We start from the raw sequence: 57671 nt of genomic DNA, 5'->3' as shown, positions 1-57671 counted from the left end.
CCCGCAATTCGTGCAATCGGTCTTCGATCCTGCGATTCAGGAAAGCGGAGTGCTGTTCGGTCAACGTGGTGTCGAAGCTGCGTTGTCAGACTTCGATACGCAGTTTACGACTCAGCTCTTGTACGGTCAGAACAATACCATTCAAAACAATACGATCGCTTTGGGGCGGCTCGCGGGTACAGTTCTGCAAGAGTCGACAGATTCGTTCAATGCCTCTTTCTTCAAACGACTGGCGACCGGTGGTCAATTGACACTGGCTCACAGCGTCGTGCGAACAGGGCGAAATATTCCTGCCGGACCGGGAGAACCGCAACTCTTTCCTTCGGTCTACGAAGGAGCGACGTCGCTCCAATTCCGACAGCCATTGCTGGCCGGGGGAGGCGTTGAATACACGCGAATTGCCGGGCCGATCTCGGAAAACATTCAAGGAGTCACGGGGGTTCAACAGGGTGTCGTGATCGCCCGGATTGAGAACGACATGGAGTTGGCCGAGTTTGAACAGGCCGTCCAACAACTCGTTCACGATGTCGAAGAACTTTACTGGCGGCTGCACCTCGACTACATCACGTTCGATTTGCAAAGTCGAATCGAAGAGATGGCCAACCAGTCCTTCCAGGTTGCCGAAGCCAAGCGACAAGCTGGGACTGGACCCGGGGGGCGTACGGAGCTGAATCTGCGAAGTATCTATCTGGATACGAAGGCAGAAGTCGATCGCGCACGAAACTCGATCTATTCGACGGAAGCACAGCTGCGGCGATTGATGGGGCTCCCGGTCAACGACGGAAGAGTGATTCGTCCTATCGACGAACCCATCACCGCTGAGTTCGTCCCGAGCTGGGAAGTTGCCATGTCCGACGCGCTCGTGAAGCGTCCTGAGGTGCGAAGGCAGAAGTGGTCGATTCGCAGCTTTGAGCTGCAACTGCGGGCTGCCGAAAACCTGCTGATGCCGCGACTCGATTTCGTGAGTGGCTACCGCATCAACGGATTCGGTGACGAACTGTTCGGTCGGGGCGATTCGGGGCCGCAGATTCCGCCAGCTGTCGAGAACTATTACCAGTCCATGTTAAATGCTGGTCAAACCGGCTGGAATGTGGGCGTTGAGTTCTCCGTTCCGATCGGACGTCGATTCGCCAAGACTCAAGTTCAGTCGCTGGAACTACAGCTTGCGAAAGCAAGAGCAGTGCTGGCAGAACAGGAAGTGGAACTCAGTCATGAAGTGGCGGACTCGTTCCGAACAATCGATCTCGCTTACGAAGAGAGTCGAAACTCCTATAACCAGTATCTCGCTGCTGAAGAGGCACGGAAGCTCGCATTCGCCCAGTTCCGCTATGCCATCGACAACGATCCGGAACTCGAGCCACTATTGCGAGCGGAGATGCGTGTTGCTGAGTCAGAAGTGAATCTGGCGAGGTCAATCACTCAGTACAATGTTGCTCTGGCGGATCTCAGTTTTCGGACGGGACAAACTCTCCGAGCCAGCAGTATCGAGTTGATCGAAGGCTGCTGGAACCCGGAAGCATACATCGATGCTGAAGAGAATTTCGAAGCTCGGAAGTATGCCAAGCCAGCTCCAAACCTGATCACCAAACCAATGGTCTATCCCGATTACTCTGTGATTGAGTAGCAATAGGATTCATCACGTCTTCGGCTGGGATTCAGAATTCGGCCGTCAATTTGCACTTGGTCTCGCCAATTGATCGGGGAACGGGTATTCTTTAACGAATAACGCTCACTCGTTTCACGCGAACCCATCGCGAATGGTTGACCGATGAATTGTGATGATTTCCTGGACGTAATTCTCGAAGACCTGCCCAGGTCGAAAGATTTTGAAACGCATCTGCGTCAATGTGATCGATGCTGTTGTTTCGTCGATGTGATTTCGCCGATGTTGTCGGGTGAACAGGAACGAGAGGTTCCTTCACCGAAGTTCAACTTTGATCAAGACTCCTCGGTTGAGAATCAGGAACTCGCTCACTCAGCTGCCGTACAGTTGCAGCAACGCCTCGCGCCTGAAGGTTTCGTGACGATTCCGTCATCGCAGAGAGAGTTTTCTCCAGCGAAGCGAGATGGACGCAATGCGACTTGGAAATACATGGCAGCATTTCTGACCGGAGTGGCGACCTGTCTGGCAGGGCTTTCAGTGGTTCAGTCTGAATCCCGTCCGCATGCTTATGAAACGCAGACAGCGTGTCTCTGGGGAACCGAAGTTGAAACCGGCCATAGCGAAGAAGCACTCGTGAAAGCGTGTGTGGCGTGCCACCTGGTCGCCCAGAACTAGCAATCTGGTTCAACGACCTGTCTTTCTGCATCTGAATTGCGGCTTGATTCGCAACGTGTGCGAAGACCATCTCGACCGATCATCTACTCCAGAGTTTTTGGACCGGTGTCTTTGGGCAAGTCGAACAAACGGTTCATTCTCTCTTCTGGAGTTGAACGAGCAGGTGCGTTCGAGATCGCGACCATCTTTTGGATCTCATCTTGTAGTTGGCTTTTGACCTGACAAAGTTTCGATCGCTCACGTGTCAAAGCAGCGCGTTCCAGGGAAACAGAGAGTTCGGATTGGCGCAGGTGGTCTTTGAGGTGCTTTTCGAGGACCATGACGGACTTCTTGAGGTCCTCAGGCACTGACATCGCGCTTTCCCAGTTGATGGGAGGAAACGGATACGATTCTGCTCGGCGCAGGCGACCGACGAGATAAGAGATGAATTGATCGCGTTCAGTGACTGCTTCTTCCAGTTTTTTGGCGTCCGTGATGGTGGTAACGGGTTTAGGAAGTTCCGGCATTTCCTCGGGTTCAGGAGGAATTGAAACCGGTTGAAGCACAGGAGCTTTGGCTTCGGGAGTGGCTTCTTCATCATCCTCATCAGCGGCGCTGTCAGATGAAGCGTCTTTCTTTTCGCCGGAGAACAACGCTCCCATTTCATCTTCGTCGTGTTGCGAATCTGCTTCTTGCATGAGTCGCGCTTTGGTCGCAGCCCAGAAGTCTTCTTCTTTCTCCTCGGCAGTTTTCTCAGCGACGGCTTCTTCGTCGGACTCCTCATCTTCGGAGAGAGTGTTTTCTAACTCGTCCTTCGGAAGTTTGCGAAGCTCAGCTATAGACGTATTCGAGCCGGCCAGAATTTCGAGGATCTGCTCGATCCCAATTTCAATGCGTTCGAAATGTTCGAGCGGCGATGACTCATCAAACTCGGCGAGAAAGTCACGAATCTGCGCGTTGACACCAGCTCCAAAACCGGATTCTTTCTGTCCGCTGACAGGACCGGTACGCCGCATCCGTTCGAGCTGCTCTGCCGTCGTTTCCAATTGAGAGGTTAACGCCAGAATGACGGCCTCTTTGGATTCGACTTCGCGTTGCAGTTCATCAATGAGGTTCGGGTCGTCCATGGTGATGCCCAATGAATGCTTCGAAATTTTTATCAATGAATTCGGGGATGAGAGCCTGACTCAGACCGGATCGGCGAAAATTGTGCTGCTCTGACCCGTTAGTGGGGGCCAGGATGCCGTGAAACAACGCGGAATGGAGTGCGCGATGCGTGTGAACGCACAGTCATTCACTGAGGTGATTCTTGCGGATTTCGCGTATGTCTCGTCGGAGTAACCAGTTTCTCAATGCAGATTTGAGCACCAACGGCACTCAATGCATTCGAAAGTCTAGTTCACAAAATGCAACGTGCAGGGAATTCTCTGACCGATCTTCACCACCCGGTGTCGAAAAATTGCGTTGCAATTTGGAAGCGTGGCTTTGCTCCGAAGATTTCGAGTAGAGACGTCATTTCCGGGGCTGATAGGACGGAGAGATCCCCATAGAAAACCAGCGAAAGCTCACCGGAGGATGGATTGGCCTACGCCCGCGTATTGAGTTGCTCGTCGAGGAAATGCAGAACCTGACGGGCAGCCGACAATTGACGGAAGTAGCGCTTTTCCAGATGGACGTCGAGTTCACCGTCCAAATTCAATTTCCGAGTGACTGGGTTTTGATCAGAACGAAAACAGATCGTGGAGTACGCGATCCCGTCGAGATCGTCGGGCGCATTGGGACCGAGATGTCCGGTGATTGAGACCGCGACAACTGCTTCCGGAGTGAGTGAAAGAACTCCCTTCGCCATCTGTTCCGAGACGATCTGCGAAACCGGTCCCACTTGAGGGTCGGCGAGCGACTTCTCATCAACTCCCAGCCACTGATGTTTGGTTGCGTTCCGGTAAGTGACGCAACTCCCACAGAGAACTTCTGAGACACCCGGGTATCGAGAGAGCGTGGCAGCGATCAGTCCAGAGGTGCAACTTTCAGCGAAGACGATGCGTGTTTGAAGCTTGATCGATCGCTCTGCCACCGCGTCGGCAATCGCGTGCAATTTCTCATGAGTCTGTCCGATCAGTGACACAACACTCACCTTCCGTCATCAGAAGCCAGGGCATGAACTCGGACTGATCAACGAGGCTTACTTGCCTTTGCCGAGGAACAGTTTGATTGAGTCGTAAATGCCGTCTTTGTTATCAATTTCACTGAGAATCAGATTGTCGTTGGCTTCCAGAATTCGCTTCAAGTCTTTGATGTATTCACCGCTTCCGTACGGGCTGCGAACTTGCCCGTAACAAAAGAGATTGGCGACCGGCAGAAGTTCGTCAGTGAGGAATTTCGTACACGCCTGACTGTCTTCTCCCCAGTTGTCTCCGTCCGAAAACTGGAACATATAGATGTTCCAAAGCTCAGGCGGGAAGTCTCTGTGAATGATCTGATCGACCTTGTGATAGGCCGATGAAATCTTCGTTCCGCCAGATTCTCTGACTCGATAGAAGGTGTCTTCGTTGACTTCGTGAGCCACTGCATCGTGGACAACGTAGCGACGTTCGATTCCGTCGTATTGGCTCTTCAGCCAGGTATCGATCCAGAAGGCTTCAATGCGGACAATTTCCTTCTGATCGTCGGTCATGGAACCGGAAACGTCCATGATGTAGAAGATTGCTGCATTCGCTTGTGGTTGCGGAACTGATGTCCAACTTCGGTATCGTTCATCATCCCGTCCAGGAATGATCATCGGCCGTTCAGGTTGGTAGGTTCCGCTGGCCATCTCTCGTTTGAGGGCCTGCTTATAGGTCCGTTTGAGATGGCGCAGCGAGTTCGGACCGGTGCGGGCGATTGTGTTGTACTTGTTTTTGATGGCCTGAATTGAGTCCTGCCCTTTGGGGATGATGTTGGGCAGCTCGAGGTCTTGAGCAAGCATTTCAGCCAGTTCATCGAATGAGACTTCGACTTCTCGAATGTGTCGGCCAGGCTCGTTTCCGGCTGGACCGATGCCTTCTCCTTCGTCATCTCCGCGGCCGATCGGTTGTCCGGGATCGCCTTCGCCTTGCCCGGTTCCGCCAGACCCTTTCTGACCGTGTTGAAAGTGCGGAATTTCGATGTTGGGAACGGGGATGCTGACCGTTTCGCGCCCTTTGCGGCCAATCATCTCTCCGTGATTCACGTAGCGGCGGAGATCTTTGCGAATTTTGCCCCGGACGATTTCATTGAATCGGCGGAGATCGCGTTCGACTGTGCGTGTCATCGTGATCCCTTCACTTTGAAACTTCGAAGCGGGATCCCTTCAGATTGGTGATCAAGAGAGTCCAAACTGAAGGGACCTTTCCATTGTACGAAGTCCACGCCCTTTCAGTCACTACCAGACTTTGCGAGTTCGTTCTGGTTCTCGGCAATCTTGTTTGTTGCCAAATTCAGTTGTCGTTCAGTCGAGGACGAGATTGAACGGAAACGAGACGGTTGCAAACGTTGGAAATTCCCATGTCCAGCAGTTTGTCCTGAACGGTTTGCATGTCGAAATCTTCGTCTGTCTCAATTCTGCCAGTCAGACAGATTCCATCGCTTCCATCGTGCAGTTGATGGACTTCGAGGCAGCAGAATCTGACCGCGTCCATTTCCAGCAGAAGTCGCTGAATCTGGGATTCAAGCTGGTGGGCAGTGATCGTCGCCTGACTGAAGTAGGGAGTTGTCGCCCCGGCCGATTCAGGTGAAAGTTCCCAAGAATCCATTGCCCCAACGCGAGCGTCGACTGTGTCCGGGATACGATGAATCGAACGGTTGAGCGCCTTTCCATCCATGTTTTTCTCCTCAGGAGAGCTGGAAGAGATTCATCAAAATTTGAGAAATGACTCGTCATTCAGTTGATGAATCAAAATTGACTAATTCGTATTTTCCAATCTCTGTTCACAAACTCAAGATGAGTTCACGAATTCCACATTTTTGGATCCAGAAAGTTTGATTTTTCTTAGCGTTGGGATCGTTGAGAGCGATAGCGGAAGTCATCATTGTTAACGCCTTTAGCCAGCGAGGCAGGCACGTCCTGCACACCGAAATTGCAATTTCGATCGCCAAACTTACAATTGGCGGACCAACTCACCAAGAATTTCCATCAGTGACGGAGACAAACGTGAAGAATCTGGCACTTGTCAACATCCCTGTGCTCGCACAAAAGGGCCCCGATCCGTGGGCGATTGCAGCGATGATTGGTGTGTTCTTCATCGTTTTGCTGGGCTTCATTCTCGTCTTCATGTTCGGGAAGTACTTCAATTTGTGGTTGCGCGCATTCGTGACGCGTGCCCGAATTGGTCCGTTTACACTGATCTTCATGTCTCTGCGGAAAGTGAATCCCAACACCATCGTTGACGCCAAAATCAGCGCGGTTCAGGCTGGGATTTCAAGCATTTCCACATCTGCTCTCGAAGCTCACTATCTGGCCGGCGGAAACGTACAGAGAGTGGTTCGAGCCCTGATTGCTGCCCATCGTGCCCGCATTGATCTCGACTGGGATACTGCTTCTGCAATTGACCTCGCTGGTCGCGATGTCCTGGAAGCTGTGCGAACAAGTGTCGATCCTAAGGTGATTGACTGCCCGGATCCTCGACACGGCCGCACCACTCTTGATGGTGTTGCCAAAGATGGAATTCAATTGAAAGCTCGAGCCCGTGTGACGGTACGAACAAACCTCGGACAGCTTGTCGGCGGAGCGACGGAAGAAACCGTCATCGCTCGAGTCGGTGAGGGAATTGTCTCGGCGATTGGATCTTCAGAAACACATAAGGTCGTGCTGGCAAATCCGGCACTGATTGCACAAACTGTGCTCCGCAAGAGTCTCGACTCTCAGACAGCTTACGAAATTGTTTCGATCGACATCGCAGATATTGATGTCGGTGACAATGTCGGGGCTCGTCTGCAGGCCGATCAGGCCGAAGCGGATATGCGAGTCGCACGTGCGAGAGCGGAAGAGAGACGAGCAGAAGCCGTCGCTCTGGAACAGGAAATGCAAGCACGAACTCAGGAAAACCGCGCCAAGGTGGTTCTCGCCGAGGCCGAAATTCCGAAAGCGATGGCGGATGCCTACCAGAAAGGTTCGTTGCGAGCTGTTCAGCCCTAACTAACATTCGAGAACGGTTTGGACCGATTCGAGTGGTTAGTCAATCTGAAACGTCCGTTGGCGTCATTGAGGCGTTCGGAAAACGGTCAGCTTCGAAACCGAGTGGCAGGTTCTGCCGATTATCGAGGTTGCTCGTCATTCCCAAATGATTGGCAAGGCAGCCTATGAGAAGTTACGATGTAGAAGAGGTCAGATCCACTTGTTGAAGGATGTGACCTGAGAATATCACCCCAGACGTCTTTTCGTGAAATCAGGGACGACGAATCGATTGACTGAGATGTCGTGGGGAATAATTTGTGAGCCCTGAAAATGTCTGAAAGAAATATCCAACTCACCCAGAAACAGCAGGACCTGCTCCTGCGTGGATTGCGATACGTCCGAAGCTCGATTGCCTTGGATGCACGTGACTGGAGTCCAGAAGTCGAAGCTGAACGACAGGGGCAGTACGACGAAATCGCTCGCGTTGAAGCACTGCTCAACGGAGCCAAAATCGTCGAGACAGCCACTGTCTGATTCAAGTCGCCAAGCGCAAACCTGCGTTGGCTGATTTGTTGTGGATGTTGCTTCTAAGTGTTTGAGTCCTGCAACATCCCTCCGCTGTTGTGCAGTCGCTTGATACACCATGTCGAGCGCAGCACGCCGGTCGCTGTTCGACAACCATGATCGATCGCGACCAACTCACCTGAATGGTCCACCCAACCCTGAGGTGCATATGCACCTCAGGGTTGTTTTTTATTGGGCTCCCAGTTGCTCGCTTCTCCTGATTCGGACCGAGCAGTTCCAGTTGCTGTCGGGAAACTGTATTGTCTGTCGCTGAAGGAGATTCTCTCCGCTGCGAGTCGCGATTTTCGGTCGTCGACACCCGGCAACTCGCTTCGACACTGTGACTCTGTTGGAAGGAAACACTCGCGAAGATGCGGTATCAGCACGTTTGTTTAGAAGCCTTTGTCGCTCATCCCCCGTCCGAAGTGGTGACGTCAGAAGAGATTGAAGCCCGCCTCAAGCCGGTTTACGAACGGCTCTCTCTGCCTGAAGGTCGACTTGAGCTCATGACGGGAATTCGGAAACGACGCTTCTATCCGCCCGGAACTCTCCCCGGGAAAGTCAGTGTCGAAACAGTCAAGCTGGCGTTGGAGCAGTCGGGTTTGGACCCCGCTGAATGCCGGGCATTGATTCATGGATCGGTTTGTCGAGACCAGATGGAGCCGGCCACAGCGGCAGGTGTTCATTCCGGCGCAGGTCTTCCTCAAGACAGCTTTGTGTTCGATGTCAGTAATGCCTGTCTGGGACTGTTGAACGGGGCACTGATCATTGCCGACCTCATCGAACTGGGGCGCATTCGTGCAGGAATTGTTGTCGGAACGGAAGTTGGCCGCCCGCTTGTCGAAGCGACCATCGACAAGTTGGTTCAAGACCCTTCGGTGACCAGAAAATCGATCAAGATGGATTTCGCGTCGCTGACAATCGGATCGGGTTCAGCGGCCATTGTTCTTTGTCATGAGTCAATCAGCAAAACCGGAAATCGTTTGTTGGGCGGAGCCTGTCTGGCAGACACGACGTTCGCAAATCTTTGCGAAGGGGGCGTCGATTCCAACGCATCCGGAGACTCGCGTCCACTGATGAATACCGACTCAGAAGCACTCTTGCACGCGGGAGTCAGCCTCGCTGCGAAGACATGGGAGCAGACCAAACAAGAGTTGGAGTGGACGAACGAAGATGTGACGAAGACATTCACACATCAGGTCGGGAAAGCACATCGCACGCTTCTTCTGGAAAAGCTCGGTCTTTCGCCTGCTCTCGACTTTCCGACAGTCGAATACATGGGCAACACGGGAGCAGCTGCATTACCCACGGCAGCAGCACTGGGGATTTCTGAAGGCTTCACCGGCCCTGGTGATCGCATCGCCTTGTTGGGAATTGGAAGCGGCCTGAACTCAGTCATGCTGGGAGTCGATTGGAAGACAACTCTCAAATAGTGAAGCGATGCTTGAAGGGATTCAAAGCCTCGATGAATTTCCAAGATCCATCGCGATCATCACTGCTCGCATTCTTGATGCTCAAAAAGTTTGATCCGACGTGAGTCGTTGGACGTTGTTTCCGTGTGCGATTACGATGGCATCGTGCATCTCAAGATTGATCATTCTCTTGGAATCAGTTGGGAACATTTACGATGGGACTGTTCGACAAACTTCGCGCCGAGCTGATCGATATTATTGAGTGGGTCGACGACTCACGTCATACGATCGCCTGGCGATTTCCCCGTTATCACAATCAGATCAAAAATGGCGCACAGCTGATCGTGCGTCCGGGGCAAATGGCGGTGTTTGTGCATCGCGGCGAACTGGCAGACTCGTTCGGTCCCGGACATTACGAGTTGAAGACCGACAACCTTCCCATCCTCAGCACAATGGCTGGTTGGAAGTATGGGTTCGACAGCCCATTTAAGGCGGAAGTCTACTTCGTCAACACTCGTCAGATCACCGATCTGAAATGGGGCACACCGAATCCCATTATGATGCGAGACGCGGATTTTGGACCGATCCGCCTGCGAGCCTTCGGAACTTACACGATGCAGGCTGTCGATCCGAAAGCACTCCTCCGGGAATTGATCGGGACTGACTCCAGCTTCGAAGTTGATGAGATCAACGAACTGATGCGAGCCATCATCGCGTCTGCGTTTGCCGACCTCGTCGGGAGTTCCAACATCAGCGCTCTCGATCTGGCAGCTAACTATCGAGAGCTCTCCGAACAGCTTCGTTTGGCGACGGTCGAACGCGTCGACGACGAATATGGACTCAACGTTCCACAGCTGTTCATCGTGAACGTTTCTCTGCCTGAAGAGGTGGAGAAAGCTATGGATACCCGGACGAGCATGGGAGTGATTGGCGACCTGGATCGGTTCCAGCAGTTCCAAATGGGCAAAGCCATGACCGCCGCAGCTGAGAACCCATCCGGGGGAGGCGCAGCCGAAGGCATGGGCCTTGGGATGGGCTTTGCGATGGCGAACAAAATGGCAGCCGGGATGGGAGGAACCGCTCCCGGCGCGGCAGTGCCTCCGCCACTCCCGGCAGCTGTCTGGCACATCGCTGTTAACGGCAAGAGCGAAGGGCCGTTCGACATGAATCAGATGAGTCAAGGGGCACAAGCAGGTCAGGTCAACCGCTCAACGCTTGTCTGGTCTCCAGCAATTGGTCAATGGACTCCAGCAGGTGAGGTGGCTCAACTGTCGATGATCTTTGGACCGCCAAGTCCTCCACCACCACCGCCTCCAGCTCCGTAAATCGATCGTCAAGTTTGATGATCAAGGCATATTTCATCGAATGACGAATCGTCACGGCAGCGTAACATCGCGATTGAAGAGTGGGTGGATTCGATGACTTCTGATGATCAGTCGAATCTTGGCGCAATCCTTTTGTGCGGAGGACGCAGTTCCCGGATGGGACGGCCAAAGCACATGTTGCCGTTTGGAGGGCGGACTGTTCTGGAGATCGTCGCAGAGACGATCGGGAAAGTCGCTGAGCGAATTGTCGTCGTTGCAGCCAGTGGCCAGGAACTTCCGACTCTCGACACATCCTGTGAAATCATCCGCGATGAAGAAGAGTTTCAAGGACCGCTGGCCGGTCTGTTACTGGGGATGAGACACTTCGATTCCGCCACCGACCGAGTCTTTCTGAGTGGGTGCGATGTCCCGTTGATTCGACTCGAATTTCTCAACGGCGTGATCGGCGAACTCGAAGATTTTGAAATGGCGATTCCGGAAGCCGGCGGATTTCTGCATCCGCTTTCCGCTGTTTATCGCATGTCGATCAGAGACAAGGTTGAAGAGCTTTACTCTCACGGAGAGCGTCGTCCGCGACGGCTTGTCGAGAGGTGCGATGTGAAGACGATCGCTGAAGAACGACTAAGAGAGTTCGATCCGCAACTCGACTCTCTGAAGAGCATGAACTCGCCCGACGAATATCATCAACTGTTGAGCGAAGCTGGCTTACTCAACGATTCCCAAGACAACGGATGATTCAGATCCCGGGCTTAAGGATTCGCTCACGAAGGCAGTGTTTGACGACCGCCTTCGGGAACTTTCACGAATCACTTGTCTCGAGAATCAGATCGAGTTGCTTAAGCGTGTTTGTGCGTTGAATTGATTGGCTCTGGATCAGGGGAGAATAATCTCTCCACCGAGTGTCAGGGCCGAGATCATCGCATTTCCGAAACCTTGCTTGACGCGGACATCAGCTGTCGGAGGCAGCGTTGGATCGTCGCTTGAGATCTGATTGAGTGTGAAGCTGCTGTCTGCAGTTCCGAGACGGCCGAGCCAGATCAGGTTGTAGCCGACTTTGAACTTGAGCCAGCGATTGACGTCGATCTTCGCATAGAGGTTCAAGTCAGCAGATGGTGCGAACTGGATAATTCGATCGGATGTGTAGACCGGGTCCGGGCTGGCATCGAACAGAGTTCCCGGTTGGACGACGTTGACAGCTTTCACACGTCGGCGAACCTGAGCAATACCAAAGGCGACGCGAGGTTCCACACCAACGGTCAACCAGTTCTGCGTGATCTCGGAACGAATTCCAAACTGAAGAGCATGACGGAAGTTGTGGACTTTGGAATCGATATTGTTGGTTTGTGGATTGGCCAACGGTCCATCGATGTCGACTCCGTCGTCGAGGTATCCGGAGATGTTCGTAAACGTTCCGCCAAAGTTCAGTTGTTCTGAATACTCTTCGTGTCGGTAACCAATGATCGACTGAAGTTTCCAGCCGTCGAACGGAATACGAAGGTCTTCGACGTAGTTGGCTTCCGCAGACCACAGATTGACTCGGTAGTTGCTGGAGAAGTCCTGGTCATAAACGGCAATCGCAGTTCCAACTTCTCCGTCGGTGGTGAAAGTTGTCGCAATGAACTGGATGGGAGGTTTTCCGAAGACGTTATTCAGACTTGTTGGTGGAATGCGAGGCACGCGGAGTGCGTCCGATTGCTCTTCAATTCCCCAGAACGAAGCTTCAAACCATGACCGGTCATCCAACGGGATGCCGAAGCTTCCACGGATACCGTTCATGTGCTTCCATTCGATGGAATCTGTGTCGGGAACGATTGCGTCACCCGTGGTGATTCCGTCGGCAAAAAGCAGTGGAAATTGGTCGGTCACGTTGTTGAGAGTGTTTCCGTTGATGTCGGTCGTTCGCGATCCGAGAACGCGTCCGCCGTTCTTGTAGACGCGACCATACATGTACTCAAGTCGCATCCAGGAGTCTTGAAAGACGCTGTGGAGAGCCTGATCGAATGGCATAACAATGTCATGCATCGGACGCTCTTTGGGAAACAACTCCGCTTCCAGAGCGGCGTACTCTGGCGGACAGTAAGCTCCATCGTCCACGTGCTGATGAAAGCCAACGGGTTGAGCGTACCCGCCCGGCGGCATTGCTGACGCTGGAGGAGGCCAGTCTTGAGCCATGAGATCGGCGGCAGAGCATGTGCATGCTGATGCCAGAACTCCAACGGCGAGACTTTTGATCCCGAAGCGTAGTTGCTGATCACATCGCGAGATCGCGGCACTGATGAGTTCTCGTCCGCGCTCGACACAACGAACAAGCTTGGCTTGTGCGGTCATGGATTCCCTTCCACCTGTCTCTCAGCAACTTGATGCAACCGTTTGCCAACGTGGTGTTTACAACATTTTTGTCAGTATGATGGCAAACGACGTCCGACGCGCACTGGGTGCGGTATTCGATATATCGGTCTGAAAGGGGTGTGAAACTGGAGAAAAATTACCAATTCTTCGGTTTCTATCGATCGTTCGGAATGAAACGGCTGTTCGGGGGAGCGACCGATGAGGGCGTTGAGAGAAGAAAGTCGACGATGGCGGAACCCTCAGCGAGCTGAGAATGCTATCTGCACGAGTGCTGGAACGACGAGACTCGTGAAGTCTGACACGCACTTGAAGACCGAATTGAAGTGTCTGACATGATCAAAATTGCTCACGCTGAGGTACTCAGGGATTTCCCTGATGCTCTCCAGTCGGAAAAGTCACGTGTTGATCGTTCTGGTCAAAGACGTAAACTTTGAAGCAAATGTCTGCACGGAGGTTGATGTGTCTGTTAACATTCTTGTGACATTTCCTGCCCGGCAGGGATGACTGAATCTTTGCATCGATGTCCGTGACGGAAGCGGCAGCGTTCCCGTGATTGGATTCGAAATTTCGTAGACTGTTCAAACTGGTATGCTCCGCTTCGCACGAGAATGCTCGGTGAGGAGTGGTGATCAGGCAACGCGAATCACCAAAGCGAAGCACTTTCTACTACGGAGCTGAATGAACACGAATTCGAGTTCGGGAAAAGAACTGAAAGACGATGAAAGAGCTTGCGGAAGTTGAGCCCTACCTGATCGAGATTTGTAACGAAGAGCAAAGCTTGTTTCGTGGCCAGTTTTCCGCGCCCCTTGAACTTGGACGTCAACGCGTTGATGAAGAACCGCCGTTTGCATTGGTCGAAGAAGACCAGCGGCTCGTGATTGCCGGGATCGAAGATCGGACCGTCAGCCGGCATCAACTGCAAGTCACTCGCGAAGTCGATGGATCGATCACGATCCAGAATATCTCGACCACAGCTTCGGTTCGACATCCTGATGGGACCAAGTTTCGCCCCGGGGAATCACTCATTGCGGAGTCAGTGCAGCAATTCTATTTGAAGAACATGCGAATTATCGTCGCTTCTTCAGAGGCTCTGCTCGATGAGTTTCTCGACGAGGAATCCTCCCTCGGTTCTGTGTCCGTGCTTCTCACGGATCTTACGGCACTCGATCAAGACGCCATCCAACGTCTCTTCGAGAAATACTATCTTCCGATGGTGAAGTTCGCCCGTAGCAAGATGGCGGGGATCTCCCGGCGGGTTGCTGATGAAGAAGATATTGCTCAAAGCGCGTTTCACAGCTTCTGCAGTTCCGCGATGGCAGGGAACTTTCCTGAGTTGAATGATCGTGACAACCTGTGGCGGATCCTAACGACACTCATCAACCGCAAAGTGATTGACCACTATCATCATGATCGACGCCAGAAACGCGGAGGCGGCGTCGTTCGCGGGGATTCGGTGTTCCTCGGAGGAACTGAGTCCGGACCGGTTGGGATTGTCGAATGGGCCGACAACGAACCAACTCCCGAAGCGGCCGCTGAAATGGCGGAGACGTGTTGCCTGCTTCTCGATCAACTCGGCGATGACAATCTAAAGAATGTCGCGCTGATGAAGCTTGAAGGACACACGAACGACGAAATCGCTGAGCATCTCAAATCCAGCCGCAGAACCGTCCATCGGTGGCTCAAGCAGATCCGCGATAAGTGGTCTTGATTCTGCAACTGAGCTTTTACTCGTCTGAGAGAATCCATTCACGGTTAAAGACGGCGTGCTTGATGCCTTTGCCGACTTTCTCTCCGTATTGATCCGTATGGATGAAGTAGCTGTAGGTGACGTGGAAGTGGCCATCCTCATCTTCAATGATCGATGGATAGTGGAATGAGCCCTCGTCAGATTGTCGGAGCTCAAGGTGCCGCGTCGCGGGCCATGTCTCGCCTTCGTCATGCGAAATCGAGACTGCCAGCGAATGCCGCCCGTCTGTCATGTCGTTGTAAACGCACAGCCAATCTCCATTGCGAGCCCGCATCAGTTCAAGTCCTGACCCGGGGTTATTGAGAACGGGGTGATCGGTCACTTTGCTCCAGGTTTCTCCTCGGTCACTCGACTCGGAGACCAGCACCCGCTTCGGAGGAGGCCCATTGTCTCGCATGTATGCGACGATCGTTCCGTCGTTCTTCTGAGCGAAGCTGGGCTGAATGTTTCCGCCTCCGACAATCGGCTCACTGAAGGTCCACGTTTTTCCGAGGTCGTCGGTGATCGCAACGAGGGAGAAGGAAAACCCGTCTGAATAAAGTCCGACAAGCATGCGGCCGTCGTCGAGAATCAGTGGATGGGCACGCGTGAACCATCCAATTCGCCGCGTCAACTTGTCCTCTGCCTGACGTGTGATGATGTTTACCCAGGCTTTGACCAGTTCTGTTTCACGAGCCTTGCCTGCGTACTCAAGAGCTTTGGTGCGGACTTGTTCTGGAAAGTCACCCGGATGCTTGACGTGCAGGACGCTCATGAGGTCCCATGCTGGAGGACCATCGGGTTGAGTGTAATTCGTGGACGTCTTGTACTTCATCAGTGCCGACTCCCAAAGGTTCGCCTGAATCGTCGGCCACAACAGCCACAAGCGTTCTTCAGGATCGATGATCATGCAGCAGTTGGTGTCGGGGAAGCCGGGAGTGTCCGCCATTGAAAACGGCTTTGACCATGTGCTGGACCCCGAGGTTTTTCTCGCTCCAAGAATCTCGACATCGTCGGCCTGACGTTCTCCGGAACCATGGAACCAGCACGCCAGCAGGTCTCCGTTCGGGCACTGAACGATGCAAGATCCGTGGTTGTGCCATGACTCCAGCGGGAACAGCAATTCGGCCTCGTAAAACTCTTCGGCTTGGACCGAGCAGTTCAGTAAGACCAGCGTGCAAAGCACCAGGTTCAAAAGTTGTCGCACCGAAAACGGATGAGGCTTGTTTGAATCCATGAGGTGATGTTCCGTTCGTGAAGACTCTTCGGCCGCAAAGAAGTCAATCTCCGATTTCCTCGACGCATGGAATGAGCTGAGTTGTCAGCTTTGACAATCTCTGTTCACAAAAATCGCCGAGAATACGGAGTCGATCATGTTGTCAAGAAAAAAATGCGTTTGTGAATCACGAAAAAAATTCTCGAGAGATTCTTCTGTCAATCTCGCATCGGACTTTTATCATGGATGAAGGACGAACGCGAGGCTGTCAGCAGCTCGTGTTCAATCAGAGGAGGTCTGCCGATGTCAGTGTTTCTGATGTTTGGAGTTCCATCGACCAGAGAAGTGTCCAGCGTGATTCGTCGCCACTCACTTCGCCGGTGCCTCTCCGACAGCACGCAAGTGGAGGCTTGCCAACTCAGTCGAGTTCGCTTTTCGAAAAGAAGGGATGACTCATTTTCTAATGCGAAGCTCGTGCTTCAAGTTTGCTTTCACTTGATCCAGTCAACCATTCAATCATTTCTTGATTTCCCATTCAGTTCTTCATTCTTCATCTCGATTCAAGACCGTTTTCTTTTCTCCAACTCTTTTGTTGCGAAGTTCTTTACGGCAGTTGATCAGAGTTACCGAGTGTTGGCTCGCCGTTTGCAGTTATTGATCGTTAGCAGTTGTTGGTTTTGGGACAACTCGAGATCGCTGAAGCAGATGGCTCGTAGCTTTCTGCTCACTTGATCTCTATGCATGGTTTTCGAACTGTTTGCTCGCGTAAATCATTACAAGATCGATCGAAAATATAATCTCAAGGAGATGATCTATGTCGACCGGGTTCACTTCTACATCGCTTCCACTTGCTCAAGAGTTTATGGCAAAACGACTGATCACAGTTCGGCCAGAGACGGATGCTGCGGAGGCGATCAATTTGCTACTGAAGCATCGCATCTCAGGAATGCCGGTCGTCGATGATGCAGGAAACTACCTAGGTGTGTTTTCTGAAAAGAGTTGCATGCGTGTGCTCGATCAGACCGCCAAGATTATCGGCCCGGACAGTTTGAAGGCTCCGCTGGCTCGCGAGTTCATGACATCACGCTTGGTATGTCTCTCTCCCGATCAGGATGTTTTTGATGCGATCAGCCTTCTGCTGAGTCATCGATTCTCCGGGGCACCGATCGCGACAGGTTCGCGAGAGTTTCTCGGTGTTTTCTCTGAGAAGACGAGTATGAGTGTGCTGATCAATAGCGCTTATGATGGAGTTCCAGGAGGAAAGGTTGGAGCGTTCATGAACCCTGACCCAGGTCGACTGGTCAGCGAAGAGACATCTCTGTTCGACGTGACTCAGATCTTCATTCGGACTCCTTATCGCCGCTTACCAGTGATTTCGGGGAATCAGATTGTTGGCCAGATTAGTCGACGTGATGTTCTGCAGAATTCGCGGATATTGAGCGCGATCGTTCGGTATCAAGTCGAAGCAAATCGAGAGAAGAAGAGTTCTGCTGGGGATTCAATTGTCTTCTGGAAAGCTCACCGGCAGTTGCCATCAACGAGCGTCAGGGCATTCATGGATACTACAGCGAAGACGATTACGAAAGATTATGATTTGTTATCGATCGCGGGAGTTTTCTTAAATACTCCTTATCGACGTTTGCCAATTGTTGAAAACGGAAAGGTGCTTGGGCAGGTAAGTCGGCGAGATGTACTGCGAACATCGTTGCAGTTGATTAAGCCGATTGAGTCCACAGAAAGCGGAACTCTGTATTTGAGTGCCGTGGGAGGAGCTGAGCAGAAAATGACTGCGCTCTCCTGAACGAGCGATCTTTCACAGGATTCTTAAGGCTGTCCCCGGTGTTGAAGTTTTTCTTCAACCCGAATTCTTTTCCTTCGACGGGAGGTCTTTGTGATGAATGTTGAATCGCTATTGAGATCTTGTGGAGTCGATTTCGATGTCCTGGAGCATGATACGGCTTACACGGCGGAACAAACCGCTGAGTCTCTCCATGTTCCGCAAGGACATTTCGCGAAGACTGTGGTCCTGAACGTGGATGGCAGTCGCATCTTGGCTGTCATTCCCGCCAGTCGTTTGATCGACCTTGAATTAGTTCGTCGGGAAATGGGAGCAATGAACGTCCAATTGGTGGGTGAGGAAGAGTTCCGCCTGCTGTTCCCAGACTGCGAGTTGGGAGCGATCCCTCCGTTCGGCTCTGAGTATGAACTCGAAACGATCGTCGACGATGAACTTGGTTTGGGAGAGCACATTGTGTTCGATGGAAATAATCACCGTCGAGCGATTTATATGAGGTATCGAGACTTCTTAAGAATCGAACATCCCCGAATGGCACACATTGCGAATTGAAACCGTTTTTTGTGTGACGCCTCAACTTCGGAGTGTTGTATTAGTGGAAGTCGCGGGAGGAGATTTCAATCTGTTGGAGTAAGTGGGAAAAGTCTTTCAGGTGGCGAGCCAGCACGTGAATGACCTCTTTCTGTTTTTGAAGAGGACCAGACGCGTGCAGGACGGTGGCGTTTCGCGCGATGCGTCGATGCCGCTCCCAGATTGATTGCGGAACGATCAGATTGACCAATCCGGTTTCATCTTCCAGCGTTACGAAAGTGACTCCATTCGAGGTCGACGGACGCTGGCGGAGAATGACCAGCCCTGCGACTTTAACCCAGGCATCTTGTGAAGCTTCACGAAGCTGTTCTGCCGAGAGGATTCGGTCGCGATCGAGAGTCGGCCTCAAGAATTTCATTGGATGTGTTTTCAGCGACAACCCGGTCGTTCGATAGTCATGAGTGACTTCTTCGTAGGGAGTCATTTGCGGCAAAGCAACTTCCGGCTCGTGGTCGAGAATCTGATCCAGCAATGGTTGCTCGGGACGTTCGATGATGGATTGCCATTGAGAATCTCTCCGATTCAGTCCGAGAGATCGGAAAGCGTCTGCTTTGCTCAGTCGTTCCAGAACCGGTTTTGAAAGCCGCGTTCTCAGCGCAAATTCGTTGAAGGTGGAGAATGGGCACTCGCTGCGTTGGGAGAGAATCTTTTGTGCGTGGGCTTCGGCAAATCCTTTGATCAGTCGAAATCCCAATCGCAGCGCGTAGGGGCGTTTCTTGACGCTCGGGCAGAACTCAAGCGTGCAATTCCATTCGCTCTCATTCACATCAACGCCACGCACTTCAACACCGTGTTGACGAGCATCGCGAACCAGTTGAGAGGGTCCGTAAAATCCCATCGGTTGACTGTTGAGTAGAGAAGCTGTGAAGACCTCCGGGTAATAATATTTCAACCAGGCGGAGGCATACGCCAGGCGTGCGAATGATGCGGCGTGACTTTCGGGAAATCCATATTGCCCAAACCCACGAATCATATGGAACAGTCGCTCTCCGAATTCCTGATCGTAGCCGTTGGCGATCAGGCCATTGATGAGTTTGATTCGAAACTGATCGATGTTTCCGGTGCGTCGCCAGGCAGCCATGGCCCGTCGCAATTGGTCCGCTTCTCCCGGCGTGAATCCGGCTGCAACGATCGCGAGCCGCATCGCTTGTTCCTGAAACAGGGGAACTCCGAGAGTCTTGTGCAACACGCCTTTGATCCGTTCGTCGGGGTAGCTGACCTCTTCTTCTCCGTTTTTGCGACGCCGGTAAGGATGAACCATGTCGCCTTGAATCGGTCCCGGACGAATGATGGCGACTTGAATGACCAGGTCGTACCACTTCTCTGGACGAAGCAAGGGGAGGGACGACATCTGTGCTCGAGATTCAATTTGAAAGACACCAATTGTGTCGGCCTTTCGAATCATCGCATAGACGGCCGGATCATCCGGAGGGATGGCAGCGAGTGTGAGAGGTTGATCGTAATGCTTTTTGAGCAGGTCGAAGCTGCGGTGTAGGGCAGAAAGCATTCCCAGTGCCAGACAGTCGATCTTCAGGATGCCCAGCATGTCGAGATCGTCTTTGTCCCAGCAGATAACCGTCCTGCCGGGCATGGAGGCATTTTCGATCGGAGCCATCTCACAGAGAGGGCGCTGAGTGATGATCATTCCCCCAACATGTTGCGAGAGGTGTCGCGGGAATCCGAGGATCTCCTGAACGAGAAACAAAAACTGCCGCGAAAGTCGCGTCTGGGAATTGAGTCCTGCTTCCTCCAGACGCTGTGAAAGAAGTTCCGGATCGTGAATGTGGTCCGCCGATTTGGCGAAGGTGTTTAACCGATCGAGTGAGAAGCCGAGGGCCTTGCCCACGTCGCGGACTGCTGACTTGGGGCGATAGGTGATGACCGTCGCGGTTAACCCTGCGCGGTCTCGACCATACTTCTTATACAGATATTGCAGGACGATCTCGCGACGATCGTGTTCGAAATCAACATCGATATCCGGTGCTTCGTTGCGTTCTTCGGAGATGAACCGTTCGAAGAGGACATCAATCTGATCGGGATTCACCGACGTGACTCCCAGGCAATAGCAGACTGCTGAATTCGCAGCGGACCCGCGTCCCTGGCAGAGAATGTTCTGGCTGCGGGCGAAGTTGACGAGATCCCAGACCGTTAGAAAGTAGGACTCGTACTGAAGCTTTTCGATCAATTCGAATTCGTGCTCAAGGATCTTTCGAACCTTCTCGGGAACTCCCTGAGGATAACGTTCTCGAGCTCCAACTTCGGTGACGTTGCGTAAGTATTGAATCCGAGTGATTCCCGATGGACACAATTCCTCGGGGTATTCGTAGCGCAATTCATCGAGTGAAAACTGGCAGCGGTCGGCGATTTCTTTTGTTCGGAAGACAGCATCGGGGAGATCCGAAAACAGGTCCCGCATTTGAGAGGGAGATTTCAGATAGCGCTCTCCGTTGGAGAATCGACGTGTGCCGAGTTCCGAGATCCGACAGCGATGACGGATTGCTGTGAGGGTATCGTGGAGGAGACGTCGACGGGGAATGTGATAATGAACATTGTTCGCGGCAGCGACGGGGATGTCACAAGTGTCCGCTCGCTGCAGCATTTGTTCGAGAGTGTGTGAATCGTCTGCGTCGAAATGTCTTTCGAGCAATCCGTAACAGCGATCGCCAAAAACCTTTCGATACTTCAGAAGCAAGGCGGGAGAAAAGTCGAGTCCTGGCCTCAGCAAGACACACGCAAGTAATCCCTGTGAGTGTTTCGTCAGGTCTTCGAATGTCAGTTGGCACTCGCCTTTGGGAGCTCGACGTTTTCCAATTGTGAGCAGACGGCACAAGCGTCCATAAGAGTCCCGGTCTGTCGCCAGAAGGACCGCAGGCGGGGCGTCTGTCAGCGTGATTTCCGCACCGATGAGTAGCTTCAATTCGGCACTTCGGGCAGCGACATGAGCGCGGACCACTCCCGCGAGGCTGTTCTTGTCGGTAATGGCTAATGCGTGATAACCCAGTACGGCAGCCTGCTGAACAAGTTCGTCGGGATGTGATGCTCCTTCGAGGAAAGAGAAATTGGTTTTGCAATGTAATTCGACATACGGTGGTTCCTCTCTGTTTCTGGGCTGAGGAGAGAGAGTAGGACGCTGTGGTTTTGGGTCGGGCTGATCAGGCATGGTTCGATTTCTTTCTCGTGCGGGAAAAACTCTTCTTCTCGGGCAACGATCAATCGAAGGCTGCGTGCAGATACCAGGTCTGTGTGTTGAGATCGCGGAAGATCCAGAAGTGCAGACCGACTCGGGTCTCGATGTGGAAATAATCTCGCTTGATGTAGTCGTGTCTCCACCAACCTGTGGTAATGCGTTCCGGTCCCCAGGCATGCGCGACCTGATGCCGTTGTCGGTCACACCGAAAATCGTGCGGGAATCCATCGGAAGTCAGTTTCCCGACGGTGATCTCAACGGGAGTCTGCTTGAGCCAGAGCGGACGTTTAAGAAATCCGAGGACTGGAGGGGGAGAAAGGGGTTGGCTTCGGAAAGAAGCCATCGCCGGGATAAACCGCACAGCGAGTTCGGGTTGTTCTTCGGCGGCGAACTGAACTCTGACGACTGCTTCCGGACCGAGTCGGCTGTGAAGTCGTTCAATTAGATGCTCTAACGCAGACGAATCGGTCTGGTGAGTTGCGTCGTCAAAAAGTTTCGCCTGACGTTTACTCAGAGGGCTGGTTTGCTTGGCGCGGAGTGTGATCCGAAAAATCTGTTCGGGCAGTTGCTGGTGTTCCCAGCGAAGTGTGATCAGTTCCAGCAAGTGCGATGCTGACTGAGTTGGGCGGAGCAGTTCAATTTGCGTGGAGAGACTTTGCTGGCCGATCGCGGTCAGTTCACATGAGAGAAGGCGGACTCCCAACTCGGCAGGGAGGAGTTTCTGCACGAGGCGGTCGAGTTGGGGCTTCAGGACGAACTCAAGAGTTGCCCTGTCGTTGATGGTCTCTTCGCTTTCCCAGATTTGTTCGTCGCATTCCGGTCGACGTTCGGCAGCGATTTCTTCGGGCATGCTGCCTTGCAACTGATCGAGTCTCGTCAGCAGTTCAGCGGGGAATCGCGACGGTAAAGTTCGACGCGGCAGCTGGAGTAATTGGCGGACGGTTCGCAGGCCGAGTTCTTCGAGAGAATGAACCGTTCGCGAAGAGAGTCGCAGCAAGCGAATTGAAAGCGGACGTAATAATGAGGGCAACTGTGCTTCGGAAATGATGGTTGTGGGCGATTCTGCAGTTCGCTGATGAGCGAATGCCCAGGCAGCGCCGACGGTGGGGGCGATGGCCAGACGTGCATCGAGTTCACGATCACGCATTTCCGATAAGACAGCTTCGATGAGATGTTCTTCTCCTCCGAAGAGAGGAGCGCAGCCAGAGACATCCATCAATAAGCAGTCGGGTTCGTCGGATGCTTCTAATCCGACACACGGAGAAAAACGCTCACACTCCCAAGCGAGTTTGAGTAACGCCTGACGGTCTGCCTCTGGCTGGTATGTTTCAAAATGAACGAGGCGATTTTGAGCAGTCCGCAGATTCTGCTCGTTGGAAGGAGTTGGTTTCGGTTTTGGAAACGGGTTGGTTTCCGAGAAACTCTCTTCAAGCAAGACTTCAGCATCCGCCACTGGCAGGCGTGGCAAAACGCCGCAGGCTCTGGCTTGCGGACAGCAGGCTGCCACGACTTTCTGGTCCTTGGGGCCGACGGCCTGAAGAACGAGAATGTTCTTTTTGCGTTCAGGCTGATCGATCCATGCTCGCTGGATGGGCCAGTTGGGAATCCACACGCACAACGCTCGCATCGTCATGGATAATGACCTGAGAAGGTTGATGTGAAGTGCGCCCTCCACGGACGTGGAGGAGTTCCATCTGGAGCACTCGTGTTAGTGAAGCCTGTCTCGGTCCAGGCTGGGGTGTGATATGGATGCGGTAATCCGCCCAGGAAGGTTCATGGCGGTATTTGGAAGGCCGCAGAAACATGGCTATTCCCCGGCCGTGCTCAGCTGCCAGCTTGAAGCGTCGGTATGTTGAGGGGAGAACTCTTTCCAATGGTCCAATTGCAAGAACTCCCGCGGTCGATCGTAAAACTTGCTCATACGTCCAGAAAACATCCTTCCGATGCGGGCGAAGAATGAGCATCCGATCGAATGTTCCACCATTTCCGAACAAACCGGTCGGGTTAAATTCCTGTCGAGGGTCAACGATGACCAATTCCATGTTGCGTTGATGCAACAAGGGACGGATGAGTTGAAATACAAGGCTTCCAGTTCCTGATCCGTTTTCGGAAATCCATTCCACGACCGTTCCGGGAGGAAGTTCCTTGCAAAACTGATGGTCTGCCAATAAGGAGTGTGCAGCAGAACGTGGCAAGACAGATGGATTTCTCTGCAGAGAAACGAGCTTTTGGCGCAGTTGCTGCAGTGTATTGTTCACTGAACTTCTCACCTGTCATGGCGTGAGTTTGAGACAGGTTGAGTGTACTTTTGTTCAGTTTGTTGTCAAGGACGAAGTTGCAGCATGTCAGGGATCAAAATGCATCGATGGTATGGAAAAAGCATGCTGTTGAGCAGATGCCACAATCCGGCATGATCACTACGCACGCTAAAACTCTCAGAAACCAGACACTCAACGTTTCTGAAAACATTCACGAGATTCTTAATCCACGATTGATTCACTTTTCCCAAAGAAAACTACTCTGTGATTTCTGCAGTGAGTTCTTGACACAACTTCAACGCCAATTGCATAGTGAAGAAGAGCGAGATGAATTCAACACTCAAAGAGGATGGTCGATCGATCTATCAGAGCGGGCAACTTTGTAGACGTTTCAACAGATATCCACACACAGAATCCACACAAGCGATACCTTTGGTATTTCTACGCTTTCCCGCCTGATCTGTGTTTCTTAATTAGCAAGACGCTTCTGCAACGTCCCAGGTTTGGATCCTCCCAACCGCAATAACCTGACTACTACGAATCAACTGACTGACGAACACCAGCGCAACGTGACAAATTTCAGGAACGTTCCATCCCCGCCCAACTCGGAACCGACAATTGGGCAGTACCGATAACAATTCGAGTCAGATGAATACACCTAATTCTTCCAGCCCAACGATCGGTAGACCTGTGTCAGCTCAAAAGCGATTTGCTCGGTTAGAAGCTCTCGAACAGCAAAGCGCCCATACCCTTGCTCGTTATTGCCAGGTTCACTCCGGGGCACACAAATTTGGAAACCACGCGAAGCTCTCGCTGGCGAGCCTCGTGCAATCACTGGTCACATCGCTCCCACTGGTTGTGACAGATACAGTGGTCATGTGGTTCGTACTGCTGACCGCTACGGGGATCGCCGAACGACTCCTGGGATTGCCGACGACCACGATTCAAAGTCAGACGGCATTCATCTCTGCGGTTCTGATGTTTCCGCTCGCTCGACTCGCGGGCATGTATCCCGGGTTCGGCATGAACCCAGTCGTTGAGTTCCGAAACATTCTGCGATGCTCAGGCATGGCGTTGCTCATCTTCGTTGCTGTCGGCATGACGATGCTTTTGAAGAGTTGGACCTTCTTCCTGACAGCATCAGCCATCGCTTATCTGCTGTCTATTGTGGTGTTCCCTTCCGCACGATTTGTCGTTCGGACATTCATGGCTGCTGTTCCTTTCTGGGGAGCACCGGTTTTGATCTATGGAACTCCTCAAATCGCCACGGACTTATACCGCCGTTTGAAGCAAATGCCTGACCGCGGGTTCCGACCTGTCGGTGTGCTGCTTTCACCAGAAGACTACTGGAGCCACGAGCAGAACAACTGTGCTCCAGACATTCCTTACTCAGACGTTCGCTCCTGTTTTGATGTCGCGAATAAACAGAAGGCGACCTGGGTTCTCATCTCGCACGAGGTCCCGATTGAACAGGAAGAACTCGAGCCAGGACTTCTTGCGATTCCCAACCGTGTTCACCTGGCATCATCCAGCTTCGACATGGGACCTTGGGATCAGATTTATACTGTTGGTCCAACATGCGGACTTTGGGTCGGTGGAGTTGTGCCAAAATCTCTGAAGGTGGCAGCAAAGCGATTCATCGACATCGCTATGACCATTTGCGGCGGACTTGTTCTGTCCCCGTTGCTCGCATTCATTTCGATCGCAATTAAGTTGTCATCGAAAGGCCCAATTCTTTACGGTCAGAAACGTGTCGGGCTGGGCGGAGAGACTTTCACAGCCTGGAAGTTCCGGTCGATGGTTCCCAATGCGGACAAGGTCCTCGATGAGTATCTGCAAAACAATGACGCTGCACGCGAAGAGTGGGAACAGACACACAAGTTGAAGAATGACCCTCGAGTGACCTGGATCGGGAAGTTCATTCGAACCACCAGCTTTGACGAATTCCCACAACTCTGGAATGTGTTCGTTGGGGAAATGTCGATTGTTGGCCCACGGCCGATCGTCAATTCGCCAACTTACGATCAAAGCTACATCGTCGACTATCCTCATGAGTTCAGTGCGTACAAGACTGTGAGACCGGGGATCACGGGAATGTGGCAGGTCAGTTGTCGTAACGCTGGTGTCTATGAGAAGCGAATCTACTGGGACATGTACTACATCCGACACTGGTCTTTGTGGCTCGACATGTACATCATCCTCCGCACAATCCGCACAGTTCTGCTCCGTGAAGGCTCCGCTTAGAGATGGGATCAAATCCAAAAATGTCACAAAGAATTTCAGAGATTCTGAATTCGGGCCAATTTTATTGTCTCATGGGAGCTCCACTCGATACCGGAAATCTCGGTGTCTCTGCTTTGGCTCTTTCAGTGATTGAAAGCATTGCGAAACGGCATCCAAACTGGGTGCCTGTACTGCTTGATTATTCGAGAGGAGAGTTTCTTTCGAGCACTCGCTTGAGCAATGGGGAAGAGCTGGAACTGGTTCACATCGGGACGTCTGTCTCACGTCGTTTCTGGAGAACGGACAACCTCAACTTTATCCGATTCGCTCAACAGATCGGGTTTCCGCACAACGCACTGAAGGCGTTTCGCAACAGCCAAAGCGTTCTCGATATCAGTGGCGGAGACAGTTTTACGGATCTCTATGGGCCGAGACGATTTGAGGATATGACGGTCCGAAAGCAACTTGCTCTTCGGGCTGGTGGCAAGTTGATTCTGCTTCCGCAGACGTATGGTCCTTATTCAACCGATCAGACGTTTCGTGTCGCTTCCGAACTCGTTCAGAACTCGATAGCTTCCTGGGCCAGAGACGGTCGAAGCTTCGAAACGCTCAATAAGATGATGAATGGCAAGGGAGACGAAGGACAGGCTCGCCTCGGAGTTGACGTCGCCTTCGGACTTCCGCTTCTGCCTCCGGATGAAGCTGTTCAATCACAAGTGAAAGCGTGGAGCGAAGATTCGCTCACAACTGTTGGGATCAATGTCAGTGGACTCATTTACAACGGCGGCGAAGATGCTCAAGCCCAGTACGGCTTGAAAGGAAATTACCGCGAACTGGTCGACAAGCTGGTTCGAAAGTTCCTTGCCGACGAGTCAGTTCGCGTCGTTCTTGTGCCGCACGTGATCCCTCCGAACAACCCTGTCGAATCGGATCTCACTGCGTGCGAAGCGGTTCGCAATGCGGTGCCTCAGGAATTGCAATCCCGTTTGGAAGTCATTCCAGCACTCTCTGACCCGAGATGTGCGAAGTGGGTCATCAGTCACTGTGACTGGTTCTGTGGAACGCGGATGCATTCGACAATCGCTTCGTTGTCGACCCAAGTTCCAACCGGAGCATTGGCTTACAGCTTGAAAACCAAAGGCGTCTTCGAGACATGCGATTGCGGCGACTGTGTGATCGAACTCAGAGATGATTCTGTGGAGACATGTGTGCAAGGCATGTGGGACTGTTTCCAACGCCGTGAAGAGATTCGCGAGACACTCGCATCTTCGATTCCACGAATTGCCGAACAGGTCGAAGAACAGGCGGACTCCATCGTCAGAGCCATGGAAGGGATCGCTCATTCAGAGTTGGTTGAACAAGCATGAGTGACCGAATTCTCAGAGGAGGAGCCATTGTTTCTGCTGGTCAGGCAGTGACTCTTGGACTCTCTTTCGCCCGAAATCTTGTTCTCGCCAAATTGATCGGTGCTGAGAACATGGGGATCTCGGCCGGGTTTCTCGCGACGATGTCGGCCGTCGAGTTGGCCAGCGACATCGGCATGCAGAAACAGGTGGTCCAGTCTTCAGACGCCGACAGTCCGGAGTTTCTCGGAACAGCTCATTCGATGATGCTGATTCGAGGATTGATCCTGGGCGCTGTCTTGTTTCTCGTCGCAAAACCATGTGCGGAGTGGTTTCAAGCTCCTCAAGCGGTCTGGGCGTTCCAGCTTTTGGCGTTCGTTCCAATCTTCAAGTCGCTCATGAATCTGGATGTGATTCGGATTCAGCGGAGCATGAAGTTTGGGCCATTTGTGATCGTCGAAGTGGTGTCGCAAGTGGGAGCACTGGTCGCTGGTGTGATTGCCGCGATGGTGACCCACTCTTACTCCGCGGTCTTGATTGCTATCCTGACTCAGTCATTCTTGAGCGGTGCCGTTTCCCATTTTGTGGCGAAAGAACTTTATCAACTCAAGTGGTCGCCGAATCATACGACGGGCATGGCCGACTATGGATGGCCACTCATGATCAGCGGAATTCTGATGTTTGTGGGGCTTTTCGCTGACCGCTTTATCGTTGGTCGCGCTTACGGTCTGGTCGTTCTAGGGAACTACGCACTTGCCTACTCTCTCACAAACGTTCCGATCCAGGCGGCGACGAAGATTCTGACATCGCTCTTCTTCCCAATCCTCTCAAAGCCGAGTGCTTCATCGAGCTTTAATGAGCATTACTCACAGGTGTCACAGATTACTGCTTCCGCTGCAGCTGCGTTTGGAGCGGTCGCGATTCTTGTTCTGCCGACTCTGATCGAATTGGCTTACGACAAGGAGTTCGCCGAGGCGGGAACGATTGTCGGTTTGATTTCCGTAATGATGGTGGTGCGACTGCTGAGAACAGCTCAGGCTCAGGCACTTCTGGCGCTAGCGGAAACAAAAGGCTTGCTGGTGAGTAACGTCATGAGGGCTCTCGGAGTGCCTGTTGCGTTTGGCGTTGCCACGATCGGCGGTTCGGTCGAAGCTGTCATTCTGATTATGCTGCTGGCGGAAGTGCTGGCTCTGTTGACTTCCGTCTTCTGGCTGAAATACGCACGTCACGTTCCTGTCTTTCCGAGTACAACCCAGCCAATCATTGCATTCGGACTGGTGGTTACGATCTTTCTCGTCGATCGGTACGTGTTGGAATCGAGTCTTCCAGTGCTTCGTTTTGGATTGGCCACGGCACTGTCGGCCGGGCTGGCATATCATGCAATGACGGCCCTGAATGGTTTGCGAACCAGTCAGCGCGTCGGGGCGACTGGAAAGATTGCTCAACCAACAGGTTGACACACCGAATTCTGGACACGATCAACGGTAATATGACGTCGAGCTTCGAAACAATCGAACGAATCAAAAAGCAGCAGTTGTGCTGTGGCTGTGGGGCGTGCGCGTATGTCAGCCCCGAGTTGTTTCAGCTGGAAAACGTCGAAAACGAAGGGATTCGACCTCAGCGACTGACAACGGAGTCAAACGCCGACACACAACGACAAGAGGCGGAAGCTGTTGCTGTCTGTCCGGGCAAAGAACTGAAACACGAAAATCTGGGCATCCCTGAAAACATCAAAGATCTGATTGCCGGGTGGGGACCTGTTCGGGGAGTCTGGGAAGGCCACGCTGCGGACGAAGAGATTCGCTTTCATGGTTCGAGTGGAGGAGGGATCAGTGCTCTTGCTCTGTTTGGGTTAGAGAAGAAGGCTGCCTCCGGAGTCTTGCACACCGTCATGGATACCGAGAACCCGGTTCTGAACAAGACCGTTCTCAGCACGACTCGTGACGAGTTGCTAGGGGGAGCAGGGTCTCGGTATTCACCGGCAAGCCCGTGCGAACGATTGGATCTGATCGAACAGGCAGACGGGCAAGCGGTTTTCATTGGAAAACCCTGCGATGTTGCAGCTTTAAAGAAGGTGCGTAGGATACGGCCTGAACTCGATAAGAAAATTCAGGTGACCATCGCACTTTTCTGTGCTGGCACTCCATCAACGGCAGGGACGAGAGCTGTTCTGAAAAAGATGGGCTTCGAGTCGGACAACGAAATTCGCTCGTTCCGCTATCGAGGGAAGGGGTGGCCCGGACACGCGACTGCGGTCAGCCACGAGGGACGCGAAGAGAAGATGACCTACGATCAATCGTGGGGAGACATTCTAACCCGTCACGTTCAGTGGAGATGCCGAGTCTGTATCGATCACACCGGAGAATTTGCGGACATCGCCATCGGAGATCCTTGGTACCGGACTCCGAAAGAAGGTGAGCAGGGTGATTCTCTGATCGTTGCGAGAACAGAAGCTGGCGAAAAATTCATTCGAGAGGCGATCGAAGCTGGCTACCTTCGGGCTGAACAAATCGATCCGCAACTCCTGCCTGCTTCACAGCCAAACCTATTGAAGACGCGAGGAAAAGTCTGGGGGCGACTCGTGGCCTGCCGGATGTTGTTTGCCGGAGCTCCGCGCTACCGTGGAATGCCAATGTTTCAGTTCTGGATGAGTCAGCTCACGCTGAATGAGAAGTTCAAATCCATCGTCGGAACACTGCGCCGAATTGTGATGCGGCGCTATCTCGGCAAGCGCTAGTCGTTCAATCGGCGGGGAAACAGGGGGAGTTCAAATGCAAGGCAGCGTCATCATTCCAGCCCACAACGAATCCGCCGTGATTGAGCGGACGTTGACTTCGTTGTTGAAGAGCATTGGAGATCAACCCGTCGATGTCTTTGTGGTGTGCAATGGGTGTACAGACGACACCGCCGCGAAAGCCAAACAGTTTGCCCCCAAAGTGCAGGTCATCGAAACCGAAATCGGATCGAAGGTCCACGCACTGAACCTTGGGGACGAAGCAGCGACCAAGTTTCCCCGAATCTATCTCGACGCAGATATCGATGTCACACCGAATTTTGTTCCGGATATGATCACGGCAATGGAAGGTGATGATGTCAGTGCCGCCTGGCCAACTGTTCGCTATGAGACCTCAGACTCATCCTGGATCGTCAAAGCTTATTACTACGTTTGGCCGAGACTTCCCTACAACCAGCCAGGGCGAATTGGTGTTGGGGCGTACGGAATGAACGAAGCAGCTCGAGGACGATTCGAGGAGTTCCCGAAAATCATCTCCGATGATGGTTTTGTCCGCGGACAGTTTACGAAGCCTGAGCGAACGATCGTGCCGACCTGTCAGACTCTGGTCTACGCTCCGTCCACAGCTTCCATGCTCATCAAGATTCGAACCCGCAGTCGGCTTGGAGTTTACGAGCTGAAGTCGACTCATGCGGCCGTTTTGGAACGGCACCACTCTGAAGACAATCGCTGGGAAACAATTCGGACGATCCTGCGCCCCGATGTTCTCATCCGTTTTCCCGTTTATCTGATCATCAGTTTGATCGTTCGATACCGGGCGAAGAAGCAGATGGCAAACTTGAGCTCATACAACTGGGAACGAGACGACTCATCTCGAAAAGGGGACGGAGAGAACGCCGACACAGCACAAAAACAAAATGGCGATTCCAAGCACGAAACCGTTTCGTCGTTGAAGTAGTTCCCCAACGTTTTTCTATTGGTAGAGATAGAGTCGTTGGGAGCATTCGAGTAATCGCTTGAGCGGGCGTTTCACGTCGACGAATTTTAGGCCGAACTGTCTCATTCAAAACATTGCGTAGCTGACTTAAGGGATAACCATTGGCGGACGTTAAGCGAAAAAAAGTGCTCGCTGTTGCATCTCGAGGAGGGCATTGGACACAACTGCTCCGCCTCCGAGACGCATTCTCTGATTGTGATGTCGTCTTCATCAGTACTGTCCCTGAATACGCTTCGATGGTTGAGGGAGAGCGGTTTCGAGTCGTCCCCGAAGGCAATCGCGACAGCAAATGGAAAATGCTGCGATCCCTGGTCGCGCTGATTCAAGTTGTCGTCAGCGAACGTCCGGACGTGATCATCACGACCGGGGCAGCTCCAGGTTTCTTCGCTCTCCGAATCGGAAAATTCATCGGCGCCAAAACGATGTGGATCGACAGCATCGCCAACGCGGAAGAGCTTTCGTATTCCGGCAAGTTGGCGTTGAAGCAGGCCGACGTCGTCCTGACGCAGTGGGAACATCTCTCGAGTCGTGAGGGAGCACAATACTGGGGATCGGTGATATGATTTTCGTAACCGTCGGGAGCCTGCAATCCTTCGATCGACTCGTTCAAGCAGTCGATGAGTGGGTTCAGACCAGCAACAGTTCCGAAGAGGTGATCGCTCAGATCGGCAAGTCGACATATGAGCCGAAGTCATTCCAACCTGTCGAAACGTTGACCCCGGACGAATATCGGAGTACGTTTGACCGAGCGCGGCTTGTCGTTGCACATGCGGGGATGGGGACCATCATTACCGCGCTTGAAACGGGAAAACTCACGGTGGTGATGCCGCGACGAGGGCATTTGAACGAAACTCGAAACGACCACCAAATGGCAACTGTCAGCCGTTTCAAGCGGTCGGAACGAATTCGCGTCGCGGAAGACGAAGCCGCACTTCCAGGCGTTCTCGATGAATTGGCTGACGCTGATGAGTCGACAATTGCAAAAGAAGTCTGGAATCCCGACCCAAATCTGATTATCAAATTAAAAGAGTTCATCGGTTAACGTTTGAGATCGTGGTTCAAGCGAATTCATGACAACAGGCGTGATTCGTAGAAGCACAAAAAAGACTCTGTCCGGTCACGGCAAGAGAGCGATTTAAACGGTTCAATCATTGAGCCTTAAAGAAGATTCTCGCACTAGCAGAAGGAACTCAATCTGTCGTTGGTTTTGACAGCATGAGTGAAACGATCCCGAAATGTTGTGGAACATTCTGGCCTACGAGCCCGCCGGATACTGGAAGATTGCAGAGAACCAATGGTACTCCAACCAGACGGTCGTGCATCCTGTCGGGCTTGGTCTGCTTATCACAGCATGCCTCGGAATTCTCATCCTTCCTCGTCGCGGAGCTCTCGCCTGCGCTTTGCTGCTACCGTGTTTCGTCTCCGATGCGCAAAGGATTGCAATCTTTGGCTTAGATTTTAGTTTCACAAGAATTCTTATAATCACTATGTTGGTACGAGTCCTACTGCGAGGGGAATATCGTTCGTTTAGACTTCAACGGCTCGATAAACTTGTACTCATCTGGATCGTCTGTAAAACGATGGCCTACACATTGCAAAATGGCAATAGTAGTGCATTTGTCACTATGCTCGGCCAATCAATTGATCATGTTGGAGCTTACTTCGCACTCCGCTTTGTGTTGAAAGACTGGGGCGATATATGCGCCATTGCCGTGTTTTTTGCCGTTGTCGCGTCGGTCGTTTCATTCTTCTTCGTCTACGAGTGCAGTACCCGGAGAAACCTGTTTTCAATTTTCGGAGGGGTTCCTGAAATTACCAAAATGCGACAAGGGCGGCTTCGGTGTCAGGGAGCGTTCGCTCATCCAATCGTTGCAGGTTGTTTCTGGGCAGCTCTTTTGCCGTGGTTTTACGGACTGATGGTCTTCAATCGACGCTATCGTGGAGTGGCCGTCGTAGGAGCTGGAGCATCCTGCGTTATTATCGTGACGTGCTCGTCTTCGACTCCAGTGTTCGGGGCGTTGACCGCCTGCATTGGGATCGGTTTCTGGTATATTCGAGCACTCACTTACCCTGCCGTTTGTGCTTTGTTCTCACTCTTATTCATATTGCATCTGTCGATGAAACAACCGGTTTGGCACTTACTGGCACGCGTAAGCGCTGTTGGAGGATCGACAGGGTATCATCGCTTCAATTTGATCAATCAGGCCGTAAATCGATTTAACGAGTGGGCAGTGGTCGGTACTCGTTCAACAGCACATTGGGGGCTTCAGCTATTCGATGTCACGAATCAGTTTATTTTAGAAGGAGTTCGCGGCGGATTTATCACGATGATCCTGTTCACGTGGATGCTTGCCGAAGGCTTTCGTCTCGTAGGCCGGATTACTCCCCTATATCGAGGAGATCCTCGCAAGCAGAAGATGGCATGGTGCCTCGGGGTTTGTTTGCTCGTGCATACGGCGAACTTCTTTGGGATTTCCTACTTCGGTCAAATTACCACCCTTTACTTCATGTCACTAGCAGCGATTCCGTCGATGTACACGTGTGCCAAGAGAGAGTCGATGATGCAGATGGCTCAGCAGCATGTCTACGTGCCGGATTCCCGTTATCAACAGGAAACGACGGAGGTTGGTTCAGTCGGCTATTAGATAACCGTTTTGATTCTCGTGTTTCAGTCACTGAATTAGAAAATCTGGCCCGTTTGATCGATGAAACAGCGGACATTTTTCTCCAATTCAGTTCTTGCTCGTTTCGCACTGAAATTCTCACATTCCTTTTCTGCCAATGCTCTGTTTGTTTCAAGTGCCTTGACTTCAGTTAGTTCACGCTACCAAACCGGTAGAAAAGCCCTCAAAACTCGTCCGACTATTATGGGAGTTCAGGCTGCGCAAAAATAGATCCAGTGGTGGACTGCTGGATTGAGGACTTAGCCTTTCAAGAGCAACGGAATGATTTTGACGGTCTGGTGTCTTTCAAATTCTAAGAAATCCGACAGTCGGACCGCGGTTGTGCTCAAGTGGCTGGCTGGCGTTTCGTTCTTTGTGTTCGCCATGCACCAGCCGTTGCTGATGATTGTGAAGAAGGTTGTGTTTGCGGCGGTGAACCCGCAATCAGGTTCTTCAATTCTCTTGCTTTACTTTCTTATTCCGCTGTTCGTGATTGCAGTTTCGGTCGGCGTTTACGAAGTTTTGAGTCAGATGTTTCCTCGCATGACGGCCATGATGTCTGGTGGACGACTTCCGGAGAAACCGAAACACCTCCCAGAGGTTTCTGCTCCAGAACGTTCGACCGTTTGAGAAACGAGAGTGTTCGACGCCGTAGCCAACGCATCGATCCTTCTTGAAGGAACTGGCGGAGGCGGTAGGGATTCGGTAACCTGAACAGCGACTTCGGTGCGCGCATTTTGTCGCATCCGATGATTGGAAATCATGCGTCGTTGACGGACTTGGCAATGCGACTTTCATCGCAACCGAATCTGGCGTGCATGAGTCGTTTTCAAGTCCCGATGAGTAGGAGTGAACGCGGTGAAGAATCGCATGACTGAGCGAAACTTATTCTGGTTTGTGGTGGGCGCCATCTTCGGTAGCGTCGTGATTTATTACCTGCCGACGGAACCCGCTTTCGCAGCGACTGCCAATTCCGGCGACAAGTTCTCGATGTGTACTGTCAGAACTTCAGTGGGTGCGAGCGAAGCGATTTTCGTTCTCGACCAGGTGACAGGACGACTGCTCGGAGCTCAACACAGCCTCCAGCGGCAAGCGTTTCACCAGTTGTATCAACGGAATCTCGCAGCAGACTTTGGGGTGACTGACAATGCGAGATACGTGATGGTTTCTGGCGACATTCAGACCGGGGGCGGCGGCGGATCAGCACCGCCAGCACAGGGGGCGATTTACGTCGCTGAATTGAATGCTGGGGTTGTCTTCATGTACGGGTTCACAATGTCACCAGCAGGTCAGGGTGGTCCACCTCGCGACTTGATTCCACTCGCAAGTTTCCCATTCCGCGGAAACTAGAGCAAGTTGTTCGTTCCTGTGCACTCGCTTTCACTGTTTCATAAATTAAAAGGCTGTGCTTGCTCGTGCGAGATCGTGCACACGAAATCAGAAAATGCTCTAAGCGATTCAGACAAACGCTTGTTACTCGCCTGACATCAGTTCATCGGGCGAGTCCAGTCTAAATCGAATTTCGAGATTACGTCACAATCGAAAAGATCCGTCCTGAGTGATCAGGGCGGATCTTATTCTTTTTGAGCTCGTTCTTCTGGCATCGCAGAAACACTAGGCGATGATCTCTCGAATGACTCGTCCTCCGACGTCGGTCAGTGTTTCGTCACGTCCCTGATGGAAGTAGCTGAGAAGCTCGTGATCGAGTCCCATCTGGTGAAGAATTGTCGCATGCAGATCGTGCAGGTGAACTTTATCTTCGACCGCGGCAAATCCGAGTTCGTCGGTGGAGCCGAATGTTTGACCTCCGCGGATTCCTCCACCCGCCATCCACATGCTGAAGCCGTAAGGATTGTGGTTTCGGCCGGGAGCGCCCGGGCCTTCGCTGAAAGGCATGCGGCCGAATTCTCCACCCCATACGACGAGCGTTTCGTCGAGAAGACCACGTTGTTCGAGGTCGGTGAGAAGGGCAGAGATTGGCTGATCGACTTCGGCGCCGTGCTGGCCGTGATTCTTTTCGATGCTTTCGTGAGCGTCCCAAGTTTCTTCGAGGTGTCCACCACCCGAGTAGAGCTGAATGAACCTCACGCCGCGCTCAACAAGGCGACGAGCGACGAGGCAATTGCGTCCATATTCATTCGTCGGCTCCTGACCGACTCCGTACATCTCGAGTGTTGATTGGGATTCTTCGCTGAGGTCGACTGCTTCCGGTGCAGCAGATTGCATGCGGTAAGCGAGTTCGTAATTCGTAATGCGGGCAGCGAGGTCTGCACCATTCTTTCGAGCGTTCAGATGGTTTTCGTTTAGTGCACTTAAAAGATCCAATTGTTCACGTTGAATCTCTGAAGTGACCATCGGTGGTCGCTCGAGATTCAGGATGGGATTGCCAACGGGTCTGAATAAAGTTCCCGAATAGCTGGCGGGCATGAATCCACTCGACCAGTTGGGCTGACCGCTGATGGGGCCGCCGCGTTTGTCGAGCATCACGACATAGCCAGGCAGATTTTCGTTCTCAGTTCCGAGTCCGTAGACAGTCCAGCTGCCGAGTGAGGGACGTCCAATTTGCGTCATCCCGGTGTTCATCGCGACGAGTGCTGAGCCGTGAGCGTGGCTGTCGGTATGACAGGAATTCAGAACGCATAGCTTGTCAGCATGCTTGCGGATGTTGGGAAAATAGTCGGAAATCAGCATGCCGCTCTCTCCTCCGGGACGAAAAGGACGCCAAGCAGGTGTCAGAAAGCCAACTTTTCTCCCGCCGGAGTTGATGAAGTTTTTGTCTTCGGGAAGTTGCTTTCCGGCGTACTTTTCGAGTTCGGGTTTGTAGTCGAACGTGTCCACTTGAGACGGTGCGCCGTTCATCATGAGGAAGATGCATGACTTTGCTTTGGCTGTGATTTGACCAGGGCGACTTGCCAGAGGGTTCGAGGAATCGGTGCCGGATTCTGCGTAGGAGCTACGTTGCCCGAAACCAGATCCACCGAGGAGGCTGGCCAGCGCGACTCCTGCGAACCCGTTCCCCATTTCCCAGACGAATTCTCGTCGAGTTTGTCCGCAAGGAAATTTTCTGAGTCCCATGTGGTCACCTTCGCGATTGTTGCCGTTTTGTTTTGAGGATCTGTGACTTCTGCGTGGAGTTTTTCTTGTGCGCGATCGCATCATCAGGAGGATTTGGTCTCCACTTGATGATGAGTTTGAACAGGTGTTAATCGACCATGATGAACTCGTTGGAATTCAATAGGACATGGCACAATGAGGCGAGTGCCAGAACATCGGGAGTCGCGTACTTTGGCTCTGAAGTTTTGGGCTGCAGTGGAATCGAATACTGTTCGGCGAGTTCGGCTTCGACACTCATTCGACCGGAGTCGGTGAGCGAATGGCTGAAGACCTGCACTTCTGCGATGGCACCGGTCCAAAATTCGTGGTTGAGATTCCCCTGCTGACCGATGACCCAGGGGGTGTCGAACTTTCGCGACGCAAGTGGTGAATTGCGACGTCCCAGCGACCGGCCATTTTGAAATACTTCGACATGATGTTCACCGCTGACTGCGGTGAGGATGAAGAGTTCGTCCTGGTTTTTGAGTGTTCCGGCGGGAAGGAAGTGATCCGAGAAGCGGACGCGACTCTCGTCTGCGAGGCCGAAGAACACCGAAGTCCCGACGTTCTCGGACAAACGCCAGTTCGAGATAATTTCCCGCAAGCCCGATTCGCCCTGATCTTGAACGACGCAAACGATTGAAAACGTCGAATCGTCAATTGGAACTTCGTTGATCTTGAGATACTGCTGGCGACCATCAAATTCGAGGACTGGTCTGCCTGAGCGGGCTTCGATTTGTTGGCGAATCGGAGCTTCAGAAGCTGGGATGGCGTCGTGCCCATGTCCACTCAGGTCGGGCAGTTTTAGGACGTGTTGAGATTTTGAATCGAGTTCAGCAGCGTCGGCGCGGAGGTGAAGAACTGGCGGTTCAACATGCAATTCGGGGGCCAGCTTGTCTATCTCTGGATCGTGAATTCGTTGCAGCTCCTCTTTGAAGCGTGCCTGTTGCATCATCAGATGCTGCCGTCCCAATTCAAGTTCTTCCGCAGTCGGCGGCCTTCCGAGAATCGCTTTCCAAGTACGCTTAATCTGTTCGGTGATCGCTTGAGTCTCGCTGGTCAGCGTCTGAGCGAGATGCATGCTTCTGTCGTGAACGAATGGATTGTTCATCAGCGCGAGAGCCTGAGTTGGGACTGTTGTCACATCTCGTTGAGCACAGGATTGTGTGGCGTCGCACATGTCGAATGCCGTCATTGTCGGCGGGAGAAGTCCTCGCTTTACGAACATGTAAAGGCTTCTGCGATTTTGCTCGTTGGCTGGCGAAGGAGTCCAGGCAGCGTCTTTTTGCGAGAGTCCTTCGAGTGCTTCCTGACTGACAGTTTCACGAAAGCTTTCTCCTCCCATTTTCAAATCGAGTTCTCCAGTGACTGCCAGCATCGAGTCTCTCATCGCTTCGGCATCGAGTCGTTGGCGTTCGGCTCGCCACCAGAATCGATTCCCAGCGTCGATATCGGAGTAGCGTTCTTGTTCGGGATGAATCGATCCCTGACACCACGTGTCAGACATCAGGATGAGTTTGTGAATCGGCTTCTGGTGTCCTCCGTTTTCTATGAACGTCGAAGCGAGCCAGTCGAGAAGTTTGGGATGCGTTGGTGGGTCTGAGAGAAAACCGAAATTGTTCGGAGTCCGTACAATTGCTTTTCCGAAGTGATGCTGCCAGATGCGATTGACCAGCACGCGCGGCGTCAGCGGGTTTTCCGGATCGGCGATCCATTCGGCGAGTTGAAGCCTTCTCTGAGAGGTTTTCGTCTCTGATTCGGGCGTATGAAGTTTTCGCTCCAAAGCGGGGATTGAAGAAAGTGTGGCAGGGACAACTTCGTCTTGCGGTGCTTCTCTTTCTCCGTTTTTCAGGAGGAAGATCGGTGCCGGGGAATCTGTCAAATCGGTCCAACCCAGCACATCTTGGAAACCAAGTTCCTCAGTTGATGGACCGCCGAGTAGGTTCCGATCTCTGGCGGCGATTGGGCCAGCCCAAAAGACTGACGCCATGCGGTAGTAGTCCTCCTGAAGAATTGGGTCGAACTTGTGATTGTGGCAGCGAGCACACTTCACAGTCAGGCCGAGGAAAGCGGAAGACGTTGTGTGGACCAGATCTTCGAGGCGATCGTACTGATAATCGAGTGGATCGTTCGGCTCATCGTTCCAGGTTCCGAGTCGAAGAAATCCGGTGGCGATGGCTGAGTCTTCAGTGGGAGATTCGATTTCGTCTCCGGCCAATTGGTGACGGATGAACTGGGAGTAGGCCATGTCTTTGTTCAAGGCATCCACAACCCAGTCCCGGTATTTCCAGGCGAACGGTTTAACTTGGTCACGTTCGTATCCGCTTGTTTCTGCGAAACGTGCGAGATCAAGCCAGTAGCGTCCCCAGCGTTCCCCGTAATGTGGGCTGGCGAGGAGCGAGTCGACTTGTTTTTCCCAGGCATCCGGGCTTCCATCGTTCTCGAATTGCCGCAGCTGTTTTTCCGTCGGAGGTAGCCCGATCACGTCGTAGTAGAGGCGGCGAAGTAGGACTCTTTTCGATGCTCTCGGAGTTGGGGTCAAACTATTTTCAGTGAGTCGATCGAGGACGAACGCGTCAATCGGATTGACGTGACCGTCGTGGCCTTCAACTTCTGGAATGTCGGGTTTGGAGATGGGTTGCAGAGCCCACCAGTCTCGACCTGCCCGAACTTTGTTCGTTGTGGCGAATGGATCGATGACGACATCTTCAGGCCAGTTCGCACCTTGTTGAATCCATTCTCTGATGACTGCAATTTCGGCGTCCGGGAGTTTCTGGCTTTGACCTCGTGCAGGAGGAGGCATTTCCCCGGAAACGATGCGATCGAGCAGGTAGCTTTCATCAGCACTGCGGGGAACGATGACTTCTCCGGAATCGCTTCCGGCTTCTTGAAAGTGATTCGACGCGAGATTGAGTCCGCCCTCTGAGATCTGATCGTTGTGACACTCGACGCATCGCATCGCGAGAATTGGCTGTACGTCGTCAGCAAAATCAAGGTCTCCGGCTGAGGCGAACTGCGGGCTCTCGAGCATCAATATCGCGGTAACGAATAAGAAAGCCCTTCGAACTCTTGAGAGTTGCGATTTCGTCATGCTGAAACTCCCGGAGCTGAATGAGTTCTCGACTGCATGGTCATGAAGTCCGTGTGGTTTGGCTCGGCTCATGAGGCGATTCGAAGTCATGCGATGGTGACCTGTCGAGGGTATGGTGGGTGAAGGCGATGGTTCGAAGATTTCGCACTCAAGTTCTTATTTGCCCGAGATTGCTGCAGAGGTGTTTGGCTCTGCTGCTGTCTCATGAATTGTGAGCGACTGTGAATCTGTCGAATCGACGGCAGGTTGTTGTGTTATGGGTGGGATCGATGCAGGGATCGATTTCAGGCAGGAGTCGCGATTTTATATTAGCTGTTGCTGATGGGACAAGGGAAGCCTCGACTTTCAGCAAGGATGGAAACTCAGCGAAAACCGAAGGTGATCCGTGTTGAATGGCCTGAACGGAGGCAGATTTCGGGAAAACAGACGCGGAAGGTTGTTTGGCGAAATGAGTCGAGTTTGCCGTGAATGACAATCACAAAGGCTAGAGAGCTTGGTAAATTCGTAGAGGTTTGTAAGATTGAGAGTGTGGGATGCCTCTATTTCAAGTGACAGGGAGGATCGTTTCGCGTGGCGCGCTGAAAGAGTCAGAGAGATGTCGAATCAGGCGATAGCAAAATTCATCGATAACAATCCGATTGTTTTCAACACCATTCCCCGATTTCTGCATGCAGTTCTGGGAACGCTGGCAATCTTTGGTCTGGCTGTTGGCTGGCCATCGGACCATTGGCTGATGATGACGTTCTGGACGTTGATCGCCTCTTACTCGTTCTTCTGCTGGACGAGTTGCTTCCACGAAGCAGCTCATCAAACGCTCTGCGGATCGAAGTGGTTTAGTATCCTTGTTGGTCGGTTCATCGGAACGATGATTTTCGTTCCCTATCATGTCTATCGTGAGAGCCACATCCGTCACCATGCTTATCTGAATAAGCCAAGCGACTGGGAACTGTGGCCGTATTCTGATCCGAACTCGTCGCTGTGGTTTCGAAGAATTTTCTGCTGGCTGGAAATTCCATTTGGGATTTTCACATCCCCCTATGTTTACGCCCGGCTCTTCTTTCGGTCCGATTCGCCACTCACGAATCCGGAAGTCCGTCGAAAGATCCGAAATGAATATCTGATCATCGCTGTCACATGGACGGCGATTCTGACGACGGTTGCTTTGACTTCGACCTGGAGAATGTTTCTGTTCGCTTGGGTGATTCCGCACGCCATTGCCGGAGTCTTTCAGACCTTCCGCAAGTTTACTGAGCATCTCGGAATGCAGAGCTACGATCCGCTACTGGGAACACGGACAGTGATCGGATCGAATTTCATCACTCAAGTCAGCTCGTATTTCAACTTTGATATTTTCGTGCATGGGCCACATCATCGTCACCCTCGATATCGCCACGAAGCTCTCTGTGAGCGGATGGACCAGTACCAGCAGGAACACCCTGAACTGTCGTACCCCGTGTTTCAAAGCTATTGGGCTGCGATCGCTGATCTCGTGCCTTCGATGGTTTTCAATCCCGGTGTTGGAATGAATGCCGGCGCTCCAGCTCCTGCGGTTGAGAAGTCACATGATGTGAACGACTTTGTTCAAGACGTCGCCGCTGAAGTTCTTGGACAAGAAGATGCTGTGGTTCCTGTGGGTATGCGGCATGATGCGACTTCGCAGGACGAGCCTTCCCAGTCTCACGTCGCTGCCCATTGAGTTGTGAACTCTCGATCATTTCAAATTGTGCTGTCGATGGGGCTCATCGAAGGTCTCTTCACTTCGACTTCGACCATCTTGGGCTTCTGAATCTCGAGTCTTGATTCCCCTCCGCTGTGGAATGAGCTGCGCGTCATCGACTTGTGCTCAGTGTCTTGATGCGAACTCATTCACTCGATCGGTTCATTCTTTCGATCCCGCGCTCAGAAATTTCTCTGCCAAGGTAAGAAATCTCATCGCGAACGCGTCTGATATGGAGAGGACAAGCAAACAAGACTTCATCAACGACCAAGCACTGAGATGTGGTCATTTGTTTGAATTGTCGAACTTGCACCTATCAACAAGTGAGAGCATTTCGCTCTCAATTTCAGCGAACAGAATTTGCCTCAAACAAGGAGATGAACATGGCTACGTTGCATGTTAATGATCAAGACTTCGACACCACAGTTCTGAATGCAGACGCCCCAGTCCTGGTTGACTTCTGGGCTCCGTGGTGTGGTCCATGTCGTGTCATGGGACCAGTTGTGGACGAAGTCGCAGAAGAAGTTTCAGGTCGAGCGAAAGTCGTCAAAGTGAACGTCGACGAAGCTCAGTCTTCAGCTGCGAAATATGGAATTCAGTCGATTCCATCCTTCGTCGTGCTCAAGGGGGGAGAAGTTCAAGAGAAGTTCGTTGGTGTCGTCACCAAGGAAAAGCTTCTTGAAACTTTGAAGCCTCACCTGAACTAACTTGAAGCTCAATTTCAAACGAGACAGCGAGCTGAGGAGAGATCCTTGGCTCGCTTCTTTTCGGTTCTGAAGTTGAAGCTATGGACTCCGAATCGCTTGCGCGAAACTCGGGAGATCCTTGAAGAGTTCACTTGAGGAGATCAGACTCGAACGGAATGCTGAAGTCATTCACATTCAACGGAGCCGATCCATTACTGAGAATTTTGCGATCGAGTTTTGTTTTGAAAGAACATGAACGAAAATCAATGTCCGGCAATTCAAGAGATGAGTTTCGTCCAGCCACCGAGTTGACGCGCCGGCGTTGGTATCGAAAAAGGTGTTTCAGAGTCGTTAGGCAAGGATTCAAATATCATGCGACAAACGGTTACAGTTTTTCTTTGTCTGATCGTGTTACTTGTTGCCTGGGTTTCCTTGCAGCAATTAAGTCGCCCCGTCCGGGCCAGTGCGACCTTCGAGGCTGAGGAGTCGAATATCCGCACCGCGATTTTCGCAGGAGGCTGTTTCTGGTGCATGGAGCCACCCTTCGAAAAACTCTATGGAGTGATTTCTGCGGAATCCGGATATACAGGCGGGTTCACTGAGAATCCAACTTACGAAGAAGTCTCATACACAGAGACCGGTCACGTTGAAGCTGTCCGCGTGACTTACGATTCCAGTCGAATTCGGTATGAAGATTTGCTCGAGGTCTTCTGGAGGAACGTCGACCCGACCGATGAGAATGGTCAGTTTGTCGATCAGGGCTCTTCTTACGTGACCGGAATTTTTGTCGCCGACGAAAAACAACGAGCTGCAGCGGAAGAATCGAAGAAAGCTCTCGAAGAGTCCGGGCGGTTCGATCGTCCAATCGTGACCCCCATTCGAGATGCATCTGAGTTCTATCTCGCCGAAGAATATCACCAGGACTACTACATCAAGAATCCGCTCAAGTACAAATACTACCGGGGACTCTCAGGTCGCGATCAGTTTATCAATACGTTTTGGGGTGCGGATCGGGAGTACCAACCGGAACGGCTCGCGACCGATCCAGGGAGCGGTCGTGCATTGAGTAGCAAGACTTACTCTCGACCATCTCTGGACGAAATTCGCGAGAAGCTGACTCCTTTGCAGTTTGATGTCACACAACAGGAAGGGACGGAGCGTCCGTTTCAGAACGAGTACTGGGACAACAAACAGGCAGGGATCTACGTCGACATTGTTTCCGGAGAGCCGCTGTTCAGTTCGCTCGACAAGTTCAAATCGGGAACCGGTTGGCCATCGTTTACTCGTCCGCTTGTCGAACAGAACGTTGTTGAGAAAACGGACTACAAGTTATTTCTTCCACGCACGGAAGTCCGGTCTCGATATGCTGACTCTCACCTCGGACATGTCTTCAATGACGGTCCTGCTCCGACTGGGCTGCGATATTGCCTGAACTCCGCGTCGCTGCGATTTATCTCCGTCGAAGAACTTGACGATGAAGGGTATGCGGAATTCCTTCCACTCTTCGAAGAAGAAAAGTCGGCAGAAGAATGATTTGAGTGCTACTTCATTGACTCACGTTCAGTGATGGTTTGGAAGTGCGAACCTTGACTCCGTCAGAAGCACGGTTGCCAGGCGATTGCAGCAAGCTGTTAATTCGTCTCGGAATTCAGAATGCCGTTCGTCATGAGGCGTACGTTCATGAGTTGTCGACATAACATCACGGGAGCGAGATCAGCTTCGCACGTGTTGAGGCGGACTGGTAACGAACGATGAATGAAGCCTCGCGTGGAATTTCGTCTCAACTGATCGTCAAGGTCGTCGTGGCGATTGCGGTCGTGTGTTTCATCGTCTTTCTGTCAGTCCAATTCGGGCAGTATCTGTCGCTTGATGAACTCGCGAAACAAGAGTCACGTCTGAAGGAATTCCAACAGCAACGACCGCTGGTATTCGTTGGACTGGCGTTTTTCGCTTACGTTGTGGTCACGGGGCTTTCACTACCCGGGGCAGCAGCACTGACGATGGTTTATGGTTGGTACTTTGGTCTGCTGCCTGGTGTGCTTCTTGTGAGTTTTGCTTCAACAACAGGAGCGACGCTCGCCTTTACTCTGAGTCGTTATCTCTTTCGCGATTCAATCGAGCAACGATTTGGGAATCGGCTCGAATCGTTTCGCGAGAATTTGGACCGAGAAGGTGCATTCTATTTGTTCACTCTCCGGCTGATCCCACTGGTTCCGTTCTTCGTGATCAACGTCGTGATGGGGCTGACTCAAATGAAGGTCTGGACTTTCTGGTGGGTGAGCCAAATTGGAATGTTGGCCGGGACGTTCCTGTATGTGTTTGCAGGGGCGAGTGTGCCGAGCCTTCAGAATCTCGCCGAGAACGGCATCAACTCTGTCTTTTCCTCCGAGCAACTGACACAGATCGTGATTGCGATGGGGTTGTTGGGGCTGTTTCCGTTTCTCGCGAAGAAAGCCATTAGCTGGTATCGAGGAGGCGAGAAGCAACCTTCCGAGACAACTGACTCGCGATAGCAGGTTTCAACGAACTGAAAGCTCGACCGACAGGCTACTCGGTCTTTGAGCGTGACTACGGAATTCGCAGCAACATTCATCAGAATCTTTGGATCACCGATGACAGCGACGACCTTACAGCCGTTTGATGAGCACAATCAGAAACTGGCCGCCAACGTCCATCCGGACGACTGGAGCAATCCGACACCGTCTGGGCGGTATAACCTCGTCGTCATCGGAGCGGGAACGGCTGGGCTCGTCACCGCTGCTGGAGCGGCAGGGCTGGGAGCAAAGGTGGCGTTGATTGAACGTGATCTCATGGGGGGAGACTGTCTCAATGTCGGCTGTGTGCCGTCGAAAGCACTATTGAGCGCTGCTCGAACTGCTGCCTCTGTGCGCGATGCAGGTAAGTTCGGAGTGAATGTTTCTGGCGAAGTGCAGGTGGAATTTCAAGCGGTCATGGAGAGAATGCGGCGCCTGCGTGCGAGCATCAGTCCGCACGACTCCGCAGCACGGTTTCGTGATCTGGGAGTCGATGTCTTTTTAGGTCAGGGGAATTTCACATCCGAAGACTCAATTGAAGTCAACGGTCAGTCGCTTCAATTCAAACATGCGGTCATCGCTACCGGCGCTCGCGCTGCTATGCCTGATATTCCGGGTGTCAGCGAGGTCGACGTTCTGACGAACGAAACGGTGTTTTCGCTCACCGAATTGCCTCGAAGAATGGTCGTAATCGGCGGAGGCCCCATCGGTTGTGAAATGGCTCAAGCGTTTGCGAGGTTCGGAACGCAAGTGACCCTCATCGAGAAGTCACCACACATTTTGCCGCGAGAAGAAACTGATGCGGCAATGGTCGTTCAAAGTTCGATGGAACGAGATCAGGTAGAGTTTCTCTTCAACGCGAAGGTGATTCGATTCGAGAAACGAGGAGATGAGACGGTCACCATTGTCGAACAGGATGGGACGACACACGAAGTTGTCAGTGATCAGGTGTTGTTGGGTATTGGTCGAACACCCAATGTGGATGGAATGGGGCTGGAAGCTGCCGGAGTCGAATTCGACGCTCGGTCAGGCGTTCGAGTCGATGACCGCCTGCGGACGACAAATCCGAAGATTTTCGCTGCTGGCGATGTCGCTTCCCGATTTCGTTTCACGCATGCGGCGGACTTCATGGCCCGTCTTGTGATTCAAAACTCATTATTCTTGGGGCGGAAGAAAGTGAGTTCGTTGGTGATCCCTTGGGCGACTTATACTTCGCCGGAGATCGCTCACGTCGGTTCGACCCCGAAACAAGCGAGTGAACAAGGAATTCAGCTTGATTCCTTCACGCAGCAACTCACGGGTGTCGACCGAGCGATCCTCGAAGGGCAGACGGAAGGATTCGCACGAGTCCATCTCAAACGCGGCAGCGATCAAATTGTTGGTGCGACGATCGTCGCTGAGCACGCAGGTGAGATGATCTCTGAGGTCGCACTTGCGATGACGAATGGTTTGGGGCTCAAGAAAATCGGAGCGACGATTCATCCTTACCCGACACAGACGGATGCGATTCGGAAACTTGCCGACCAGTACAATCGCACGCGGCTTACTCCCTTCGTCGCCTCCCTGATGAAAAAGTGGCTGCAGTGGACGAGGTAGTCGAGACAACATCCTCTTCTGAGAACTGTTTCTTCAGGTAAGAAATCGTCCGCATCTGTCGTCTAAGGGGTGAGACGCATCGCAAATCTTCTCGTTGATGGAACTCGGTTGATCATTCTGCAACACTTTAGTTGTCGAAGGAAAATCTGAGCCGGGCACTAGGAGATTTGTCGTGTCAGCTGAACCAGATCGTGATGAATGGGTCACGCGCTTGCGCGGTGATTCAGACGTTCGCGATGCCGCAATTGAAGAACTCAGGGGGATCATTCTGCGCGGCCTCTCCCGCTCATTGAATCATCGTTATGGAGGATGCTTACAGGCTGAGGATGTCGTTCAGGATGCTCTGTTGAAAATCCTCGATTCACTCGACCGGTTTGAAGGCAGAAGTCGATTCACAACTTGGGCGATGACCGTGGCGACACGTGTTGGCATCAGCGAACTGCGTCGCAAACATTGTCAGGATGTGTCTCTCGATTCTCTGAAGCCCGAAGAGAGCATGAAGATTGAAGTTGAGGACGAAGAAGAAGCTTCGCCCGAACAGAGGATGGACCGAAAGTTCTTGACTCAGAAACTGAAAAACCTCATTTCCAGCGAACTCTCCGACAAGCAAAAGATTGCCGTTCGAGCGTTATTGGAAGGCATGCCTGTTGAGGAAATTGCATCACGAACGGGAAGCAATAGAAACGCCGTTTACAAATTGATTCATGATGCCCGATTAAAGCTTCGTGACGGGTTCGAGCAAGCTGGAATCGTCGCTGACGATGTCACCACGATTTTTGCCTGAGGAATAATCCCAATGCCACTATCAGAAGAACAAATTGCCACGCTGCTTGGGATGGTCGCTGCCAGTGAAGAAGATTGTATCGACTGCGATAAGTGCTTTGATCATCTGGCGGAGTTTGCCGAAGCGGAATTGACGAATCGCGAGATTCCGGATGCGATGAAACACATTCAGGTTCATCTGGAGCAGTGTCCGTGCTGCCATGACGAATTCACTGCTCTGATGACGGCTTTGAAAACTCTCGAAGGTGAAGTCACCTCAGGGTAGAATTTCGTTTTCATTGCTCAGAGCGATGTCGGTGTCTTTGTCCGACGAGTGCTGGTCGATGAACTGGAAATTTAGCTTTCAGATGTTGGAGCAAAGTTTCTCACGATTTCTCTCGCACTTCGCAGCCCATCGACTGCCGCACTGATGATCCCGCCTGCGTAACCCGCACCTTCTCCGACGGGATAAAGCCCGCCGCCTCCGGGAACCTGTCGCGTGATGCGATCTCTCTCGAATCGAACCGGCGCACTTCCGCGCATTTCCGGACCGACAAGCGTCGCGTCCTTCAGAAACGCTCCCTTCATCTTCTCGTTCATGATCGGCAGTCCGTCTTCGATTCCTTTCAGGATGGAAGGTGGAAGGACTTGCCGCAGGTCGCAGCTGATGGTTCCCCGCTCATAAGATGAAGGGAGATCCGTCGCTCCGGATGTGTGACGCCCCTTGAGAAAATCATCCGCCATTTGAATTGGGCACTGGTACGTTCCACCACCGAGGCGAAATGCAATTTCCTCATACTTACGCTGCAATTCCATCCCAGCGAGAGGATGAGTGCTTCCAAACTCGTTGGGTTCGATGGTGACCATCAACCCGCTGTTCGCGAATTTGGAGTCATGGCGAGACAGACTCATACCGTTCGTACAAAAGTAGCCCGGTTCGGAAACACTTGGGATGACGTAGCCCCCAGCACACATACAGAATGAGTACAAGTCTCGTCCCCCCTTGGCGACGATCGAGTAATCAGCTGCGCCGAGCAAGTCGAGATAGCGCTCGTGCCCGTACTTCCAGTGATTGACGTTCTCTTGTGGTTGTTCGATTCGGAAGCCCAATTGAAATGCCTTAGGCTGAATCGGCAGCCCAGCTTCGTGCAGCATTTCGTAGGTGTCACGTGCACTGTGTCCGATGGCTAGGATCAGTTGATCGCATTGGATTGATCCACTCGATGTCTGAATCGATTCGAGTTGGCCATCGATGAGTTTGAAACCTTCAAGTCGGCACTGAAAGCGGTACTCGCCTCCCAACGCTTCAATTTTTCGGCGATAGTTGCGACAGATCATGGGCAACTTATTGCTGCCGAGGTGCGGTCGATGTTCGTAGCGAATGGACTCTTTCCCGCCGCAGTCGACGAACGATTCGAGAACCCAATCGACATCCGGACCGGACATGCGGCAGGTGAGTTTCCCATCGGAAAAAGCTCCCGCTCCGCCTTCTCCAAACAGGTAGTTATTTTCAGGGTCGTGATCCGCGTGCTTGCGATCGAACGCACGGATTTGCGGAACGCGCTCTTTGACCGCGACACCTCGCTCGATCAGAATCGGTCGATAACCCTTCAACGCAAGATAGTACCCAGCCAGCAGCCCCGCAGGACCAGTCCCCACGACGACGGGACGGTGTTTCAGCGGTTGCGCTCCGCAGTTGGGATCATCGAATCGGCTCTCCTCGAAAACTTCCGCAGGAGATTTGTCTAGGAGTTTCTTGCGCAGTTGGTCATCATCAGGCAGATCGATTGCGACCGAATAGACAAAAACGAGATTTTTGCGAGAACGGGCGTCGAGACTCTTTCGAAGAATCCGCCAGCCGGAGACATCCTCTTGTTTGACCTTCAGGACGCGTGCGATCGCAGTTCCAAGCTTTTCCTCCGGATCTTCAACGGGGAGTCTCAAATTCGTCAGTCGGAGTTTCATAAACGCAGCATTGATTGATAGCAAAGTGGAGTGTTGTCGTCGGTCGCGAAGAACGGTTTTGCGAACTGCGATCGCTTGAAAGACAAAATAACCGATCCTGACGAACGGTCCACTCTCATTCAGCCGGTTCATGATTGCGATTTTCGAGGATGAGAACGCGATCGACTCGAATTGTCCGGCATTTCGCTGCCAATTCTGCAGAGGTAGAATGTTGGTTCCTGCAACAACTCTTTCTACGCTACGAGTGCATCTCACATTTGCCGAACGTTACGAATTCAGGCAAACGTAGAACCGCCTTGGCAATGGACTCAGAATATTTGGCTCTCCGGACTCGCAATGGAGAGTTTTGATTGGACTTGAATTGACAATGAATTTAAGCGTCATCGCGGCTCACCCAGATGTCGTCCAAATTGTTCACGCTGTTGAAGAGAGTGATCAACTCACCATCGGATGCTGCTGGACTCCCGATTCAGGATTGCAGCACGGACTCAATGGGCAATTTCCGACGCTGAAATGGCTGACAGGTTGGGATCAGATGCTCTCCGATTCGAGCATCGACGCCGTTGTGGTCGTTGGGGCAAACCCGGAGATTCTGGCAGCAGCGAGACAGTTTCAGGTCATTGGAAAACCGGTTGTCATCCTGACATCGGCTTTGCAGATTTCTGAACTGTTCGACTACACAGCTTTGTGGCAGGAGTCACCCGAACTAATTCGGCCGCTCTTTGCTTCAGGCGTGAATCAGCTGATCCAATCTTCACTTGAGCGATTTCATTCCCTCAGTCTCGGGAAGCTGTGGCGTGTTGAATTCGATCGACAGTTCGATCCATCGAGTTTCCCAGAGAACGGATTTACGAAGGATCGTATTTCAGAGACTTTGGAGCAGGATTTGGCTGCGCTCTCTGAAATCTGTCCGTCACCTGAACATGTCATGATGCTCGCGACGGGCCCGGACTCTGAACGGCCAGTTGAGGTGACAGTTCGTATGGTCGTCGAAGATGAAATCGAACTGAACTGGAATCTGAAGAAGTCAGACCAGCAGATTGTCCGCGTCAGGTTGTCTGGAACCGATGGCCAAGTCGTCGGGGAACTCGATACCAACAACCGAATAACGATTGATGGCATGGTCCAGAACGGAGATGCATCGTCATCTACAGCAGACTCCGACCAGGCAATCGTCGATGAACTTCGCGTTCAACTGGAGGCGATTGCGAACGAGACCAGTCAACAGTCGTGGCAAAAGGTGATTCGCTACGGAGAAATTGGCGCCGCAGCCCAGCGATCGCTCCTCAAGGGGCGCAAAGTTCCACTTCACTTCGAAGAAACGTCGGAACGCAACCAGTTCAAATCACAAATGGCTGCCTTCGGTTGCGGAACGCTCTTGTGGACAATGTTCGGTGCGATTGGCCTCTTGATTTTAGGCTCGGTGATGGACCCGCGTGACCGGGAGTATATCGCTTCCAAGTCAGCGGGCTTTGTTCTTGGAAGCGACGACTTCGCTGACGACTCATCGTCGTTGACACCAGATGGAGAATCTCAGCTTCAGGAGATTCGGTCGAACTGGACGTCGACGTCTCCGGTTCTGATCATTGAGTCCGACGATGAACTTTCCGAAGAAGTTCTTGCCCTGAGAAGATCCGAAGTCGTGGAGCGAATTGAAAGCGATGGTCTTCGGAGTGTCGACACGCGGGTCAGCGTTCGTGCGATTCCGGGAGCATGGTACGAGAACATGATGAAAGTCGGTTGGGTGCTCGTCTTTCTTCCCCTCGGACTTGTCCTCGCCGCTCAATTGCTTCTCTTCGTCGCGAGGCCAACAGAATCGCCGACAGATTGAAAAGAGGAAAGCGATTCCCGGTGTCGGCTGCTTACCACTTCCATTCGCGGAAGTAGGCATCGCTATCAAACTCGCAACATGTCGGGCAATCGCCGAGCGTCGGCATGCATGTCCGCGGAGGTGTTACGATGAGTGTGTAAGGCAGGAAAACTGCATCGGCGTAGAAGCAAGCTGCCGACTTGATGGTTGTGAAACATCCGCAACCGATTCCGCAGCGTTCGAGATTGGGATCTTCGAAGTAGAGTGGATTGTGTGTGAAGCAGTATGTGTTGCGGGGAGGATGAACAGCGGAGAAAGTTGGCCCCACGAAATAGGCTGGCGAAAGTGGATGTGTGGCTGATGCGAGATACGCTTCGGTTTTGAGTCGCGATTCCGGGTTGCTTTGAGGTGTTGTGAAATCAGCGATGTCTCTCGGTGGTTCTGTGCTGGGCCCCTCAAGATCGATGTTGGTGACCGGTGCGAAGAGATTCGAAAACTTATAGCGAGCCTCTTCTTCCTCAAGAGTTGGAAGTCCCTGATTGTCTTCTGGAGTCGGTGGGACGGCGGGAGGATTGTACACCTGCGCGACGACTTCGACCGTTTCCTTTACCTCGACCGTTGCTGCAGGAATCGGAGAAGCTGCAGACTCGTTGATGAGAATCTCCGGTTCGATTGCAGATGGAGTTTCGATCGCTTCGGACGGGAGTTTCATGGGCTGAGCTTTGAGTTCGGCCTTGCTCGGGACGACTACGCCGGTTTCTTCCTGAATGCTTCCATCTTCAACCAGTTCGTTGAGTTCATCGAGAAAGATCAGCGAACTCTTCATCTGAACAGGAGAGGCAACAGGCTGAATTTTTGAGTCGATGAGATGTCGGCTCAACTCGATAGGCTGCGGCGAGGCCTGGATGGGGTCTTCATGAATCAACCCTTTGAGCTCAGAGAGAAAACTCTCTGTTTGAGGGGAGTCGTTCGACGAATTGCTCAGAACGTTGCCGCGCTGAAGAGTCGGATACCAGTCGTCACTCTGTCGCAACAGACGATCCACGTCTTCGTTGATTTCTTCTTCGTCGGATTGAACCTTGACTTGCACAGGTTCCCATTCGACCGGCGGCGTTGAGAATCGCTCGGTGTTCGAACGAATGGTCGGGAGATCTGCTGCTTTGCTGCTCGCGGAGCTTATTGAGATCTTGGCTTCGATATTGCCAGTGCGATCTGGAGCGGTCGACGTCCATTCTGCGTGCGAATTTGATGGACGAATCTCCGGCCCATCGATTTGCTGGTGTTGGCCCTTCGTCGGAGTTTCCTGATCCGAGGACTGAGTTTCTTTCCGACCCTTATCAGGATTGAATGCAGTCCATTCAGCATGACCGCAACTTGTGAGCCCCAGCGTGAGCGCCATGATAGTGGAGAATGATAGAAATTGATTCCGATTGACAATGTCCATTTCAGACTCCGTTCTGGACGTGACCCGTTGAAAGTGGAGAGACTGAAGAGATTTGTAACTCCCCATAATCGTCAAATCGGTCACCTCGAGCGGTCCGACCGGTAAAACTCCCCATTCCGATCTGTCTTTCGAAAAAGATACGTGCAATTCCCTCTTAAATGTCCTAGTTTGTCTAATTGTAAATTCCGTCAAAGATTGGTTGAAACCTTTTGTCCGGTAAGAGATGTGTCGATTACGTCAATAGACTTGATTTCCAATCAGGGAGTCACCGTTGCCGTCAACGTTCAGTTCGAGCTCTGGATGTTACAGGTGAGAGTTGATCAAAATTGAAAATGAAGGCAGAATCTGGTGTACGGTTCTGAGACAATGGGTTTCTGAGAAGAACAATCTAAACGCCAGACAGAATTGAACGGTTCACAACGATCTAGAGTCTCTCGAACAGCGATCACGGACCCAAGGGCAGTCATTCATGTCAGACAACTGGTTCACAAAACTCGTGCGGTCCTGCTTTGGGACAAAAACACCCGCAGCCCAGACCCGGAAGAAACTTGGGCTGAAGAAGCTGGAAGATCGCCGACTTCTGAATGCAGAGTTCACGCTCATCGGAGGCACGGAGCTCATCCTCTCGAATTTCGGGGGAGATGTCTCTCAACTGCAGATCACTCAAGGGACTGCCGACCTCGATCCCGATGCAATGGGGACGAACGTCTACTTCTTCAACCTCGATGGAGAGACATGGAATCATCTCGGCGGTCTCGATGATAAACATTTTGAAATTCTCTCGGATGATCCGAGCTCGGATGATCCGAGCTCAGATGATCCGAGCTCAGATGATCCGAGCAACCGAATTCTGGCTGTCGCTGCGGATGCATTCACGCACCTTTCCATCAACGACACAAACGGTGGTGGCAATGTCAAAGTTGTTTTCGGTGGGAACGACTCCGGAAACGACCGAGACGGTGACACGCTCATTCTGACTTCAAGCGAAGGGATTGAAAATGTCACGGTGACCGACGTTGGGAATATCACAAATAAAGGCGAAACCAGAATTACTGAACTCGATGTCGCCAATGCTGAGAGCGTTGAATTTAGTGGCAGTGACTCGGGAAAAATTGATCTCGGTCGATTTTCAGCGATGACGCGCGCCCATGTGGACATCACTGACACGGACCTTGTGGACATCACTGACACGGACCTTGGAGCTCCGGATAGCCCGGGCATTGAACTGACCGGGATTCAGACTGACATCGACAATGGTGACGACGGTGCTACCGATGGAGATGGTGACATCACCATTCAGTCGAATCGTGGAATCCGAGTGACAGGCACCGTAGAAGCCGTCGATGCGATGGACATTCCACAGAACGAAATTCGCCTAGATGCCGGTCGAGATATCTCGCTTGAAGGAGAAGTGACTGGTTCCACTGTTGCATTAATCAGTCGTGGGAACATTACCCAGAATGACATGGGAGTGATTACTGCAAGTGGGCTTGCTGTTGAGCAGATTGATGATGCTGGGACATTCGACGTTGATCTCTGTGCTGACAACGTCGTCAGTACATTTGCAGCGAACAATTTGTCGAGTGAAGGAGTAATCAATTTTCACAGTACGGAAACATTGACTGTCGGCGAAGTCTCCTACTCCGACGAGTCTTCGGTGCTCGGTGTCACCACTAATAATGGGACGATTGGACTTCACTCGGATGGCGATTTGTTTGTTGGGGACCTTCAGAATCCGTTTCTCGTCAACTCAACCGGCGGCAGCCTTGCATTCATCGCTGGTGGAACATTCGCCATTCCGGATGACATCACTCTTGCGATGAATCGCGAGCTTTATATCGAAGTTGGAGAGAACCTAAACGTCGATCATCGCTTGGAGGCAGGCACGGTTCGACTGGTCGCGCATGGAGCGATCACTCAGTCGGAAATGATCACAGCGACATATCTTGGTGTGCGTCAGGAAGCGACAGATCCTGGAACCGATATCACGCTGATTGGCGACAACTCAGTCAGCAATTTTGCCGCTTTCAATGCTTCATCTCTCGGAATGGTGACTTTCAAATCAATTCAAGATTTGACTATTTCAACCGTGATGACCGGAGTCGGAAAGTTCTCTGAGTTCGAAATGACGACCGGAATTCAAACAACGAACGGCGACGTCACAATTCTCGTTGACAATGGCGAGTATGCGACACTGGCCATTGGTTCACCGATTGTGGCTGGATCTGGAGTCGTCCGATTGACCGCGAACGGAGAGATTTCTCAATCAGAAACGGGAATCATTTCGGCCGGTGCACTTGGAGTCCGACAGATTCACGATGGCACCGAAGATGTGCAAATACAACTGTGTGAAGACAACCTCGTCAGTGTCTTCGCAGCGGAAAACATGTCTTCTGGCGGACAGGTCACGTTTCATAGTATCTCTAACCTCACCGTCGGAGAGGTTACTGAAAAAGTGGTGACATCCGGAGAACCCAGCGTCGACTTTCAAACGGTCAACGGTGTAATCAGCGAATCTGGCAGTATTGTTATTGCTTCAGCTGGAGATCTGATCGTTGTCGATCAAGATGATACATTTCTCGTGAATTCGAATGGCGGTAGTCTCGCTTTCATTGCTGGTGGAATGTTTGCCATTCCGGACGACATCATGCTTGCGATGGATCGCGAGCTTTATATCGAAGTTGGAGGGGACCTTAACGTCGATCATCACTTGGAGGCAGGCACGGTTCGATTGGTCGCTCATGGAGCGATTACTCAGTCGGAATTGATCACAGCGACGTATCTTGGTGTCCTACAGGAAGCGACTGATCCAGGAACCGATATCACGTTGATGGGGGACAACTCGGTCAGTAATTTTGCCGCTTTCAACGCATCTTCTGAAGGAGTGGTAAATTTCAAATCGATCAATGGTTTAACCATTTCGACGGTTACTACCGGTGTCGGAAAATTTTCTGAGTTCGGAGAAATCTCAGGAGTCACGAGCCACGCTGGCGATATTGTGGTCGCATCTGAGACCTACCTCGAAAGTAACTCCGTCGTCGATTCCAACAACGGAGATATTCTCCTCCACGGCAATTCATCAGTGTTCCTGGGAGCTCGAGTCGAATCAAATTCCGGGACGGTCCGTCTCCTCGCCAACGGCTTTATCGGGCAGTCCGATTCAGGCATTGTTGTCGGGGAAGCGCTCGGAGTACGTCTCGAAGGGGATGACTCACGAAACGATCTCACTCTCTTCGCAGCCAACCGTGTCAATCAATTTGCTGCATTCAATGCGTCCGACGGAGGCATGATTACCTACAACAACGCGACCGCATTAACCATCGCAACTGTCTCTGCAGGGACGGGCAAAGCTGCAGCGTTTGCATCGACGACAGGTGTGCAGACAACGTCAATCGATGAGTCGACGAATGACATCACGATTCGCGTCACCGGCCAAAACGCAATGGGCGACAGTTTGCTGGTGAATCAGGTGATTTCCGTCGGCGATTCCGATGATCTTGCCGACGTCCGACTCGAGGCCAACGGAAGCATTCGGCAGAACAGCATCGGTGTGATCACTGCCAACGAACTTGGAGTTCGACAGGTCAACACCGGCGACGATTTTGTTATTTTCCTGTGCGAAGAAAACGTGGTTGATCTGTTTGCCGCAGAAAACTCCTCGAATTCCTCATTCGCTGGCGCGGATCCTGAAGCCTTCATCAGCTTCCGCAGTGTCGAAGATCTGATGACTGGGACCGTAGAGGGAAAAGAATTTATTAGAGGAGAGGAGCCGTTTTATCGATTCGAGTCGTTGACAGGCATCACGACTGACGCGAATGACATGACGAACGGCGGGAAGATCGAACTCCAATCGGACCAGGATCTGGTCTTTCCAGATCTTTCGCTCATCAATTCTCATGGCGGAAGTTTGGCGTTCATCGCAGGGAATACCTTCGATCTCAACACGTCAATTAATATTCCCAATAGCGACTTGTATATTAACGTCGGAACTGGCTTTAAGATCGAGCACGCACTGACAGCGGATACGATCCGAATCGTCGCGGACGGAGCCATCTCGCAGTCTGAAACAGGCATCCTCACTGCCAATACATTAGGAGTTCGTCAGGAGAGTGCAGTTGTCGACGATGTGGATGTGCTGCTGACGCTCAGCACAAATGCCGTCAGCGAATTCGCTGCCTTCAACGCTTCCGTCGGCGGAGAGATTGCTTTCAATACCAGCGAGTCATTAACTGTAGTGACAGTTGGTCCGGGGGCTCAGAAGTTTGGAACGTTCCTCGAAACGGATGGGGTTCTGACAACTGGGAACAGCCAAAATCTCGGGAACAACATCACTTTGCAGGCTTCTGACGGTGATGCGTTTTCTGTTGAGAACATGACGATTGATGCTCAGGTGAATTCAGGTTTGGCAGATACCAGACTGATTGCACACGGTGACATCCTGCAAGACAGTGGAGTAATTACTGCCAACCAGCTTGGTGTTCGACAGCAACTCACTTTCAGCGGGGATGAAGGGTCTACTTACAATATCGAACTCGTTGGGAACAACGAGGTCGATGAGTTTGCTGCTTATAATGCCTACGAAGACGGAATGATTTCATTTCGATCGACTCGCGACTTGATGATTGAAAGCGTCGGTGCCTGGACCGTCGTTAGTGAATGCAATGATGACACGATTAACTTTGCTGACACGCAAGGCGTGACGAGCACCGCAGGGCTGTTTGGTGCGAATGACATCACACTCGCGTCGGAAGCGAGCCTCTCTATTGAGCGGGAAATTTCGGTCGGTAATGAGTTCGACGAAGCTGACGTGCGACTGATTGCTCGCGGCAGTATTACGCAAACCGCATCAGGGGTGATCACCGCTAATCAACTCGGCGTTCAGCAAATTGATGATGTGACGGACGTCAATATCGAACTCTGTGAGGATAACGTCGTTGACGTGTTTTCGGCTGTCAATCAATCCACCGGAGGGTTCATCGGATTTCATTCAACCACCGATCTGACAATTGGATCGATTACGGCGAAACAATTGTCAACGCTCACACCGACATTGAATTTCAACCAGGGCGATGGAGTACGCTCGATCGAGGGTGATATCGAGGTCACCACCTCACCGGGGCGAACGTTGACTGTTGAGTCAGTAGTCCGTTCCGACAATGGTGATGTTTACCTGAGAAGCAACGGTTCGCTGGAACTCAGCGA

General features: G+C 52.2%; 42 protein-coding genes (2 of these 42 cut by a window edge). 29 read left to right on the top strand and 13 right to left on the bottom strand.

The window, feature by feature from the left end; all coding sequences use genetic code 11:
- Together AB1L42_RS14460 and AB1L42_RS14455 are read left to right on the top strand one after the other, a co-directional pair.
- On the top strand, window positions 1-1624 hold the 3' portion of the coding sequence (locus AB1L42_RS14460) for a TolC family protein (protein WP_367056885.1). It extends 365 nt beyond the left edge of the window; the window shows 1624 of its 1989 coding nt (coding positions 366-1989); its start codon lies off the left edge, out of view; its stop codon occupies window positions 1622-1624.
- A 144-nt stretch (window positions 1625-1768) separates the two neighbouring features.
- Window positions 1769-2278 carry a hypothetical protein gene (locus tag AB1L42_RS14455; protein WP_367056882.1) on the top strand — a complete coding sequence of 170 codons (510 nt, stop codon included), beginning with the start codon at window positions 1769-1771 and terminating at the stop codon, window positions 2276-2278.
- An 83-nt stretch (window positions 2279-2361) separates the two neighbouring features.
- Here the strand turns inward: AB1L42_RS14455 and AB1L42_RS14450 are convergent, their stop codons facing one another.
- From AB1L42_RS14450 to AB1L42_RS14435, 4 genes are all read right to left on the bottom strand, one after another.
- Entirely contained in the window at window positions 2362-3384 is a 1023-nt protein-coding gene (locus tag AB1L42_RS14450; protein WP_367056879.1) for a hypothetical protein, read from the bottom strand.
- Window positions 3385-3842: 458 nt separating this feature from the next.
- On the bottom strand, window positions 3843-4382 hold the full coding sequence (locus AB1L42_RS14445) for a nicotinamide-nucleotide amidohydrolase family protein (RefSeq protein ID WP_367056876.1): 540 nt from the start codon (window positions 4380-4382) through the stop codon (window positions 3843-3845).
- 57 nt (window positions 4383-4439) lie between these two features.
- On the bottom strand, window positions 4440-5546 hold the full coding sequence (locus AB1L42_RS14440) for a DUF444 family protein (RefSeq protein WP_367056873.1): 1107 nt from the start codon (window positions 5544-5546) through the stop codon (window positions 4440-4442).
- Window positions 5547-5712: 166 nt separating this feature from the next.
- Entirely contained in the window at window positions 5713-6096 is a 384-nt protein-coding gene (locus AB1L42_RS14435; RefSeq protein WP_367056870.1) for a hypothetical protein, read from the bottom strand.
- Between the two features lie 401 nt (window positions 6097-6497).
- Here AB1L42_RS14435 and floA point away from each other — a divergent pair, with 401 nt between their 5' ends.
- The 5 genes from floA to AB1L42_RS14410 all read left to right on the top strand — a co-directional run bounded on the left by floA (window position 6498) and on the right by AB1L42_RS14410 (window position 11424).
- Window positions 6498-7409: a flotillin-like protein FloA gene (gene floA, locus AB1L42_RS14430; protein ID WP_367057913.1), complete on the top strand. Its 912-nt coding sequence runs from the start codon at window positions 6498-6500 to the stop codon at window positions 7407-7409.
- Between the two features lie 309 nt (window positions 7410-7718).
- The gene (locus AB1L42_RS14425; RefSeq protein WP_367056867.1) at window positions 7719-7922 is read left to right on the top strand and encodes a hypothetical protein; all 204 of its coding nucleotides are present in this window, start codon (window positions 7719-7721) and stop codon (window positions 7920-7922) included.
- 401 nt (window positions 7923-8323) lie between these two features.
- The gene (locus tag AB1L42_RS14420; RefSeq protein ID WP_367056864.1) at window positions 8324-9385 is read left to right on the top strand and encodes a 3-oxoacyl-ACP synthase III; all 1062 of its coding nucleotides are present in this window, start codon (window positions 8324-8326) and stop codon (window positions 9383-9385) included.
- Window positions 9386-9579: 194 nt separating this feature from the next.
- Complete coding sequence (locus AB1L42_RS14415) at window positions 9580-10689, top strand: SPFH domain-containing protein (RefSeq protein ID WP_367056861.1); 1110 nt, start codon at window positions 9580-9582, stop codon at window positions 10687-10689.
- Between the two features lie 93 nt (window positions 10690-10782).
- On the top strand, window positions 10783-11424 hold the full coding sequence (locus AB1L42_RS14410; protein ID WP_367056858.1) for a molybdenum cofactor guanylyltransferase: 642 nt from the start codon (window positions 10783-10785) through the stop codon (window positions 11422-11424).
- Window positions 11425-11562: 138 nt separating this feature from the next.
- On the opposite strand, the gene AB1L42_RS14405 is transcribed toward AB1L42_RS14410, so the two are convergent.
- Window positions 11563-13017 carry a BBP7 family outer membrane beta-barrel protein gene (locus AB1L42_RS14405; RefSeq protein WP_367056855.1) on the bottom strand — a complete coding sequence of 485 codons (1455 nt, stop codon included), beginning with the start codon at window positions 13015-13017 and terminating at the stop codon, window positions 11563-11565.
- Window positions 13018-13756: 739 nt separating this feature from the next.
- Here AB1L42_RS14405 and AB1L42_RS14400 point away from each other — a divergent pair.
- Window positions 13757-14746, top strand: coding sequence for a sigma-70 family RNA polymerase sigma factor (locus tag AB1L42_RS14400; protein ID WP_367056852.1), 990 nt, complete (start codon window positions 13757-13759; stop codon window positions 14744-14746).
- A 16-nt stretch (window positions 14747-14762) separates the two neighbouring features.
- Here AB1L42_RS14400 and AB1L42_RS14395 read toward each other — a convergent pair whose 3' ends face one another.
- A complete protein-coding gene (locus AB1L42_RS14395; protein WP_367056849.1) occupies window positions 14763-16001 on the bottom strand; it encodes a sialidase family protein in 1239 nt (412 codons plus the stop codon).
- 793 nt (window positions 16002-16794) lie between these two features.
- On the opposite strand from AB1L42_RS14395, the gene AB1L42_RS14390 reads away from it, so the two are divergent.
- Both AB1L42_RS14390 and AB1L42_RS14385 read left to right on the top strand, forming a co-directional pair.
- On the top strand, window positions 16795-17781 hold the full coding sequence (locus AB1L42_RS14390) for a CBS domain-containing protein (protein ID WP_367056846.1): 987 nt from the start codon (window positions 16795-16797) through the stop codon (window positions 17779-17781).
- A gap of 93 nt (window positions 17782-17874) precedes the next feature.
- Complete coding sequence (locus tag AB1L42_RS14385; RefSeq protein WP_367056843.1) at window positions 17875-18327, top strand: YbaK/EbsC family protein; 453 nt, start codon at window positions 17875-17877, stop codon at window positions 18325-18327.
- A 40-nt stretch (window positions 18328-18367) separates the two neighbouring features.
- Here the strand turns inward: AB1L42_RS14385 and AB1L42_RS14380 are convergent, their stop codons facing one another.
- From AB1L42_RS14380 to AB1L42_RS14370, 3 genes are read right to left on the bottom strand one after another with little or no spacing between them, the layout of a single operon-like run.
- Window positions 18368-21526 carry an error-prone DNA polymerase gene (locus AB1L42_RS14380; protein WP_367056840.1) on the bottom strand — a complete coding sequence of 1053 codons (3159 nt, stop codon included), beginning with the start codon at window positions 21524-21526 and terminating at the stop codon, window positions 18368-18370.
- A 49-nt stretch (window positions 21527-21575) separates the two neighbouring features.
- Window positions 21576-23186 carry a DNA polymerase Y family protein gene (locus AB1L42_RS14375; RefSeq protein WP_367056837.1) on the bottom strand — a complete coding sequence of 537 codons (1611 nt, stop codon included), beginning with the start codon at window positions 23184-23186 and terminating at the stop codon, window positions 21576-21578.
- The gene (locus tag AB1L42_RS14370) at window positions 23116-23811 is read right to left on the bottom strand and encodes a hypothetical protein (RefSeq protein WP_367056834.1); all 696 of its coding nucleotides are present in this window, start codon (window positions 23809-23811) and stop codon (window positions 23116-23118) included. Before AB1L42_RS14370 ends, AB1L42_RS14375 begins: the two co-directional genes overlap by 71 nt.
- A gap of 690 nt (window positions 23812-24501) precedes the next feature.
- On the opposite strand from AB1L42_RS14370, the gene AB1L42_RS14365 reads away from it, so the two are divergent.
- From AB1L42_RS14365 to AB1L42_RS14320, 10 genes are all read left to right on the top strand, one after another.
- Complete coding sequence (locus AB1L42_RS14365; RefSeq protein ID WP_367056831.1) at window positions 24502-26055, top strand: exopolysaccharide biosynthesis polyprenyl glycosylphosphotransferase; 1554 nt, start codon at window positions 24502-24504, stop codon at window positions 26053-26055.
- Between the two features lie 71 nt (window positions 26056-26126).
- A complete protein-coding gene (locus tag AB1L42_RS14360) occupies window positions 26127-27401 on the top strand; it encodes a polysaccharide pyruvyl transferase family protein (RefSeq protein ID WP_367056828.1) in 1275 nt (424 codons plus the stop codon).
- Window positions 27398-28834 carry an oligosaccharide flippase family protein gene (locus AB1L42_RS14355; protein WP_367056825.1) on the top strand — a complete coding sequence of 479 codons (1437 nt, stop codon included), beginning with the start codon at window positions 27398-27400 and terminating at the stop codon, window positions 28832-28834. The genes AB1L42_RS14360 and AB1L42_RS14355 overlap by 4 nt, the downstream gene beginning before the upstream one ends.
- 32 nt (window positions 28835-28866) lie before the next feature.
- Window positions 28867-30114 (top strand): Coenzyme F420 hydrogenase/dehydrogenase, beta subunit C-terminal domain, encoded by a 1248-nt coding sequence (locus tag AB1L42_RS14350; RefSeq protein ID WP_367056822.1) that lies wholly within the window; start codon window positions 28867-28869, stop codon window positions 30112-30114.
- A gap of 34 nt (window positions 30115-30148) precedes the next feature.
- Window positions 30149-31069 (top strand): glycosyltransferase family 2 protein, encoded by a 921-nt coding sequence (locus tag AB1L42_RS14345; RefSeq protein WP_367056819.1) that lies wholly within the window; start codon window positions 30149-30151, stop codon window positions 31067-31069.
- 140 nt (window positions 31070-31209) lie between these two features.
- Window positions 31210-31671: a glycosyltransferase gene (locus tag AB1L42_RS14340; RefSeq protein ID WP_367056816.1), complete on the top strand. Its 462-nt coding sequence runs from the start codon at window positions 31210-31212 to the stop codon at window positions 31669-31671.
- The gene (locus AB1L42_RS14335; protein ID WP_367056813.1) at window positions 31668-32150 is read left to right on the top strand and encodes a glycosyltransferase; all 483 of its coding nucleotides are present in this window, start codon (window positions 31668-31670) and stop codon (window positions 32148-32150) included. Before AB1L42_RS14340 ends, AB1L42_RS14335 begins: the two co-directional genes overlap by 4 nt.
- A gap of 193 nt (window positions 32151-32343) precedes the next feature.
- Window positions 32344-33753, top strand: coding sequence for a hypothetical protein (locus tag AB1L42_RS14330; protein ID WP_367056810.1), 1410 nt, complete (start codon window positions 32344-32346; stop codon window positions 33751-33753).
- 300 nt (window positions 33754-34053) lie between these two features.
- Complete coding sequence (locus AB1L42_RS14325) at window positions 34054-34401, top strand: hypothetical protein (protein WP_367056807.1); 348 nt, start codon at window positions 34054-34056, stop codon at window positions 34399-34401.
- A 240-nt stretch (window positions 34402-34641) separates the two neighbouring features.
- Window positions 34642-35121, top strand: coding sequence for a hypothetical protein (locus tag AB1L42_RS14320; RefSeq protein ID WP_367056804.1), 480 nt, complete (start codon window positions 34642-34644; stop codon window positions 35119-35121).
- A gap of 264 nt (window positions 35122-35385) precedes the next feature.
- On the opposite strand, the gene AB1L42_RS14315 is transcribed toward AB1L42_RS14320, so the two are convergent.
- Together AB1L42_RS14315 and AB1L42_RS14310 are read right to left on the bottom strand one after the other, a co-directional pair.
- Window positions 35386-36846: a DUF1501 domain-containing protein gene (locus AB1L42_RS14315; RefSeq protein WP_367056801.1), complete on the bottom strand. Its 1461-nt coding sequence runs from the start codon at window positions 36844-36846 to the stop codon at window positions 35386-35388.
- Window positions 36847-36973: 127 nt separating this feature from the next.
- Entirely contained in the window at window positions 36974-39955 is a 2982-nt protein-coding gene (locus AB1L42_RS14310; RefSeq protein WP_367056798.1) for a DUF1553 domain-containing protein, read from the bottom strand.
- A gap of 595 nt (window positions 39956-40550) precedes the next feature.
- On the opposite strand from AB1L42_RS14310, the gene AB1L42_RS14305 reads away from it, so the two are divergent.
- From AB1L42_RS14305 to AB1L42_RS14275, 7 genes are all read left to right on the top strand, one after another.
- Window positions 40551-41651 carry a fatty acid desaturase gene (locus tag AB1L42_RS14305; RefSeq protein ID WP_367056795.1) on the top strand — a complete coding sequence of 367 codons (1101 nt, stop codon included), beginning with the start codon at window positions 40551-40553 and terminating at the stop codon, window positions 41649-41651.
- 404 nt (window positions 41652-42055) lie between these two features.
- The gene (gene trxA / locus AB1L42_RS14300; RefSeq protein WP_367056792.1) at window positions 42056-42379 is read left to right on the top strand and encodes a thioredoxin; all 324 of its coding nucleotides are present in this window, start codon (window positions 42056-42058) and stop codon (window positions 42377-42379) included.
- A gap of 351 nt (window positions 42380-42730) precedes the next feature.
- Window positions 42731-43891: a peptide-methionine (R)-S-oxide reductase MsrB gene (gene msrB, locus AB1L42_RS14295; RefSeq protein ID WP_367056789.1), complete on the top strand. Its 1161-nt coding sequence runs from the start codon at window positions 42731-42733 to the stop codon at window positions 43889-43891.
- 218 nt (window positions 43892-44109) lie between these two features.
- Window positions 44110-44871 carry a TVP38/TMEM64 family protein gene (locus AB1L42_RS14290; protein WP_367056786.1) on the top strand — a complete coding sequence of 254 codons (762 nt, stop codon included), beginning with the start codon at window positions 44110-44112 and terminating at the stop codon, window positions 44869-44871.
- Window positions 44872-44970: 99 nt separating this feature from the next.
- Window positions 44971-46488 carry a mercuric reductase gene (locus AB1L42_RS14285; protein WP_367056783.1) on the top strand — a complete coding sequence of 506 codons (1518 nt, stop codon included), beginning with the start codon at window positions 44971-44973 and terminating at the stop codon, window positions 46486-46488.
- A 172-nt stretch (window positions 46489-46660) separates the two neighbouring features.
- Window positions 46661-47272 carry a sigma-70 family RNA polymerase sigma factor gene (locus AB1L42_RS14280; RefSeq protein ID WP_367056780.1) on the top strand — a complete coding sequence of 204 codons (612 nt, stop codon included), beginning with the start codon at window positions 46661-46663 and terminating at the stop codon, window positions 47270-47272.
- A gap of 12 nt (window positions 47273-47284) precedes the next feature.
- Window positions 47285-47536: a hypothetical protein gene (locus AB1L42_RS14275; RefSeq protein WP_367056777.1), complete on the top strand. Its 252-nt coding sequence runs from the start codon at window positions 47285-47287 to the stop codon at window positions 47534-47536.
- A gap of 71 nt (window positions 47537-47607) precedes the next feature.
- Here AB1L42_RS14275 and AB1L42_RS14270 read toward each other — a convergent pair whose 3' ends face one another.
- Window positions 47608-49347, bottom strand: a complete 1740-nt coding sequence (locus AB1L42_RS14270) for an FAD-dependent protein (protein ID WP_367056774.1) — start codon at window positions 49345-49347, stop codon at window positions 47608-47610.
- A 235-nt stretch (window positions 49348-49582) separates the two neighbouring features.
- On the opposite strand from AB1L42_RS14270, the gene AB1L42_RS14265 reads away from it, so the two are divergent.
- Window positions 49583-51046 (top strand): hypothetical protein, encoded by a 1464-nt coding sequence (locus AB1L42_RS14265; protein WP_367056771.1) that lies wholly within the window; start codon window positions 49583-49585, stop codon window positions 51044-51046.
- A gap of 31 nt (window positions 51047-51077) precedes the next feature.
- Here AB1L42_RS14265 and AB1L42_RS14260 read toward each other — a convergent pair whose 3' ends face one another.
- A complete protein-coding gene (locus AB1L42_RS14260; protein WP_367056768.1) occupies window positions 51078-52469 on the bottom strand; it encodes a hypothetical protein in 1392 nt (463 codons plus the stop codon).
- Window positions 52470-52938: 469 nt separating this feature from the next.
- Between AB1L42_RS14260 and AB1L42_RS14255 the strand changes: the two genes are divergently transcribed.
- A protein-coding gene (locus AB1L42_RS14255; protein WP_367056765.1) for a hypothetical protein crosses the window boundary here: on the top strand, window positions 52939-57671 show its 5' portion. The gene runs 2560 nt beyond the window's last position; only the first 4733 of its 7293 coding nucleotides appear in the window; its start codon is at window positions 52939-52941; its stop codon lies beyond the right edge, outside the window.

Source organism: Thalassoglobus sp. JC818 (assembly GCF_040717535.1).
Taxonomy (GTDB): domain Bacteria; phylum Planctomycetota; class Planctomycetia; order Planctomycetales; family Planctomycetaceae; genus Thalassoglobus.
Note: the sequence above shows the minus strand (reverse complement) of the source record. Positions and strands in the feature narration are given on the sequence as shown.

Excerpts from the sequence above, each read along its gene's own strand:
- AB1L42_RS14455 (WP_367056882.1), top strand. The coding sequence starts at position 1,769 with ATGAATTGTGATGATTTCCTGGACGTAATTCTCGAAGACCTGCCCAGG.
- AB1L42_RS14450 (WP_367056879.1), bottom strand. The coding sequence starts at position 3,384 with ATGGACGACCCGAACCTCATTGATGAACTGCAACGCGAAGTCGAATCC.
- AB1L42_RS14440 (WP_367056873.1), bottom strand. The coding sequence starts at position 5,546 with ATGACACGCACAGTCGAACGCGATCTCCGCCGATTCAATGAAATCGTC.
- AB1L42_RS14435 (WP_367056870.1), bottom strand. The coding sequence starts at position 6,096 with ATGGATGGAAAGGCGCTCAACCGTTCGATTCATCGTATCCCGGACACA.
- floA (WP_367057913.1), top strand. The coding sequence starts at position 6,498 with ATGATTGGTGTGTTCTTCATCGTTTTGCTGGGCTTCATTCTCGTCTTC.
- AB1L42_RS14425 (WP_367056867.1), top strand. The coding sequence starts at position 7,719 with ATGTCTGAAAGAAATATCCAACTCACCCAGAAACAGCAGGACCTGCTC.
- AB1L42_RS14420 (WP_367056864.1), top strand. The coding sequence starts at position 8,324 with ATGCGGTATCAGCACGTTTGTTTAGAAGCCTTTGTCGCTCATCCCCCG.
- AB1L42_RS14415 (WP_367056861.1), top strand. The coding sequence starts at position 9,580 with ATGGGACTGTTCGACAAACTTCGCGCCGAGCTGATCGATATTATTGAG.
- AB1L42_RS14410 (WP_367056858.1), top strand. The coding sequence starts at position 10,783 with ATGACTTCTGATGATCAGTCGAATCTTGGCGCAATCCTTTTGTGCGGA.
- AB1L42_RS14405 (WP_367056855.1), bottom strand. The coding sequence starts at position 13,017 with ATGACCGCACAAGCCAAGCTTGTTCGTTGTGTCGAGCGCGGACGAGAA.
- AB1L42_RS14400 (WP_367056852.1), top strand. The coding sequence starts at position 13,757 with ATGAAAGAGCTTGCGGAAGTTGAGCCCTACCTGATCGAGATTTGTAAC.
- AB1L42_RS14395 (WP_367056849.1), bottom strand. The coding sequence starts at position 16,001 with ATGGATTCAAACAAGCCTCATCCGTTTTCGGTGCGACAACTTTTGAAC.
- AB1L42_RS14390 (WP_367056846.1), top strand. The coding sequence starts at position 16,795 with ATGTCGACCGGGTTCACTTCTACATCGCTTCCACTTGCTCAAGAGTTT.
- AB1L42_RS14385 (WP_367056843.1), top strand. The coding sequence starts at position 17,875 with ATGAATGTTGAATCGCTATTGAGATCTTGTGGAGTCGATTTCGATGTC.
- AB1L42_RS14380 (WP_367056840.1), bottom strand. The coding sequence starts at position 21,526 with ATGCCTGATCAGCCCGACCCAAAACCACAGCGTCCTACTCTCTCTCCT.
- AB1L42_RS14375 (WP_367056837.1), bottom strand. The coding sequence starts at position 23,186 with ATGACGATGCGAGCGTTGTGCGTGTGGATTCCCAACTGGCCCATCCAG.
- AB1L42_RS14360 (WP_367056828.1), top strand. The coding sequence starts at position 26,127 with ATGGGAGCTCCACTCGATACCGGAAATCTCGGTGTCTCTGCTTTGGCT.
- AB1L42_RS14355 (WP_367056825.1), top strand. The coding sequence starts at position 27,398 with ATGAGTGACCGAATTCTCAGAGGAGGAGCCATTGTTTCTGCTGGTCAG.
- AB1L42_RS14350 (WP_367056822.1), top strand. The coding sequence starts at position 28,867 with ATGACGTCGAGCTTCGAAACAATCGAACGAATCAAAAAGCAGCAGTTG.
- AB1L42_RS14345 (WP_367056819.1), top strand. The coding sequence starts at position 30,149 with ATGCAAGGCAGCGTCATCATTCCAGCCCACAACGAATCCGCCGTGATT.
- AB1L42_RS14335 (WP_367056813.1), top strand. The coding sequence starts at position 31,668 with ATGATTTTCGTAACCGTCGGGAGCCTGCAATCCTTCGATCGACTCGTT.
- AB1L42_RS14330 (WP_367056810.1), top strand. The coding sequence starts at position 32,344 with ATGTTGTGGAACATTCTGGCCTACGAGCCCGCCGGATACTGGAAGATT.
- AB1L42_RS14325 (WP_367056807.1), top strand. The coding sequence starts at position 34,054 with ATGATTTTGACGGTCTGGTGTCTTTCAAATTCTAAGAAATCCGACAGT.
- AB1L42_RS14320 (WP_367056804.1), top strand. The coding sequence starts at position 34,642 with ATGACTGAGCGAAACTTATTCTGGTTTGTGGTGGGCGCCATCTTCGGT.
- AB1L42_RS14315 (WP_367056801.1), bottom strand. The coding sequence starts at position 36,846 with ATGGGACTCAGAAAATTTCCTTGCGGACAAACTCGACGAGAATTCGTC.
- AB1L42_RS14310 (WP_367056798.1), bottom strand. The coding sequence starts at position 39,955 with ATGACGAAATCGCAACTCTCAAGAGTTCGAAGGGCTTTCTTATTCGTT.
- AB1L42_RS14305 (WP_367056795.1), top strand. The coding sequence starts at position 40,551 with ATGTCGAATCAGGCGATAGCAAAATTCATCGATAACAATCCGATTGTT.
- trxA (WP_367056792.1), top strand. The coding sequence starts at position 42,056 with ATGGCTACGTTGCATGTTAATGATCAAGACTTCGACACCACAGTTCTG.
- msrB (WP_367056789.1), top strand. The coding sequence starts at position 42,731 with ATGCGACAAACGGTTACAGTTTTTCTTTGTCTGATCGTGTTACTTGTT.
- AB1L42_RS14290 (WP_367056786.1), top strand. The coding sequence starts at position 44,110 with ATGAATGAAGCCTCGCGTGGAATTTCGTCTCAACTGATCGTCAAGGTC.
- AB1L42_RS14285 (WP_367056783.1), top strand. The coding sequence starts at position 44,971 with ATGACAGCGACGACCTTACAGCCGTTTGATGAGCACAATCAGAAACTG.
- AB1L42_RS14275 (WP_367056777.1), top strand. The coding sequence starts at position 47,285 with ATGCCACTATCAGAAGAACAAATTGCCACGCTGCTTGGGATGGTCGCT.
- AB1L42_RS14270 (WP_367056774.1), bottom strand. The coding sequence starts at position 49,347 with ATGAACCGGCTGAATGAGAGTGGACCGTTCGTCAGGATCGGTTATTTT.
- AB1L42_RS14265 (WP_367056771.1), top strand. The coding sequence starts at position 49,583 with ATGAATTTAAGCGTCATCGCGGCTCACCCAGATGTCGTCCAAATTGTT.
- AB1L42_RS14260 (WP_367056768.1), bottom strand. The coding sequence starts at position 52,469 with ATGGACATTGTCAATCGGAATCAATTTCTATCATTCTCCACTATCATG.